The organism is Bifidobacterium sp. KRGSERBCFTRI, from assembly GCF_025908335.1.
In genome coordinates, this window is record NZ_CP109653.1 from 819070 (window position 1) to 870550 (window position 51481).

A 51481-nucleotide genomic window follows, 5' to 3' on the forward strand; every position below is an offset into this window, starting at 1 on the left:
TTGAAGAACATACGCCCACCAAGGGCTTTCCGCTTAGCGGTCGAATGTTGCTCTGCCTGCGTGCAGGGCTTTTTTTATTGCCCTGCGAGGTGTTCCGAATCTCACAGTCAACGGTTGACTAAGGAAGGAACGCCATGAAGAGGCCCGAAAAGGAAGCGGTGGTCGCTCAGCTTACGGACAAGTTCCGTAACGCCGACGCTATCTACCTGACCGAGTACCGCGGGCTTACCGTTCCGCAGATCTCTGAACTGCGCGAAAAGCTAGGCCGCGATACTTCCTACACTGTGGCAAAGAACACGCTCGTTCGCATTGCAGCCAAGGAAGCTGGCATCGAAGGTCTTGATGAACTTCTCGCCGGCCCGACCGCTGTGACCTTCGTGAAGGGTGACTTCATCGAAGCTGCGAAGACCCTGCGTGACTTCGCCAAGACCAACAAGGCACTGATCATCAAGGGCGGCTTCGCTGATGGCACCGTCTACGATGCTGAAGGCGCCAAGAAGCTGGCAGACCTCAAGTCTCGCCCGCAGCTGCTCGCCGAGTTCGCCGGCGACATCAAGGCTACGATGTCCAAGGCCGCGTACCTGTTCAACGCTCTGCCGACCAAGGCCGTGCGTACGATCGATGCGCTGCGCGAGAAGCAGGAAAAGGCTGCCTGATTTCGCTGCGGCTCGCCGCATGAATGAAGCAACCACAAAAAAGAAAAACAATTGTTTTAGGTGACGGCCACCTCTTCAATTCAGTCCGTCGCCAAGAATGAAAGGAAGCCATTATGGCTAAGTACACCAACGATGAGCTGCTCGAAGCTTTCGGTGAGATGACTCTGGTTGAGCTCTCCGAGTTCGTCAAGGCCTTCGAAGAGAAGTTCGACGTCGAGGCTGCTGCCCCGGTCGCCGCTGTTGCCGCCGCTCCGGCTGCTGGCGCTGCTGCTGAGGAAGAGAAGGACGAGTTCGACGTCATCCTCTCCGCCGTTGGCGACAAGAAGATCCAGGTCATCAAGGCCGTCCGCGCTATCACCAACCTGGGCCTGGCTGAGGCCAAGGCTCTCGTCGACGGCGCTCCGAAGGCTGTCCTGGAGAAGGCCAAGAAGGAAGACGCCGAGAAGGCCAAGTCCCAGCTCGAAGAAGCCGGCGCCACCGTCGAGCTCAAGTGATTCGCGCGGCTTCAAGCCGCAATCACCAAGCTGTAATGGAAACCCCGTTTGCCGTAAGGCAGCGGGGTTTTCCGCATATGGAGCATGACTCAGGCATGTTCTAAAATGGGGGAATTAGGCGAAAGTTGTCAATTTATCGGTTCGGAATCCTTACTTTCGCGATGAATCATGACACAATGGCAGATAGTGTAGTGCGAAAGGAAGGCCGACAACGGTGAGCGAGGATCGACGAATGACGCGGCAGTGGACCGTCAAAGTTGACGGAAACAACGTGAAAACGCTTCATGACGGCGAAAGCGTGGAAATCGGGCGCAAACCGTTGCGCCCGCTGTCGGATGACGGGTTCGCTCGTCTCGACATCATGGATCCGGGCAAGTCCATGTCGAAAAGACATGCGGTCCTCTCCGTCGACAAGCAGGGCAATTGCTCCGTACGAGATCTGCATTCCACCAACGGCTCGTTCGTGGTGACGAACAACGGCCAACTGATGCGCCTGCCCGCAGGCGAGGACATCAAGCTGCCCATCGACTCGATGACCCTGCAGTTCGGCGACGTGCGTCTTACGCTCGAATCCGCATTCGAACACGATGACGAGGATGACGACGCCACCTCCGGTGTCTCGGATGATACAAGCCAGCCGGTTTCGAACCTGTTCGAATACGCGGTCTCCGACGAGGCTCCGCAGGAACCGGATGCAGCCGACATGTCCGTGGACGACATCCTCAATCTGCGTGCCGGCGAGCCGACGACGTTCTTCCACGCGCGCAATGTCACCGACCGTGCCGATGCTCTGCACCAGGCGGAACGTCAGACCTTCACGCCGGAGCATGCCGACAAGCCGGAACTCGAAGATGCATTCCCCTCGGTCTCCTTGGTTCAGGAAACCGTCGTGGCCGCGGACAAGCCCCGCGACCTGTTCGCCGACGCCGCAGCGCAGGCCGAGGCTGAAGCTGAGATCGAGGCCGATGCGGCCGATTCCGCTGATGCGGCTGCGACCGATGCCGAGGTGGCTGCCGTCTCAACCGAGACAGCCGCTCAGCCCTTGGAAGCATCCCATGACGGTAACAAGAACAACCTGATTCCGGTGGACAAGCTGTTCAGCGCGCGCCCCAGCACGCCAATCGCCGTCGCTCTGCCCGACAGGAACGACACTGGCGATAACACAGGCAACGTTGACAAGGCTGACAATGCGGCTGACGCGTCCGCCCAGGAACAGACGCAGTCCGCCGAACAATCGCAGATGGCGGAACAGCCCACATCGGAAACGGCCGAACAGCAGCCCGCCGAACAGCAGTCGAAGCCGATGCACGCTACGCAGCCGCAGACGGAACAGCCGGGAACGGTGACCGCGGAAGACGACGACGAGCGGTTCCGCCCGCAAAACAGCCAATCGCAGCCCGCGCCGGACGAAACCGCCGCATTCAAGCCGATCTTCGAACCGGGATCGGTATTCGACCGTGTGTCCAAAGGCGGCCTCGCCAAGCAGGAGCAGACCATCGAGGTCGACGGCCTGACCTCCGATGACGCCAAACGCACGGATGATTTCACAGTGCAGTTCCAGATGGCGCGTCATCCGGAACTGTTGCCGTTCCTCGCCATGAACCCATCCCTATACGATGACCTGTACGCGTGGTTGGGCGCATTGGGCAACCAAGACATCGATGCGGCTTTGGCACACAATCCGGGATATGAGGAATACCGCAAGGCAGTAGGGAAGTGAGTCGGTATATGAGCGAAAACGAAGAGACGGCCACCGCGTTGGACCGTATCCGCGGATGGCGTGAGGAGTATCGCCTTGGTCTGGCACCATCCCCGCTTGAGGATGTGACGCAACTGAGCGCCCAGCTTGACCTGACGCATGCGCACCCATCGGGCATCGCGCAGCTGTTCGCCAAAGGACACGTCACCTTGGACTCGTTGTTCCGAGACAACGGCATGCTGCGCGCCGCGGGCAGGCGTGTGGAACGCGTGCTCGACGACCGTGACGCGAAAAGCCGTGTCAGCGGCGTCGGCGAACTCTCCTTGGTGGTCGGCGTGGCCATTTGGAAAGGCAACCAGATGCCGGTGCTCATGTATCCGGTCGAAGTGCGCAAGGAAGGCCGCAACATCGAGAACGGCACCGTCATCGCGTTCACCGGACGAGTGCGTCTGAACGCGGCCTTCGCCGCCGTGATGCGTGAAAACAACGTGACATTGGACGAGACCAAGCTCTTCGATGGTTCGAATTACGAAAGCGGCACCCCCGAAACGTCCGCGGTGTTCGCGGCCATCACAGCGCGCGCGTCCAGCGTTTTCCCCGATTTCGAAATCGAACGTCACATCATCCTCGGCTGCTTCATGGACCCGTCCTCGCAGATGCTGGTGGAAAGTCGCCAGATCATCAACCAGCTGTCCCAAGGCCCGACAGGCAACACCGTTCTGGACGCGCTCGCCGGGAACAAGGAAGCCGCGGACGCGCTGAAAGACGCGCAGATTCCCGAATACAGTCCGTTCGACGCCGATCCCCATGGCGAATACGAGATTGGCGACGTTGACAACACCGTCCGATACGCGGCGCAGCTGGCCGCATCCGGGCATTCGATTTTCGTGGACAGCGCGATCAGCGGCAACACGGCCGAACAGGCCGCGGCAATCGCCTCCCGTTGCGTGATGGGCGGACACAGCGTGCTGTACGTGCCGTGCGTCACCGACCAAAAGCGCCGTTTCATGCAGACGATCGCGGCCAACGAGATGAGCGGCCAATTGCTGGACATCGCCGATGACGGCGCCAATGCGGCAATCGACCGTCAGCTGATAGCCGCAGTCGGTTTCCAATCCGGCGTCGCGACTTCGCGTTTCGACCAGATCTCCGACGAACTGGTGGGCGTACGCTCCCGCCTGGCCCGCTATCTGGGCGACCTGCATGGCGTCAGCCAGGAATGGGGCGTGTCCGCATACCAGACCATCCAGAACCTCGCACAAATCGCCGTCCTGCCCACGCATCCGACCACGCATGTGCGTCTGACCAAGCAGTCCGCCCATTCCATCGCGGACAAGATGGAGGAATGGGCCCAGAAGCTGTATCGCGCGGGAGAACTCGGCGAATACACCATCGGCGCGCAGGACACCGCCTGGTACAAAGCCTCCCTGTATTCCGAAGAGGAAGCGATCAGCGCATACCAGCGTGTGGTCGAGCTGCTGCGCAAGGTGCTGCCCGCCACCCGCAAACAGGTGTCCAGCACCGTGCAGACCTGCGGCTTCCCGATTCCCACCACCGCGCAGGAGTGGGGACGCCAGGTCATGGTGCTCAAGAACCTGCGCCGCGTGCTCGACGTCTTCCAGCCGGAAATCTTCGAACGCGACATCGATTCCATGATCGAGGCCACCAAGCCCAAGGCCCAGCGCAAGGCCGAAGGCAGCTCCATGGGATTCTGGGAACGTCGCCGCCATATCAAGGAGGCCAAGTCGATGCTGCGCGTCGGCGCGCAGGTGGAGAACCTGCATGAGGCGCTGCTCGTGGTGGCCAAGCAGGCCGAACAGTGGCACATGTTCGTTCCTCACGGCGGATGGCCGGTGCTGCCCGCCAAACTCGACGACATCATCAACACGCAGGACCAGCTGACGAACGATATGACCGCGTTGAACGTGGCGCTCGCCACCACACCGCAGGGCGGCAATCTGGACACCGTCGACCTCAACCAGGTGGAAGAGCGTCTGAAGGCCCTGTATGACGACAAGCAGGCGTTGGATACGCTGCCGGAACGCGCCCGTCTGGAACGTGAGTTCCATTCGGCCGGTCTGGATGAGCTTGTGGCGGACCTGAGCAACCGCGGCGTGCCGAACGACGCCGTGGCCGGAGAACTGCAGCTGGCGTGGTGGACCACGGCTTTCGAAGACATCGTGAAGTCCTCCGCCATCATTTCCAACCAGGATGGCTCCGCCATGCAAAGCGCCGCCGACCGATTCACCCAGGTGGATGTCGAACACGTGCGTTCCATCGGACCGATGGTCGCCCAAGAGTCCGTACGCCGTCTGTGCGACATGCTTTTCTCCCGCACGCAGGAAGCCAATCTGCTGCATACCACGCTTGCCGGTTCCCGAAACGTGCCGTTGAACAGGCTGCGCAGGGAGCATCCGCAGATTTTGGCCGCGGCAAAGCCTATTCTGGTGGCAACGCCAGCCACGCTCGCTGCCATCACCGACCCGGCGCCGCTTGCCGATACCGTCATCATCGATACGGCCGCGCATATTCCGTCCATCGAGCTGCTCAGCATCATCGCCCGCGCGAAGCAGGTCGTGGTGATCGCGCACCGCAAGACCGTCACATCCGATGGCCTGCAGCGACTGATCGCACTGCTGCCAAGCGTGAAGATAACCGACAGGCCGGTTCGCCGTGCGCCGAAGCTCAACGCCTTCCTCGAATCGGAAGGATACGGCTCCGTGCCGTGCGATGTGGCGCGTGAAGGATACCAAGGCGAAGTCGCGTACCATTTCGTGCCGGACGCCAACGGTGTGCCGGTCATCAATTCCGGCCTGGTCGAATCAAGCCAGCAGGAGATCGACGAAGTGGTGAGCATCATCCGCAAGCGCGCGGCCGGTTTCACCATCGTTCCCGCATCGTATGTGCTTACCGTGGTAGCGCTCACGCACACGTTCCGCATCCGTCTGGGTGCCGAGCTCAAGTCGCTTGCCAACAAAGACAAGGCCATGGGCATGTTCCTGCGCCACGTGCGCATCGTGGACATCGTCGATGTGGCCGGCGCCCACGCCACCGACGCGATTCTTGCGATGTGCTACGCCAAGACCTCGCACGGCAGGCTGCTGCAGCAGTTCGGCGCGCTGGAATCCGACGGCGGCCGAGGCATGCTGCTGGACGCTTTGGCGGTACCGGACCGTCATCTCGACATCGTCTCGTCCTTCGCATCCGACGATATGGACGACGAGCGACTGCATCAGGATGGTCCGAAGGCGCTCAAAACCGTGCTGCGTTGGGCCGAACAGCTTGATGACAGCATGGTCCGCCCGGCGATCAAGGAGTCCGGAGAGAACGTGCTCTTCAACGATCTCGCCGAGAGGATCCGCGAACGCGGCTTGGACGTGGCCGTCGATTACGGTTTCGATGACGGACTCAAACTGCCGTTGGTGGTTGGTCTGAAAGGCGAGCCGTTCGCTTTGGCCGTGCTCACCGATGACGCGCAGTTCATGGGACTGCAATCCACCAGGGAACGCCATCGCGTGCTGCTGCAGGACATCGAATCGCTTGGCTGGTCGGTGATGACGGTATGGAGCGTCGGCGCGTTCGTGAACCCCGATAAGGAAGTCGACCGCATCGTGGCACGACTGGGAAGCCTGTACCGGGAGGAACGGTGAGCGCCGAGCATATCGAAAACGTCATGGAGCATGACGATTCGCAGACCCAGTCCGAGACGCACTCCACACCCAGTTATTCCGCCACGCGGCGGACCGCACGCAAGCATAAGCGCGTGGTCCGCCAAGGTACGGAACTGTTCGATGCCGATGGCGTCAAACTCGAACCTTCGGACGTGCTCACCAAGCGCCAACGCGAGGCGGATGACGACAAGCGCATCCTAAACGAGCTTCCGCCACATTGGGCGGTCTTCTCCGAACGCGGCCGCTGATACGTCCAGCCGGGTGCCAGCTATCGATTAGGATTATCAGCCATTAATTGATGGTGGCGATGACCGCACTGTATTCCTGAACCCGCAACACGACGGCCGCCTCATTGGGCGGCATGGCGAACACCGCGATGGTATTGCCTTGCGCATCCTTAGCCGGTTTGCCGGTCAGCAGCGCTTCGGCGCAGATCGTGTGTAACTGCGCATCCACACCACCGTCCGGCATATCATTAGCCATGCCGGACGGCGTTTCCGTACCGTTCGGCATATCCGCGACATTCGGTGTGCCGGACTGCATCTCAGCATCTGTCATGGTGGCGCTGGAAAGTGTCACCTTGTCTCCGGGAATCAAACCGCCGGCCACACTTGCCAAACGCACTTCGATACTCGTATGGCCCTGCGGCACAACGGGGGACGCACGGGCCATGCCCGACATAAGCACATCGTGCGCGCCGATGCCCACCTGTGCGATCAAGCCGACGGCGTCGTCAAGCGTATGGAAGGCGTTGCTCAGCGAGCCATCGCTCGGCGCCTCACGTAACTCCACGTCTTCGCGTGTGATGGCCGTGCCTTTGGCGACATTCCGCACCGCGACCACAATAGGCTGCGTGGCGATGGCTGCGCGTACGCATTGCAGCGTGGCGAATACCGTCAGGCCAGCGCACAATGCGGCGAGGAACCGATGCAGGCGTGCGTTGCTTCGTCTGGCTTCCAACGATGCGGCAGTCGAACCATGACGGTCTCGTTGCAGACGCGTCGTGCGCGCGGTCCGTCCTTCCGAAGCCGTCGATGTGCGCAAACTCGAATGTGGCCGGCGGTCCATCAAGGAATGAAAAAAGGTCATCATGCATGCATGATGACCTGATTGTTATGACCACGGCAAGCGGAATCCGGGGTTGTGGTCGGAGAATGGGAGTTATCCACAATCTCCGGCGTGTCGCGTTGGATTCCGCGCCTGTGGGTCACTTGGATTTGTCGGTGCGGTAGAAGCCGGACCCCTTGAACTCGATCGGCACCGCGGAATAAACCTTGCGGACCTGCTCCTCGCCGCATTCCGGGCATACGGTAATCGGATCGTCGGTGAATGACTGCTGCTCGGTGAAGTCGTAGTTGCAGTTCTTGCAACGGTAATGGTAAGTAGGCACGATATCCTCGCTTTACGCACAATCCCAAATTTCTTAACGGGACATATCCTAGTACGTTCCCTGAGACGGCCCCGCAACCGTCCTATCCTCGGACATCGGCATAACCATCCGGCGTGAGCACGCCGTCGACGGGAATATCATGCGGCTCATGCGGCACGGTCTCGTCGGTCGGCTCCCAAGGCCAGCAAACGGCGACCACGCGCGCGGTGCTGCTACGATGCTCCAAAGCGCGGTCGTACCAACCGCCGCCGCGCCCCAATCGGAAACCATGTTCGTCCACAGCGAACGCTGGCACAATGATCAGCTCGGCCGAAGTGAGAACTTCCGGTCCTTCCGCTGCGTTTTCCGGCTCCTGCGGGCGATGTGTGTTGATGGAACCATCAGCATTGCGCTGGTCGCGCAGATCGTCAAGACCGTTCAGCTCACTCCAGCCGACTTCCATGCCAGCACCCAGACGCGGCACCAAAACACGGCAATCCGTGTCGAACATCGCTTCGAGCAACGGCATCATCGATATTTCACTGCCCATCGAGGCGAAGGCCGCGACGGTCGATCGCGGTCGAATCAACGACGCTTCCAATGCGTGTTCGGCAAGCAGCCGTCCCGCTTCGCGACGCTGGTCGGCGGACGTCCGCTTTCGTCGTTCGATCGCAGCCGCGCGCCAATGCCGTTTCAGCTCGCGTTGTTGCTTACACATGTCCATATCGTTCGTTGTACCACGGTTCGATTGCGTGGAAAACGGAACATGGGGTATGGGTGGGGCACAATGGAAGGGTGACGATTTTGCAATCCTTGAGCGACATGATGCGTCGTCCGGGGAATAATTCCTTTGAAATGCCGGAATTCATCCAATCGCACAGCATGCGCGTCCCGGTGAGTCTGCGCCCGTTGACGGGCGCCGACTATGACGAGTGGAACGAGGTTCGCTGGCGCAACGATGCCTGGCTCAAGCCGTGGGAATCCGGCGATCCGCTGCACGGCGCGCCCATCACCTACAAGGAATGGATGAAACAACTGCGGCGCAACGAACGGGCCGGTACCGGTGCCGTGTTCGCCATCGAACAGCATGGCCGTATCGTCGGGCAGATCTCGTTGGGCGCAATCTGCTACGGCGCGATGCGTTCCGGCGTGGTCGGCTATTGGGTGGACGAGCGTTGCGCCGGGCGTGGCTACGCGCCGATGGCGGTGGCGCTGTTGGCGGATTGGGCCATGTTCGACCCGGCCGGACCTCGACTGCATCGCATGGAAATCGACATTTTGCCGGAAAACAAGCGGTCCCGTGCCGTCGCACGCAAGGTCGGAGCAACGTTGGAGGGGGTGCGGCGCGCGTATATGTACGTCAACGGCCAATGGCGCGATCATGAAAGCTACGTATTGATGGCCGAGGACGTGCCAAACGGTTTCACCGCGCGTCTGATGACAGGGAATTCACCCTCCTGATTCGACACGCCGGGGAGGACTCGCCTCGAATGTCGGAATGTCACCTATTCTTATGACATATGGGTTATGAATCGTTAAGCACGGTGGTCGTGCTTGCGATCGTTGTCATCCTGATGCTCATTTGGTTGCCCAGACGGACGATTAAAGGCATGAAGAGGGTGATCGAACATCGCGAGGACCGCTTTTCACCGTCGTTGCATCTGGTGGATGCCGACAGCGGAACGCGATTTTCCGATGAGACCGTCGCGGCAGCGAAAGGGGTACTGATGCAGTCCACAGAGGCGCACAAAGGCGCAACATCCGAAGAACGGATCGCGGAAATTCGCGCCCTTCGTCACGCCGCGGTCCGCAGGAGGCGCGCCATCGCCGTCTCATTGCTGACAATCACGGTCGTTGTGCTGGTCTGTGCGTTCGCACTGCACTTCAGCCCGCTGTTCGCGCTCATTCCGGCCGCGTTGCTGGCCGCGGTGCTCGCGTTGGGTGTGCGTGCGTCCAAGCAGGCCGTGGCGTGGGAGCGGAAGGTCGCCAGATACCATGCCAAGGTGAAGAAGCGTGTCGCCGCCGAACGCAAACGTGCGCAGGCGGAGCAGGCGGAACGTGCCAGACTGCGCGCGCAGGAGCTGGCCGAAGCCCGCAAGGTCGTCGACGAGCAGTTGAAGACCGATGTCGTTCCCGAGGGGGAGATTCGCCAGGCGATCGCCCGCGGCAAGGCCGATCGGGACGCCGCGGTGAAACGGCGCAAGGAAGAGATGTCTTCCAAGGAAGAGACGCAGACTGCCGAGAAGGCCGTCGACCAGACAACCGAACGTGCGGATGCCGCGCCCGCTGACGTCAAGGAAGTGGGACTGTCCATCCACGATGAGCGAGACAATATGGCCGAAGAAGCCAAAACCGTTGCCGTCAAGTCCACGCAGGACTTGATTTCCTTCTCGTTGGGTGCGCCTCGCGACGGTGCCGACGTTGAGGTGGATGCTCCGGAAAGCATGGAGATCAAGTCCACCAAACAAGTGGCCAAGGCCGTGCCCGTCGAAACGCCTTCCGACGAGGCTGAGCCGTTGATTCCGCCAAACGACGCAATGGGCAGCATGGATGCCGATGAGGCCGCCGCCCGCGTGGATGAGGGCGTGCACCTCAGAGAGGTCGACGTTCCGGGATTCCACGATGCCGAAGTACGTGCCGATGTGGAGGCTCCGGATGTGACTTCGGACTCCCTAGGCACCGGCCTGGAGGCCATTCTGGCCCGTCGTAGCGCCTGACGAAACGCTTGAACCGTTTTTTACAAAGCCTGGAACCGCATGGTTTCAGGCTTTTTTGATAATTTCTCTCAGAGCGTTAGCACTCGAGTTGGCAGAGTGCTAATAATCGCGCTAGGATAAGTCACAGCGCGAAAGGACGACGCCGTAAGTGATCGTCAGCCTCTTGCTAGCGGGTCCCGGCGCGGTAAGTATCGATTTCTCTTTAGAAAGAGGAGGTCCACAGTGTCGATCTCACTCACACCGTTGGAAGACAAGATCATCGTCAAGCAGGCGGAAGCCGAGACCCAGACCGCTTCCGGTCTGTTCATTCCGGACAATGCCAAGGAGAAGCCGCAGCAGGGTGAAGTCCTGGCTGTCGGCCCGGGCCGTCGTAACGACGCCGGCGAGCGTATCCCGGTCGACGTCAAGGTCGGCGACAAGGTGCTGTACTCCAAGTACGGCGGCACCGAGGTGCACTACCAGGGCGAGGATTACCTTATCGTCTCCGCTCGTGACATCCTGGCCATCCTCGGCTGAGACTAGCGCGTAGCTGTCGAAACCCCGTTTCCCGTATATTGCGATTTGCAAGGCTCGGGAGGCGGGGTTTCTGCGTTGTTCGGCGCCGATTTGCGCAAAACGTTGGAATTTCAACGATTTGCGCCGTTTTTGGCTGTCGCGACACGCCGTATTTGCATAAGTCGGCCGGTCTGTGGCATACTAAACGGGTTGCCGGTTGGGGTTCAACCAAACAGGCAGCACGGCGGATTTCCCAAGCGGTCAAAGGGAACTGACTGTAAATCAGTCGCCTCGTGCTTCAGTGGTTCGAATCCACTATCCGCCACGCCTCGATAGCTCAGTGGTAGAGCACTTCCTTGGTAAGGAAGAGGTCGTGAGTCCGATTCTCACTCGAGGCTCTCATGGCGGGATAGCTCAGCTGGCTAGAGCGTACGACTCATAATCGTAAGGTCAAGAGTTCGAGTCTCTTTCTCGCTACAAAGGCCGACGGAATGTCGGTATAGCAACGAACCACAAGAGGTGAACTAAATGGCAAGCAAGAGCGCCGACATTCGTCCGGGCATCACGCTGGCATGCACCGAGTGCAAGGAGCGTAACTACATCACGACGAAGAACCGCCGTAACACGCCGGATCGTCTTGAGCTCAAGAAGTTCTGCTCCCGCTGCGGCAAGCAGACCGTGCATCGCGAGACCCGCTGAGCGGAATCAAGCTTTCGAAACCCGACCAATTTGGTCGGGTTTTTTGTTACTCTGGAGCGTTATGACTAGTTTTGCAGATCTCACCACCATCGGTGTGGGCGGTCCTATCGCCACTTTCCTGGAACCGACCACGCGCGTCGGCGTCATCGAAGCTGTTGAGGAAGCCGATTCCCAAGGACTGCCATTGTGCGTGATCGGCGGCGGATCCAACATGCTCGTATCCGACACGCCGTTCGAAGGCGTGGTGGTCCGCGATGCGAGACGCTCCATCGGCGTGTTGGATGAGGCGGCTCCGGTCGAGGATGATGGGCGTGTCGTCCACGTGAACGCCGAAGCCGGCTGCAACTGGGATGATTTCGTCGATTACTGCGTCCGACTTGGACTGGAAGGCGTCGAAGGCTTGTCCGGCATTCCTGGCACCGTCGGCGCGTCGGTCGTGCAGAACATCGGCGCGTACGGTCAGGAGGTCGCCACCAGCGTCGACAGCGTCGAGGTTTGGGATCGTAAGGAACGTGCGGTAAAGGCGTTGCGCAACGATCAGCTCGCCTTCGGCTACCGCATGAGCGCGCTGAAAGCCAGCATGTACAGCGCTCCGGCGACTCCGGCCGCGGAATTTTTCCCGACGCCGCGATACGTGGTGCTGTCCGTCACGTTCGCGTTGCGGCACAGCGATACGGGCGTGGTCGGTTACGGTCAGCTCGCCAAGGCGTTGGACGTCGCCGTGGGCGATCGCATGAACACCGCGGACATCCGCAACGCGGTGCTGAAGGTGCGTGCGGCTAAAGGCATGCTGGAAGACGCGCATCGCTATGCGTCGCCGGCCATGCAGGGCACCAAGAAGACGAATCTGGTCGATGTCGCTCTTGAATCGCAATCCAAGCAGAACGGCGATGACGGTCCGGACTTCAACCGCCATAGCTGCGGCAGCTTCTTCATGAACCCGATTCTCACGCCACAGCAGGCCGAGACGCTTCCCGAAGACGCGCCGCGCTTCGACGCGGCATTGCCGGGCGGCGGGCAGGGCGTCAAGACCTCCGCGGCCTGGCTCATCGACCATGCCGGCTTCCATAAGGGGTTCAAAATCAACGAAAACGCTCCGGCTGGCCTGTCCACGCTGCATACGTTGGCGTTGACCAATCGTGGGGGAGCATCAGCCGAAGATATCGCCCGCCTCGCCAAAACCGTGCAGGACGGCGTCGAGGCCGCGTTCGGCATCCGACTGGTGCCCGAGCCGGTCGTCATCGGTATGAATCTTAAATAGCGTCACGCACGCCGTCAATGTGACGAAAACGACTTATACTTGCGCCTTGTGCTCTAGAAGGTGGAGCGTGAAACCGCGCGGGCGGAAAGAAGAGAAGGACGAGACATGAACGTATTTCGCAAGAAATCCGTCGAACAGACGCTGGCTGAAACAGGTGAGTCCGGCCATGCGCTCAAACGCGATCTGACCTGGTGGGATCTTGCCATCATGGGTGTGGCCGTTGCCGTGGGCGCAGGCATCTTCTCCATCGGCGCGCAGGCGGCTGCCTTCCATGCCGGTCCGGCGGTGGTGCTGAGCTTCCTGATCGCAGGCGTCGTGTGCGGCGCCGCCGTGATGTGCTACGCCGAATTCGCCTCCATGATTCCAGTGGCGGGTTCCGCCTACACCTTCACCTACACCACCGTCGGCGAGATCGTGGCATGGGTGATTGGCTGGGATCTGATCCTTGAAATGCTCATGGCCGGTTCGGTCGTCTCCAAATACTGGGGCGTGTACCTCAACCAGTTCTTCGAGCTGATCGGCTGGAACATCAACACCAACATCGCCATCGGCTCGTTCAACTTCGACCTGGCTCCGGTCATCATCGTCGCCTTCTTCACCGCGCTGCTGGTGATGGGCACCAAGATCGGCGCCCGCGTGGACGGCGCGCTCACCATTTTGAAGATCGCCATCGTCGTGTTCATCGTGGTCGTCGGCTTCTTCTACATCAAGGCCGAAAACTTCACCCCGTTCATTCCGCCGAGCGAACCCGCAGCATCCACCGACGGCTCCGGCGTCTCCGCGGTCATGGAACAGCCGCTGTGGCAGTGGGCCACAGGCATGGCCCCCAGCATTTATGGCGTGACCGGCATCATCTCCGGCGCGGCACTCGTGTTCTTCGCTTTCCTCGGCTTCGACGTCGTGTCCACCGCTTCCGAAGAGACCATCAACCCCAAGAAGAACGTGCCGCTGGGCATCGGCGTGGGCCTCGGCCTGATCATCGTGCTGTACACCCTCGTGGCCATCGTCACCACGGGCATGGTCTCCTATAAGGACCTTGCCAAACAGTCCGATCCGTCACTGGCCGTCGCGTTCAAGATGGTCGGCGCCGACTGGGCTGCGAAGATCATCAGCCTCGGCATCGTCATCGGCATGGCCACCGTGGTCATGGTGCTGCTGCTCGGCCTGACACGCGTGGTGTTCGCCATGAGCCGAGACGGACTGCTGCCGCGTGGCCTGAGCCATACCGGCAAGCATGGCACTCCGGTGCGTCTGCAAATCATCGTCGGCGTGGTCATGGCGCTGATCGCGGCCTGCTGCAATGTCGGCATCCTGTCCGACATGGTGAACATCGGCACGCTGTCGGCGTTCACGCTGGTGGCGATTTCCATTCCGATCATGCGCAAGAAGCGCCCCGACCTGGAACGTTCCTTCAAGATTCCTGGCAATCCGTGGGTGCCGATTCTGATTGCGCTCGCCAACCTGTGGCTGATGGTCAACCTGAGCGTGCTCACTTGGATCCGTTTCGTGGTCTGGCTCATCGTCGGCTTCGCCATCTACTTCGGCTATGGCTACCGTCATGCCCGTCTCGGTGCCGGCGAACTCGAAGTTGCCGCGCAAGAGTAATCTGGAACAGTACACGTTGTTGTTGAGGAGGTAAGCATGCCGTATGTTGTTGCCCAGCCGTGTGTGGACGTCAAAGACAAGGCCTGTGTGGACGAGTGCCCGGTCGATTGCATCTACGAAGGCTCCCGTTCCCTGTACATCAATCCGAACGAATGCGTGGATTGCGGCGCATGCGAGCCGGTGTGCCCGACCGAAGCCATCTTCTATGAAGACGATCTGCCAGACGAGTGGGCTTGGTACAAGGACGCCGCAGTCAGCTTCTTCGCCGAAGTTGGTGATATGGGCGGCGCTTCCGCAGCCGGCCCGATCGGCAAGGATCCGGAGCAGGTAGCTGCTCTGCCGCCGCAGAACCAGTGAGCATGTCTTGGCTGATGCGTCCGCCGTCCGTATTGCGCGTAAAGCGGAATATTCGCGGTCGATTTTAACCGGTTTGCCGCTGACGTTTGCACACGTCAGCGGCAAACCGGTTTTTGTATGGAACGGTTGCATGTGCCGGCACGTCGATTGCCGTATGCTGGAACATGGTTGTGATTTCCGCTTGAAAAGGAGCCTTACGGATGGGTTTTCATGAATTTTCATCGCCGTACGACTGGTCCCGCATCGCGTCGTACAAACGTACGGCGAAAGCCGCGTTCGGTGGCATGGTCGACCTGTCCGTCGGTTCTCCCGTCGACCCCGTTCCCGATTCGGTGCGTAAGGCGCTCGCGGTCTCGTCGAACGACCCGAACGCGTACGGATATCCCGTTACGGCAGGTACCGCCGATTTGCGTGACGCCATTCACGAGTGGTTCGCGGCCGCCCGCAATGTCGATTTGCGTGCGATCGGCGCCGATGCGGTGCCGACGGTCGGTTCCAAGGAAGGCGTCGCGTTGATGGCGTCGCTGCTGCATTTCGGCGAGGGCGATGTCGTCGTGCAGCCGAAGGTGTCGTATCCGACGTACGAGATCGGCACGCAGTTGGCCGGCGCGCAAACGCTGAAGGTCGACGACGTGGCGGATGCGGATTCCTGGAAGGATGTGCCGGGCGTCAAGGCCGTTTGGGTCAATTCGCCGTGCAATCCGACCGGTGAGGTGCTGTCCGCGGAACAGATGGCCGGTATTGTGCGTGCCGCGCGCGCGATTGGTGCCGTGGTGCTGTCCGATGAATGCTATGCGTTGATGCAATGGGAAGACGACGTTGCGGAAGCGGATGCGGATACGCTTGCCTCCACGCCGTGCGCCTTGCGCGCCGATGTGTGTGGCGGGTCCGCCGAAGGCGTATTGGTGCTGTATTCGCTGAGTAAGCAAAGCAACATGGCCGGGTATCGTACGGCGCTTATCGCTGGCGATCAATCGCTGATCGGGCCGATGGCGGCATACCGCAAACAGATCGGGCAGATCATTCCCGGACCGGTGCAGGCTGCGATGGCCGCCGGGCTGCGTGACTTCGACGCGGTCAAGACCCAGCATTCCCGTTACCAGGAGCGTCTGGGCATGCTGGTGAGTGCTCTGCGCGCATACGGATACTGCACCGACATGCCGCAAGGCGCGTTGTACGTGTGGGTGAAAGCCAAGTCCGGCGACTGCTGGGAGGATCTGCGCCAGCTTGCCGAAATCGGCATCGTCGCCAGCCCCGGCGAGTTCTACGGAGCGCCGGAATACTTGCGATTCTCGGCTACGGCCAGTGATGCGGCGATCGCCTCCGCCGCGGAACGATTGGCACGTTGACGGTTTGCTGACGATGGCCTTTTGACGAACGAAAGCGTTGAAAACAAAAAGGACCTCCGATTCACTCGGAGGTCCTTCATTATGGCGGAGTCAGAGGGAGTCCAACGCCCATGCGTCTTATGGCTATGTGCAGCTGTTGATGTCGCTGATCCAGGAGTGGCGTGCGCTACTCAAGCGTCCGGAACTACCATTCATATTCGCCCAATTGCCGAACTATACTTTGGAACCCGATTGCGATTGGCCAAGGCTGCGTGATGAACAACGGCGCGCTTTGACGTTGTGGAACACGGCGATGGTGGTGACGATCGGATATGGAGAGGATAATGACCTGCATCCTTTGGATAAGCGCCATGTCGCGCAGCGCTTGGCAACGGCTGCCGAGTCGTTGGTTTATGGACGTGATCGCGAGCCGATGGGGCCGCTTCCTGTCATGGCGATTCACAAGGATGACGGCATTGAGATCTCCTTCATCCATACGGGAGGGGGATTGGTCTGCACAGGCGACGTGCCTTTTGACATCTTGGAGCCGGGAGGCTCGATATATCGGGTGAAGGCTCGTCGGTACGATTGCTATGGCGGTAACGGAACCGGGCGTTCGAGTGGCGCAGTGAGAGAGCTCTCCCCAGTACAGTGTCAGTTTGTCGGCCAATGAAGCATCGATGATAACGCTATTGCCGGGGACAGCGTAAATAGTTTTTGCAGTTAATCGTGTTTGGGCGGAAGCCTGTAATTTCCTGCGTTTGGAATACTTAAATCTATTCGAAAGTTTCGTAAATAGTTGCATATAGAACTTTCGTAACAAAAAATTTAAGCATTTAGTTAAGCGATTTGACTTTCTTGAAAGTCAAATCATATAATCAAACAGTGCTTTGGCTGAAATGCTAAAGCATTTACGAAACATGAAGATGTGTGTTCGTGCATGTCGCTAAGGGAGAAAGACTTTGTATTCCCACATCCGATATTGGATAAGGAGATGCAGCAATGAAGTTTGAATACCATGTCAAACCAACCGGCAACGATGCTGCGTGCGGCGACACGGAGCATCCGTTCGCCACGATTTCCAAGGCCGCGCAGATGGCCTCTCCGGGTGATACGGTAATCGTGCATGAAGGCGTATACCGCGAACAAGTCAATCCGAGACGCGGCGGTCTGAGTGAACATGAGCGCATCACCTACTGCGGAGCCGAAGGCGAAGCACGGCCGGTTATCAAAGGCTCGGAATGCGTGCAGGGCTGGACGGAATTGGCCGATCATCCGCATGTGTGGACGGTGGTGCTTGATAATACGATGTTCGGGGATTTCAATCCATTCGCGACCCCGATTTTCGGTGACTGGCTGGAAATGCCCAAGTTCGGCAAGGATCCGGACAAACATCTTGGCGATGTGTATCTCAACGGTGTTTCCTTCTTCGAATCGACGACGTTGGAAGGCGTATACGATCCGCAGCCGCGTGATACGGATGAGGATTTCGCGTTGAAGATTCCCTGCCCCGTGCCGGATGTGGACCGTACACGTTATGTATGGCATGCCGAAGTGGACGAAAATGCCGGCACCACAACGATCTGGGCGAATTTCCAAGGTGCCGATCCGAATGAGGAACTGGTGGAGGTCAGTGTTCGTCGCACATGCTTCTTCCCTTCCCGCAACCATGTCAACTACATCACCGTGCGTGGCTTTGAAATGGCGCAGGCCACTGGAGATTGGGCGCCGCCTACCTCGCAGCAGTGGGGCATGATCGGCCCGAACTGGTCGTATGGCTGGATCATCGAAGACAACGTGCTGCATGACGCCAAATTCTCCGCGGTGTCATTGGGCAAGGAAATCTCATCCGGCGACAACGAGTGGGCGAAAACCGAGCGCAAGACCGGTTACCAGTACCAGTTGGAGGCCGTGTTCAAGGCCCGTCGCATCGGCTGGGAAAAGGGGCTGATCGGCGGTCATATCGTACGCAACAACGACATCTACGAGTGCGGACAGAATGCCATCGTCGGACATATGGGCAGCGCATTCTGCCGTATCGAGCATAACCATGTCCATCACATTGCGTTGAAGCGTGAATTCTTCGGATGGGAGGTCGCTGGCATCAAATTCCATGCCGCATTGGATACGGTCATTGCCAACAACAACATCCACGACTGCTCGCTGGGCATGTGGATGGATTGGCAGACGCAGGGCACGCGCATCACGCGCAATGTGTTCCACGATAACGTCCGTGACCTCATGATTGAAGTGAGTCATGGGCCGTATCTGGTGGACAATAACGTTTTTGCCTCGCCGGTGATGTTCCAGAACTGGTCGCAAGGTGGTGCCTTCGTCAACAATCTGATTTGCGGCGGCATTGAACCGCATACCGTCCCCGACCGTTCCACGCCGTATCACTATCCGCACACCACCGAGGTGGCCGGGTGCGCTGTGGTATCCGGCGGCGATGAGCGTTGGCTGAACAACATGTTCGCGCCGCAACCGGTGAAACCGACCGTCGGTGAATATGGTTTGTCCGCCTACAGCGATTGCCCGATGTCGATGCATGAATACTTGGAACGCCAGCGGGCCATGTGGGCAGATCCTTCGCAGGGTGGTGGCGAGCGCAATCCTCTGCAGTCTCTATACGCGGGCGGCAACATCTATCTGTCCGGCGCACAGGGGCTGAACAAGCAGGAAGGTGCGGCCGACGATTCGGAGCGCATGCAGGAGGACGCCCCGTTCTTCGGCGGCACCGCCTCCACGAGCGTTGCATGTGATGAGCCCATGCCGGTGACATTGGTCGAAGAACCCGATGGACTGTACCTGCAGTGCACTGTGCCACAGGCCGTCACCGATACCAGAATGCAGGTCGTCACCAGCGATATGCTCGGCGTGCCTCGCATCGTGGAGGAACGCTATGAACAGCCCGATGGCAGTGACTATGTGCTGGACACCGACTTGCTGGGACAAGCCTTGACGGCAACGGAACGCAAGGCCGGGGCGTTGAATGGTCTTGTCTCCGGAGAGAATCACATCCGAATTTGGGAATGGAACAACTGATATGACAAATGCAACCGATACCAACAAGACATTGGGCGAGTCCATGTTCGCACAGTGCGGATATGCCCAGGACGCCATCGATAAGCGCGTGTCACAGGTCTGGCATGAAATTTTCGAAGGTCCGAACAAATTCTATTGGGAGAACGACGAAGGTCTTGCCTATGTGATGGACACCGGCAACAACGATGTACGTACCGAGGGTATGAGCTATGCGATGATGATCGCCTTGCAATACGACCGTAAGGACGTATTCGACAAGCTGTGGGGCTGGGTAATGCGTCACATGTACATGAAGGACGGTCATCATGCGCATTATTTCGCATGGTCGGTCGCGCCGGACGGTACGCCGAACTCGAATGGTCCTGCACCTGACGGCGAGGAATATTTCGCGATGGACCTGTTCCTCGCCTCCCGTCGCTGGGGTGATGGCGAGGATATCTACGAATATTCCGCATGGGGACGCGAGATCTTGAGATATTGCGTTCATAAGGGCGAACGCTACGACGGCGAGCCCATGTGGAATCCCGACAACAAGCTCATCAAGTTCATTCCGGAAACCGAGTGGAGCGATCCGTCCTACCATCTGCCGCACTTCTATGAAGTATTCGCCGAAGAGGCCGACGAAGAAGACCGTCCATTTTGGCATGAGGCAGCCGCCGCAAGCCGTCGCTATCTGCAGGCGGCCTGCGACGAGCGGACCGGCATGAACGCTGAATACGCGGATTATGACGGAAAGCCGCATGTCGACGAGTCCAATCATTGGCATTTCTATTCCGACGCCTACCGTACTGCGGCGAATATCGGACTGGATGCAGCCTGGAACGGTCCGCAGGAAGTGCTGTGCGACCGCGTCGCCGCGCTGCAGCGATTCTTCCTGACCCACGACCGTACTAGCGTCTACGCCATCGACGGCACCGCCGTGGACGAGGTCGTGCTTCATCCGGTCGGATTCCTGGCCGCGACCGCGCAAGGCGCACTTGCGGCGGTGCATTCGGCCCAGCCCGACGCGGAGCATAATGCCCGTGAATGGGTGCGCATGCTGTGGAATACGCCGATGCGAACCGGCACGCGTCGTTACTATGACAACTTCCTCTATGCTTTCGCCATGCTGGCGTTGAGCGGAAAGTATCGGTATGAATGATGATTACCTCAACTAATCCTATGGTCTACACGGATTTTCCTGATCCAGACATCATCCGGGTCGGGGACGTGTATTACATGGCCACTACGACTATGCATTTCACACCCGGGTGCGATATTCTGCGCAGCTATGACCTAGTGCATTGGGAATTCATTGCGCACGCATTGAATATCGTGGCGGATACCCCTGAAGAACGTTTGGAATGTGAAGGTGCCAACGCCTACGGTCGAGGCATGTGGGCGCCGTCACTGCGTTACCATCGGGGCACCTGGTATGTGTTGTTCGCCGCCAACGATACGCATACCAGCTATCTGCTGACGGCGGACGATCCATGCGGCCCATGGCGAAAGCGTGAGCTTGACGGCTTCTATTACGACAGCGGACTGTTCTTTGACGACGATGATCGAGCCTATGTCGTACATGGGCAGTCGACATTGCGCATCACGGAGTTGAATCCTGAATTAAGCGGGCCGATGCCGGGTGGGCTCGACCGGGTCATCGTGCAGGACGATCCGCAGGCTGACCTTGGTTATGAGGGCAGTCACCTGTACAAGCATGATGGACGCTATTACGTCTTCACCTGTCACTTCCCGCAAGGCAAGGGCAAAACAGAAGCCTGCTTGATGGCCGAATCCTTGGATGGAGCTTTCGAAGTGCGTGAAATTATCGAAGACGACCTGTCCTTCCACGGTTACGGAGTCGCGCAAGGCGGTATGGTGGACACTCCGGACGGCGACTGGTATGCATTCATGATGCAGGACCGCGGCGGTGTGGGACGCGTGCCGATACTGATGCCGATGCGGTTCGGCGAGGACGGATTCCCCGTCGTCGGCGAGAACGGCAAAGTGCCGCAGTCGGTCAGCGTGCCGGCTGCAAGCTGTGCCGAACCTGTCACGCCCATCAACGGCAGCGAATTCATAGCCCGGTATAACGCCGAAGGCGGAGTCGATGCCAACTGTCTGCAGCCATACTGGCAGTTCAATCACATCTCACATAACGAATACTGGTCACTGACGGAACGTCCGGGAGCATTCCGCCTGCATTCCGGACGCATCAGCTCGAATCTCAATCATGCATGGAACACGCTGACGCAGCGCACGATGGGGCCGGTGACGGTGGCCGAAGTCACCGTCGACGCGTCGACATTGCATGATGGCGACTTCGCCGGATTGGCGGCGTTCCAAGGATGCTATTCCTACATCGCGCTTACGCGAAGGAACGGCCGCACGATGCTGACCGTCCAATACAAGCCGGCGAATGACGATTCCATCTTCTCCGATAATGATTGGGACAGTCCAGCCGTAACGGATGCGGAAATCATGGCGGATGCGGATTGCATGCGTCTGCGCGCGGTATATGATTTCACCGATTGCAAGGATGAAGTGACGTTCTTCTACCGCGATGCGGATACGCCGGAATCCGAATGGTGTCCATTGGGGACAGCGCACCGGATGATCTTCAAAATGGATCATTTCACAGGTTGCCGTATCGGATTGTTCCTGTATTCGACAAAAGAGACCGGTGGAATCGCCGATTTTTACGACTTTGCGTATTCGACGCCGAATACGAAGGAAAGAGAGCAATGAAGCGACAGGTCATAGTGGCGCAAGGAACTGTCGAAGGCTTGGCGGCTGAGGATCAGGGCATCACCGTGTTCCGAGGAGTCCCGTTCGCCCAGCCTCCCGTCGGCGGTCTGCGCTGGCGTGCGCCGCAGCCGGCCTTGCCATGGGATGGTGTGCTGCAAGCCTTCGATTTCGGGCCTACCGCGATGCAGCCGACGCCGGGCGCCTCCGATGATTTCTATGATCGTGAATGGGGCACCGATCCGGCCGTGCCGATGAGCGAGGATTGCCTCTACCTGAATATTTGGACTCCGGCATTACGCGGATATGGCGCGGATAGCATGGTAACTTCCGAAAAGCTGCCGGTCATGGTCTGGATCTACGGCGGAGCCTATCAATGTGGCGGCACATTTGAAAAGGAATTCGACGGCACGCATCTCGCCGCGAACGGCGTCGTTGTGGTCAGTGTGGCCTATCGCCTGAATGCATTTGGGTTTATGACGCACCCTTTGCTTCATGAGGAGGCCGTAGAACGCGGCGACGGCGAACCATATGCGAATTTCGGATTCCTGGATCAGCGTGCCGGAATCCAATGGGTGAAGGAAAACATCGCGAAGTTCGGCGGAGATCCGGAAAACATCACGGTTTTCGGCCAATCGGCCGGTGCCGCCAGCGTCTTGGCCCAGATCTGCTCGCCGATGAATCATGGCCTGTTTCAGAAAGCCATCATGCAATCCGGCGCAGGCTTAGGGTATTTCAATGCGCGGCAGGACACGCTGGAGCATGCGCAGGCCAACGGAATCCGTCTGTTCGAAGCATTGGGTGTCTCCACGCTGGAGCAGGCCCGTGCAATCCCGGCCCGAACGGTATTGGAAGCCGCCGAGTCCCTGCCTGTTCCACCGGACAGCGGACGTGAAGATGACTGGTCGATGATCGTCAATTGGGTGCCATGCGTGGACGGCCTGTTCCTTCCCGATCAGGAGGAGCGTATCGTCGAGGGCTGCAAGGCCAACAACGTCGACATGCTGGTCGGCAACACGACCAATGAGTTCATCGCTTCGACTGAAGATGGGAAGCCTGTGCATGTCGGCCAGCTCGGCAATCTCACGCTGATTCGCAAATGGACCGCAAGCGGTGGGACCGCGCCATACTACTATCATTTCGATGTCGCCATGCTGGGGGATGATGCCGGAGCCTTCCACTCGTCCGATCTGTGGTTCTCCTTTGGAAGCCTTGCGAAATGCTGGCGTCCGTTCGTTGGATGGCATTACGATCTGGCAAGGCGAATGGGGCTGTACTGGACCAATTTCGCCGCCAATGGCGATCCCAACGGAACGGACCGTGACGGAACGCCGCTTCCTGTATGGGATCCTTGCATCGGTGAGGAATGCCCCGCCATGCATTTGTGCCAAGAACCGGGCATGCGGACGGATTGGCTTACCGAAACGGATCGAAAAGCATTCGGCCTGTGACGGCATGCCGTTGATGTATAAATGCTGATATGTAAACAGGGACGGTCTTTGTGGATCGTCCCTGTCGCATAATGGTTTGCCGTTGCACGTGCAGGAGGATTTCGAGACTGATTATCCGACTTTTCACCGTTTCCGTCGTCTGGTTCGTCGGTGGCATCTCGCGGAGGCTCGGGCCATTAAAGACCCTGTTCGGCGTTGTGCAGGCTAGGAGCTGTTTGAAGTGTTCTAGGCCGGACGTTTCGCCGTATAGGGGCGTGTCTGCGTGGATTCCGTCGGATGTGGCGTCTCAATTGTTGGACGTTGCGGTGAGCGTGAACGGGGGTGATTATGAGGAAGACTGAACCCCCGCTCATGACCATTGCCGACACGATGGCCTATTTGCAGTGCAGTCGTCGGCTGTCTTGTTGGGTACCCAACTCGGGTACCTTGCTGGGTACCGGAAATGTTGGCATTGGCGTACATTTCCGTACATTCTCTGTTTGCGCCGTATGTCTTGAAATCGTTGGTATTCCGCCGTTTTGGCATGAAAAAAAGGGCTTCCGGATTTCTCCGAAAACCCTCAAGGCGGAGTCAGAGGGATTCGAACCCTCGAGCCGCTAAACACGACTAACACCTTAGCAGGGTGCCCCTATCGGCCACTCAGGCATGACTCCACTGTTGCGTTACGACGCAACAGCATGTAACTATAGCATCTATCCGCGTGCGAAACACCATATTGTGAAAAAATGAGAGAAAAACGTGTGGTGATGTCAGTGGGACTCGAACTCGTGAGCCGTGTCGAGCGGTCTCATTGATATGCGACACGCCGGTATGCCCGCAGGTTTCGCCATATTCGAACATTTGTTCCAAAACTGCCGAATCGTTGTCTATCATGGAATCATGAGCACGGCACCAAGAATCGCAGCGGCCAAACGTGACTGGGGTCACGATGAGGTCGGATGCACGGTGCTGCATATCGACATGGACGCTTTTTTCGCATCCCTCGAAGTGGCGCGGCATCCGGAATACGCCGACAAACCGGTAATCATCGGCATCGGCAACCGTTCCGTGGTGTCCGCGGCGAACTATGAGGCACGCAAATACGGCATCAATTCGGCGATGGCAAGCTCCCGGGCAAGAAAACTATGCCCGAACGGCGTCTTTCTGCCGGTGGACATCCACTACTACCGTGAGATGTCCCGACGTATCTTCACAGAGGTGTTCTCCCGCGTCACCGATCGCATCGAACAGGTTTCCGTGGATGAATGCTATATGGACGTCTCCGGCGCGCTGCTGCGGTGGAAAAGTCCCCGCGCCATCGGAGCTTGGATACGCGATCAGGTCGCCAGACGGTACCACATCACCTGTTCCGTCGGCATCGCGGCGAACAAGCTTGTCGCCAAAATGGCTTCGACCAATGCCAAACCGGATGGCATGCTCATGATCCCCGTGGCCAGACATGCCGAATTCGTGCAGATGATGCCGTTGCGTGGCATACCTGGCATCGGTCCGTCCTTGGAGAAACGACTGAACGCATGGGGCGTTGATTCCGTGGCTGACTTGGCGAAGATGAGCATGGAATCGCTTGAGCAGGCGACGGGGTCAGCCATCAGCGCGCGCGGGTTGTACATGGCGGCACGCGGATTGGATGACCGCCCTGTCGCACCGCGTGCGCAGGGGAAATCCGTCGGCGCGGAACGCACGTTCGACAAGGACACCCAAGACATGCGGCAGGTGACATCCATGCTCCGCTGGTGTTGCGATGATGTGGCCGGCACGCTGCGCAGACGAGGGTTGATGGCGCGTAAGGTCATGGTGAAGCTGCGATTCCCGGATTTGAGCTATGCGACGAAAGGACATACGCTGGACTGTCCGACGGATGCGGCAAGCATGCTGTATCCGCAATGTGTCGCATTATTGCTGGCCATGATGGGCATGCCGGAAAGCTCTATCGACGCCATTTCCTTGACCAGACCGGTGCGACTTGCCGGCATGAGCGCGGGCGGTTTGGTCGAAGCGGCGGATGCGGCGGTTCAGCTTTCGCTTGATGACATGCTTGAAGAGCAGAACGAGGCGCAGCGGGGTCGTGGAACGGATACCGAACCGTCGACCCAATCGGAACGGCTACGCGGTGCGGAAGCGGCATTAGACGCGGTACGGCTCAAATACGGTAAAGGAAGCGTGCGTCTTGGCATATGGCGTACGGGGCCATCAGGTAATCTTGAACATTGAGAGTGATGTGGAGCATGAGAAGAAACAGGGGGAGTGCCATGAGATACAGGGACAAGGCGGTGCATGCCCGCAACCCGGAAGTGCTGGTTGCAGGGCGTCGCAGGCTGGCCATCGTCGCAGCCGTCGTGCTTGTTGTATTGCTGGCGGTAGGTGGGTGGTTCCTGACGCGGTGCTTGCATTCATCACAGTCCCAAGCCGGGCAGGGGGCCGCAACGCAGATGGACGTGGCCAAGCAGAAAAAGCATGTGGTGAAAAAGGCCGAGCCGAAGGAACATCACGGCAATTCGCCGGACTGTCCGGATACCGATTGCATCGCCATGATGGTCAATGGCGATCTGCTGTTCCACCCTGGTCTGTGGGACAACTTCGCCGGTCCCAATACCGCGGCGACGGACGGTACGGCCTATGACTTCACCAGTCTGTTCGAACCGATGCGCAAGTACATCGATGCCTCCGATATCGCGGTGTGCGAATTCGAAACGCCGATTGCGCCTCGCGGTGGCCCCTACACCGGGTATCCGGTGTTCAACATTCCCTCGGAGGTCGCCGACGCGGCCGCCAAGGTGGGGTATCGCGCATGCACGCATGCGTCGAACCATTCGTGGGATCAAGGCGCGGATGGCATCACACGCCTGTGGGATACCCTCGACCAGGACGGCATCGCACAGACGGGCTCCTACAAGACCGAGGAAGACTCTACCAAACCGCTGGTCATCGATTCCCCGACCGGTGGCGGCAAACTGGGCCTGATCGCCGGTACCGTGTCCCTGAACGCGCAAACCCCCGATTATGATTGGCGCGTCGACCGTCTGCGCGAGAGCGGCGATCCGAACCATCAGGCCGACATCGACAAAGCCGTGGCCAAAGCCAAAGAGGCCCGTAAACAAGGCGCCGACGTGGCGGCCATCGCCATGCATTCCGTGCAGGAATATCTTGACTACGCCGACTCGTGGCAGCAGTCCGAAGCGCATGAGCTGGCCGACACCGGTGCATTCGACGTCATCTACGGTGCCGGATGCCACTGCGCGCAGCCCGTTGAGAACTACAACGGCACATGGATCATCTACGGTCTGGGCAACGCGGTGACGGTCACGTCCTACATTCCAGGCAACGAGGTCAACAACCAAGGCGTGACGGCCCGCGTCCAATTCGCCGGCAAGAAAGGCGTGGCCGGCTCATGGCGGGTCAATCGCATCGATTGGGTGCCGACGGCCAATGTGCGTCAAGGCCAATACCAGTGGTGTCCGATTTCGGACGACCATCCGGATGGAGCCTGTTGGAACGAAACAGAAGATGCCAATCAGAGACAACGTATCTGGAACGTGATCTATTCCATGGGCGCGGACCAGAACGTGGTTCGAGAGTGGAACATCACCGCAGAACAAGCTGGTTCATCTGGAAAGTAGTTTCCCGTGGCAGAATATGCCTCGTATTCGTTAATCGACCTGTATGGAGCGTTTCCGCTCGTGATGTGAGGTAAAGATATGGATGGAGTTTTCGAGACCCAGCCGGACCGTGCCGACTTGCCGCTGGTGGTCATGCCGGTGGTCATCGAATCGATGATCGGACCGTTCAAACAGAACTTCACGATGCTCGAAAACGTGGCCCGCGTGCGCATGTACGAGGATTTCACACTGGACGAGGACACCATCGTGGAACGCTGCAAGGATGCCGACGCCGTCATGGTCATCGGATTCCACTGCGCCGATGCCATCCTCGACAGGCTCGACGCCAAGTGCTATGCGTTCGGAGGCACCGGCGTCGCCAGCTACATCAATCTTGAGAAAACCAAGGAACGCGGCATCCGCGTCTGCAACGTGCTGCATTACGGCGATCACGCCGTCGCCGAGCACGCCATGGCGTTGCTCATGGAACTGACCAGGCACGCCGGAGCGCTTGATATGCAGGTCAAGCAAGGCGATTGGGACGGTGCCGACGGTTTCGAACTGTTCGGCAAGAAGCTCGGCATCATCGGACTCGGCGGCATCGGGCAGACCGTGGCCGGCATCGCCAACGCTTTCGGCATGAAAGTATCCGCGTGGAACTCCCACGTGCCGGCACAGGTGTTCGAGAACCTGAATGTCACTCCGGTGGAAGACATGAACGAGTTGATCTCGAATTCAGACGTGGTCAGCGTGCATATGCCGTTGCTTGACTCCACCCGTGGCATCATCACGGCGAAGAACCTCGACGCGTTGCGTCCGGGAACCCTGTTCGTCAACACCGCCCGCGCCGAAGTCATCGAACCCGGCGCACTGCTCGCAAGACTTCAACGCGGAGACATTCCGGCGGCCTTGGACGTGTTCGATCATGAGCCGCTTGCCGCCGACGATCCTTTGTGCAAGATTCCCGGCATCGTGCTCACCCCGCACATCGCATGGCGCACCGACGGCGCGTATATCGGCATGACCAAGCAGGTGGTCCAATCCATCGCCGCCTTCTTCAAGGGGGAGGAATTCAACGTCGTCGTCTGAAAAAATAACCGGGAAGCAGCATATGCGCGCGGTCGGTGAGGTTAGGTAGGTTGAACAGCATGCAGACCATACTCGATTCCGCCGATCGGCCGGCGCACGACGCCTTCGTCGAAAAGAAATCGGAATTCATCGGAGACGCCTGTCATATCAGCTCGTTGGATGAGGCGCTCGCTTTCGTTCAGACGATCCGTGACCAGCATCCGAAAGCCCGGCATGTCGCCTATGCCGCGGTGTGTGGTGGATCCGATGGACGTCTTGCGGAACGCATGAGCGATGATGGCGAGCCGTCCGGAACCGCCGGCAAGCCCATTCTCGACGTGCTGCGGGCAAACGAAATGACTGATTGCGTGGTCGCGGTCACACGGTATTTCGGCGGTATCCTGCTTGGTTCCGGCGGCCTGATTCGTGCGTATTCCACAGGTGCGTCAATTGCGGTCAAGGCTGCTTCCAAGGCGAAAATCGTACCGTGCGGCGAATATCAGGTAACTCTTGATTATCCGCAGTTGGGCAGCTTCCAGAATCTGTTGTCAACGGTGGAAGGCGAGCAGACCGACGCGCAGTACACTGACCGCATCGCCTTGACTGTGGTGGTTCCGCAGGAACAGGCGAATGTCTTCGAATCCCGAGTTGTGGAAACTTTCAACGCCACGGTCGTTCCGCAACTGGTGGGCACGTCCAACCGTCCGGTCAAAGTATGAGTTCACGTTGTGAGCCGCATGCATATAGTGTCGTAAGGTGAAAATATGAGTGATGAGAACGAGCAGCATGAGAATGATTCGCAGGCCGACGCCTCGAACGCCGATGAGACCGTGGATTTCGAGCCGTTGACCGCCACATACGAGCGGCTCCGGCATTCCACTGATTCCGCCGCATTAAGCGAGTTCGCCAGACGTCCGCTGCCGGACCGGAGCGACCAGGCGGCGTTCTCCCGTGCCACCGCATTGCTTGAGGCTGTGGCCGGCAACGCGCATACGCCGGTGGAGGACCGCGTCTTCCTTGCCGAAACCATGCCGTTCCCGAACATTCTGGTCAAGCTTTCCACCGACGAGTCTCCTGAAGTACGCAAAGCCGTTGCGGGAAACGCCGATGACAAGAACTGGCTGGTGGGCCGACTGACCAAGGATGAGTCGCCCGAAGTGCGTGCCACCGCGCTGCGCAACAAACGTACGTCTTGGAAAATGCGTCTTGAAGGCGCCGAAGATTCCACCATGGATTCCGACACGCTTGATTTCCTGGGCTCGTTGGGAACGCAGGTCGAACCGGACGCTCCGGTGGTGCTTGCGACCATGGTGCGCAGGGCCGTCGCCTTGAATCCGAATGTTTCCGATCGGATGCTCCAGCAGTTGGCGCAGGACGCTTCAAGCGACGTGCAGAAGGCCGCTCAACGGCAGCTTGCGGAAAAATAATTGCATACGTTGTCATTTTTATGAGATTCCTGCGCGTGGTGCGCATGTTTTGGTCCTAGACTGGGAACCATGACAGAACAGACCGAAAACGCAACGCGTCTCGCCCGTCCGCTCATTCGTCTGGCAAAGCTGGTGGGTGTCGCCACCAGCTACGTCGGTATGAGCCATGATTACCACGAAATCGAAGACGATGTTCTGGTGGCGGTGCTCAAGGCGCTTGGTATTGACGCTTCCAACGATGAGGCGATCAACCAGTCCATCACATCCATCAAGTCCGAACGCGAAACGCGCGTGGTGGCTCCCACCGTGCTGCATATCGTGGGCAAGGAAAGCAAGGTGGAGGTGCACGGCGGCATGTTCGATGTGCCGGAAGCCTCCATCACGCTGGAAAACGGCAAGCAATTCACGGGCAAAATCTCCCATGAGGGCGGTGAGAAAATCGCCCATGAGATTGATAGCAGCTTCTTCTTCACGTCGTATCTCGTCCTGCCCGCCGATCTGCCCGAAGGCTATCACACCCTCGAGGTCACTGTCGGCAACGAGGCGGAGACTGCAACCGTTATCAGCGCTCCTGAGAAAATCGAACTGCTCGATGATATGAAGAACGGCTCCCTGTGGGGGTGGATGAGCCAGCTGTACTCCATCCGTTCCAAGGGATCCTGGGGCGTGGGAGACTTCGAAGATCTGAAGACCATGCTGGTCGAGGCCAAAAAGAAGACCGGCTCCGACTTCATGCTTATCAACCCGATGCACGCCGCGGAGCCGGTGCCTCCGCTGACGCCATCGCCGTATCTGCCGATTTCCCGCCGTTTCATCAATTTCAGCTACATCCGTCCGGAGTCCATGCCGGAATATCTCACGCTGTCCCACGAGGACAGGGCTGAAGTCGATGCGCTGCACGAGCAGGTCGAATCGCTGAATGACGACGCGCGGCTGATCGATCGCGACGCCATGTGGCGCGTCAAGAAGCATGCGCTGTGGGTCATCTACAAGGCCGGCCGAACCAAGGCTCGCCAGGCCGAATTCGACCGTTACCTCGCCGAATGCGGAGACGAGATCGAATCCTACGCCACCTGGTGCCTGTGCTACGACAAGTGGGGAGCTCCCTCCGACGACGCCGATAATTGGGTGCGCAAATACAACCGTGATTCCGAAGAAGTCGCGCAGTTGCGTGAGAAGTTCCCGGACACCCTTGAGTTCTACCGCTGGCTTGAGTGGGTCGCCACCGATCAGTTGCACGCGGCGCAGCAGGCCGCCCGCAAGGCCGGTATGAAGATCGGCATCGTCGCGGATATGGCCGTCGGCGTGCATCCGGCAGGATCCGATGTGTGGTGGAATCCGGAACGCTTCGCCAAGGGCGCCACGGTCGGTGCCCCGCCGGACATGTTCAACCAGCAGGGCCAGGATTGGAGCCAGCCGCCGCTTAACCCGATCGCCCTCGAACAGACCGGATTCAAGGTGTACCGGGATATGGTGCATGACATGTTCGCCAATGCCGGTGCGGTGCGTATCGATCATATCCTTGGTCTGTTCCGCCTATGGTGGATTCCGGAAGGCAAGCCCGCCACTGATGGCACATATGTGCATTACGATTCCGATGTCATGCTCGGCATTCTCGCGCTTGAGGCTTCCCGCGCTGGTGGCGTGGTTGTCGGCGAGGATCTGGGTGTCGTGCCGGCCTATGTGTCCAAGTCGCTGTCCGAACATGGCATTCTCGGTTGTGCCGTGGAATGGTTCGAACAGATGGACGGTGTGTTCCGCACTCCGAAGGATTGGCGTCCGTACGCACTGGCGTCCGTCAATACGCATGACATGCCTCCGGCGGCCGGTTACCTCGAATATGGCCACGTCAAGTTGCGTGAGCAGCTCGGCCTGCTGTCCGGTCCGGTGGAGGAATTCCAGAAGTCCGCAACCGCCGAGCACAATGCCATGCTGAACATGCTGGTCGAGGAGGGCTATCTCGACAAGGCTGCTCTGGATGACGAAGCCGCCAACGAAAACGAGATTGTCGACGCGCTGTACCGTGGTCTGAAAGGTTCGCCCTGCAAGCTCATGGCCGCCTCCATCGTCGACGCGGTCGGTGAGAAGCGCACGCAGAACCAGCCGGGCACCAATAACGAGTATCCGAATTGGCGTATTCCGCTGGCCGATGGCGAAGGCAACGTGGTGCCGCTCGAAAAGCTCTTCGACGAACCGCGTCTGCAAGAGATCACCGCCATCATGCGTGGCTGATCTTCTATAGGCGATTCCATGGGGTGTCCACAGGTCCGACGGTCTGCGGACACCCTTGTTTTTCGTGTTGCCGAATGTCAAGGCAGGCGATATACTAGTAGACTGTTGTGTTTCCCTACGGGGTCCTTCAAAGCGCTTTTCCCACTCGCCATCGAGGACTTTCAGGGAGCCCACGGATAATGAGACCTGAAAAACGGCATTATTCCGCGCCCAACCAACGCGTGTAATGCTGATGGATGGTCCGGAACACAATATATAGAAAAGGTACATCGTGAAAACTTTCACTCCGAAGCCAGCTGATCTGACTCACGACTGGTACGTCATCGACGCCACCGACGTGGTGCTCGGTCGTCTCGCCACTCAGGCGGCAACCCTGCTGCGTGGCAAGAACAAGCCGACCTACGCTCCGCACGCCGATTCCGGCAACCACGTGATCATCCTCAACGCCGACAAGATCGCTCTGACCGGCAACAAGTTGGGCAAGGAACTGTACATGCACTCCGGTCGTCCGGGTGGCCTGCGTCGCGATAGCTACGCCCAGCTGCTCAAGACCAACCCCGAGCGCATCATCAAGTCTGCCATCAAGGGCATGCTGCCGAAGAACCGTCTGGCCAAGGTTCAGCTGGATCGTCTCCACATCGTTCGCGGTGCCGAGCATCCGTACGCTGGCATGAAGCCGCAGGTTTTCGAGATCGCTCAGGTCTCGCAGCAGGCTAAGTGAACCGAAGGGAGATAAGAAACATGGCTGAAAACACCAACGACTCCGCGGTTCTCGAGACCGAAGAGGAGCTCACCTCGTACACCACCGAGACCAACGCTGGCGCTGGCACCGGTACTTCCACCATCGCTCCGGGCTACGGCACCGGTCGTCGTAAGGAAGCCGTCGCCCGTGTTCGCCTGGTTCCGGGCACCGGCAAGTGGACCATCAATGGTCGCACCCTGGAAGAGTACTTCCCGGCCAAGCTGCTGCAGCGTGAGGTCAACTCCCCGATCGTTCTGCTCAAGCTCGAAGGCAAGTTCGACGCTATCGTCCTCGTTGACGGTGGCGGCACCACCGGCCAGGCTGGCGCAATCCGCCTGGGCGTTGCCCGCGCTCTGAACGCTATCGATCGTGATGCGAACCGCGCCGCCCTGAAGAAGGCTGGCTTCCTGACCCGCGACGCCCGCGTCGTGGAACGCAAGAAGGCTGGTCTGCACAAGGCACGTCGCGCTCCGCAGTTCTCGAAGCGCTAAAGCTTACAGCAAGCTTTATTCGAAACCCCTCGGAAATTCGTTTTCCGAGGGGTTTCTTGGTATTCGAACGATTCAGGCAGAGCTTGATGGAATCAGGCGGTCGGCATCTGCCTCATCGCACTGATGCTCAACGCCGGGAGCGTCCACAATGTCGGATCGTCTTCCGACAATCCATCGTCGGCAGATTGCAGATTTGCTTCATTGTCTTGCATCTGCCAGTACATCATATTGATGCGGTGCAGATGATTGCGCAGTCTACCTGCCGGCTTGTTTTCCGACTCTGCGTCGAATTCTGATACCCGTTCGATGGACGTTCCCAAACCGGGATATTCGCCGACGATCTCTGATGAAGACCAGACCATCTCCCATTCAATGCCTTTCGGAAGATGGAAACGTGTGACTTCGTCGGAACCGTTGATCAGAATTAGCAGGCTAGGCTCGTCGGGGGAGAGCAGCTGCATGGCGAACGAGCGTACGGCAGGATTCGTCCAATCCGAATCGTCCGGCATCTGCCCGTTCGGAAGATACCAATGCACGCGATCGGATTTCTTCAGCAAACCGATTTTGCTCAGGCGCGTGAAGAAATCCTCATGACTGTACAAATCGTGGGATTTCCGCAACGTGATTAAACGTGACGTTAGATTGAATTGCTTCAATTCCGGCGTTTGCTCGGTGCTGTATAGCCAATCCCAATCAAGCCATGTAATGTCATTGTCTTGCGTGTAGGCGTTGTTGTTGCCGTTTTGCGAATTGCCGAATTCGTCGCCGGCGAGCAGCATTGGCGTACCCAACGACAGTAAGAGCGTGCCCAGCAGGTTCATGGTGGCACGCTGGCGCTGCTGCACGATGATTTGGTCGCTGCTGGGGCCCTCATGCCCGAAATTGATGGAATGGTTGTCGTTTGTTCCGTCGTGGTTGTTTTCGCCGTTAGCTTCGTTGTGTTTGCTCTTGTACATGGTCAGGTCGGCGGTGGTGAAGCCGTCGTGGCAGGCCACATAGTTCACGGAGGCGGTCGAACCGCGGCCGGGGTCGGTGGCGAACAGGTCGGAAGATCCGCATAGGCGTGTGGCCATGTCTTGCATGGTCATTTCGCCGTATTCGCCGCTGCGTGTGCGATCCACGTCGGTCAGCCAGAATTTGCGCGTGCAATCGCGGAAACGGTCGTTCCATTCCGCGAAAGGAATGCCGAATTCGCCGGTGCGCCAGCCGTTCGGGCCGCAATCCCATGGTTCCATGATCATTTTGAGATTGCCGAGCAGTATGTCGGAGCGCAAAGCGTACAGGAATGGATGGTAGCGGGTGAATTCACCGTCGAGACGTGCCAGCGTCGCCGCAAGATCGAATCGGAATCCGTCGATACCAATGCGTTTGGCCCAATAGCGCAACGAATCCACGGCGAACGTGGTGACGTGCGTGTTGGTGAAATCAAGCGTGTTGCCGCAACCGGTGGTGTCGTACAGGCGGCTGATCTTGTCTTTGGTGCGTCGGTAGTACGAGAGATTGTCAAGGCCTCGCCAGCAAATGGTCGGGCCTTCGGGACCTGATTCGCAGGTGTGGTTGTAAACCACATCCATAATCACTTCAAAGCCGGCCTCGTGCAATGCGCGCACCATGTTGATGACTTCTTGCCGTACTGCGGCCGCTCCTGCCTCTTGCGAGCGTTTGGTGGCATATGAGGATTCGGGGGCGAAATATCCGAGCGTGGAGTATCCCCAGTAGTTGGTGCGTCCTCGTTCCTGCAGGAAGAGTTCCGATTGTTTGGCTTGGATCGGCAGCAGTTCGATGGAGGTGACGCCCAGATCCTGCAGGTATGAGAGCGTGGCCGGGTGTGCGAGGCCCGCGTAGGTGCCGCGAAGTTCTTTGGGCAGCCATGGCGCGTTGGCGGTGAAGCCTTTGACATGCAGCTCGTAGATAACCGTTTTGCTCCACGGAACGTGTGGATGCGAGGGTTCTCCTGCGTGTTTGTCGATGGCGCGGTCGTCTATGGCTACGGAAACGGGCATGCGCCCTACCGAGTCGATGGTGCTCATCGGTCCGAAGGGGGAGCCCTTGACCTTGCCGTTGACGATTTCGCATTCGTAGGCGAATGCGCCTGGATCGAGTTTCATCGATCCTTCGATGCCTTTGGCGTATGGGTCAAGCAGCAGCTTGTAGGGGTTGAAACTCACGCCATGATCGGGATCCTATGGGCCGTTGACGCGGTATCCGTATTGCATGCCGTCCCATGCTTGCGGCACGTGCACGTACCACAGTCCGTAGTTGGGACCGTCCATGCGGAACAGTGTTTCGCGAAGATTGAGCGAGGGAATGCGTCTGGTGCAGATGCGCTGTTTTTTGGCCTGATCGATGAACGTGAGTCCGGGTTCGTTGAACAGCCGTGCGGCGTCGGCATAGAAGGCGCTCGGTTGGTCAAGTGGTTCAAGTACGCAAAACCACACTTGGTCTGCTGTTTCTGAGCGGACAACGGCGTCCGCGCCACCATCGTCGGTGAAATAGAGACCTGGGCGGGTTGCGTAGCGGTGCAAAGGTGGGTTCTTCATAACCTCATTCTAAACACTTTGAAATTATCTGTTGACTTGCTATGTCGGGACCATCTCTGCCAATGTCAGATCGATGGTTGCTGCGCTGCCGGTGAGATGCCGTTCTGGCTGTTTTCGATGATGATGTGCATGTTGTGATGATGATTTTTTAAAAAACAAAACGTTGATTTTCTGCGGCACACGCTTTGCAAACAACTTTATGAAAAGAGATTTGCAAAAGAATTTAAGAAAGTGTATAGTTTTCAATCATCAGGCAGAACGATCTGCCGGAACTTCTTTTATAGTGGAAAGGACATATCATGAAAGCTCTTGTACTGACCGGTGTCAAGGAATTTGAAATCCAGAACATGCCAACACCGCAGATCGAACCCAATGAAGTGCTGATCAACACCGCATATGCAGGCGTGTGCGGCACGGATCATGACCTGTATGACGGTCGCCCCGGATCGGCCGCTGCGGTGCCGCCGATCGTGCTTGGCCACGAGAATTCTGGCATCGTTGCTGCAGTCGGCGCTGACGTCACCAATGTCAATCCGGGAGACCGTGTCGCCGTCGACCCGAACATCTACTGCGGCCAGTGCGAATTCTGCCTGACGCAACGTCCTGAACTCTGCGACCATCTTAGTGCGGTCGGAGTGACCCGCAACGGCGGTCTGGCGGAACAATTCACCGCCCCCGCAAGTGTGGTCTATAAGCTACCAGATAACGTTTCCCTGCGTGACGCCGCTGCCGTCGAGCCGGTCTCATGCGCGGTGCATGGTCTCGATCTGCTGGAACTTCGCCCGTATCAGAAGGCGTTGGTTATCGGCGACGGTTTCATGGGGCAGGTCTTCGCCCAGCTTCTGCAGGCGTATGGCGTGCATCAGGTGGATCTTGCCGGCATTTTCGATGAAAAGTTGCAGCGCAACAAGGAGCAGTTCGGCGTCACCGAAACGTACAACACCACCCGCGAACAGATTCCGGAAGATTCCTACGATGTAATCATCGAAGCCGTCGGTCTTCCTGCGACCCAAGCTCAGGCCGTAGCCGCCGCCAAGAAGGGCGCGCAGGTGCTGATGTTCGGCGTCGGCCCGCAGGAGGCGCATTTCGAAATGAATACGTACGACATTTACAAGAAGCAGCTGACCATCCAAGGCTCCTTCATCAACCCGCTCACCTTCCGCGATGCCATCTCGCTGGTCTCCTCCGGCAAAATGAACATCGGAGGCCTGATCAGCCACGAGCTTGAACTCGAGCAGGTGCAAGACTTCCTCGACGGCAAGATCACTGGCGTTTCCAAGGCTGTCGTCAAGATTGGTGCCTGACATGATCCGCGTGCTTGAGCGTTTGGGTGTTCCGCGAACGCTGATGCTGGGGTTCCTTGCCGTCGTCATTTTCATGACCGGCGATGGCTTCGAGCTTACCTTCCTCTCCAAATTCATGGTGGATTAAGGATTCAGCTCCTCCCAAGCGTCGCTGCTAATCACGGTGTATGGCTTGTTCGCGGCGTTTGGCGGCTGGTCCGCAGGCGTGCTTGCTTTTGTGCTGACGTTGTTTATTCGTCCCGAACAGCTTGGAATTAGCGAAAAAGTATCACGACATGACGGCAAATGCACAGCCGACATCGCCGCATAGCGCATATCCTAATCACAAAAGGGGAAAATCAATCGTATTCATCGTTATCAGGAGGTAATTTTATGGCGAAAGCAATGTCTGAATTCACTACCGATCTGCAGCATTCCGGCATGCCGGCGAAGGATCTCGACGAAACCATCGAATTCTATACGAAGAAGCTTGGTTTCGAACTGGCCGGACTGTTTCATAACGGCGAAAATCGTTGTGCATTCCTGCGTTACGGCCATCTGACCATCGAAACGTGGGAGGGCGATCCGGCTCCGCTGACCACTGGTGCCATCAACCATTGGGCATTCGACACTCCCGACATCGAAGCTGCATTCGAAAACGCGAAGGAACTCGGGCTGAATTTCAAAGATAACGAAATCCAGCATATCGACAGCTTCTGGGAGCATGGCATCCGCTACTTCAACGTATACGGACCGAACGGCGAAACCATTGAATTCTGTCAGATTGTCAAATAACTATCGTTAGATGATTGCCGTCAAATAATCGTTGAAAACAAATACAACAGGCGAAACAGACGGAAGCAAACAAAGAAGCGTGCGCTGAACCTTATATACGGGTTCGGAACACGCTTCTTTTTGTTATGCAATCGATGCGATTAATATGTGCGCAAAAGCGGTCACATATCGCATAGTTCGCGTACGTACGGCTCCACAAAACGCAGGGCCGCGCCGATAATGTCTTGATGGTCGAGCGCCATTCCCTTGCGCAGGGTGAAATCCGTGGTGCCGAATGGCGTATGTTCCACCACGCGTTCGCGTAGTCCGGCCATATCGTCATCATCGAGATATTGTGCTGCCTCACCGCTGATGATCACGTCACCGGCCAGTACCGAGCGAATATTCGTTACCGCCAGCGCCACATAATCCAGCCATTGCGAGAATCGTTTGCGATGCTCCTGCTCGCCTTGTTCCAACACCGAGAAGAAGCCGGGCAGGCTTTCGCCGTCTTCCATCAGCGTTTCCGGCGAGCAATACGTATCCATGCAGCCCTGTTGTCCGCAGTAGCAGGTGTTGCCTCCTGGAATCAGCGTCATATGTTCGATTGAGCCATTGCATTGGTTTGGCCCTTGGTAAAGCGATCCGTCTACGATGACCGCGCCTCCGGGGCGTCGCTCGAGGTAGATGCAGACGGCATCCTTCAGATTGTGGTCGAACCAGAGTTCCGCCATGGCAGAAGCGTCGGAATCGTGAATCATCAGCGACGGATAGTTGAGGCCGTGGCTGAGTTCGCTGAGTTTCAGGCCGGTGTTGTTCATGATTTTGCCGAAGGTGATCGACTGCCCGTCTGCCGATACGATGCCTTGCATGCAGAAGGCCACGCCTAGCACCGTGCTGCCTTGTTTCGCCAGTTCCTGCGCGAAACCGTTGATGATGTCGTTCATGCGCTGGTAGTAGGCGTCGTTGTTGCGATAGGGGAGTGTGCGCTGTCTGGTGGCCACGGATTTGCCGTTCAGATCAATGGCGATGGCCGTGATTCGTGTGGTTTGGATTCGCACGCCGATAGCCACGCTGGAGTGTGCCGCGAATTCGTAGATTTGCGCTTTGCGTCCACCGGTGGATTTCTGCATCTCGCCTTTGACGATGAGCCCGTCGGCCTCCATGGCGCGCAGATTCTGCGTGATGGTTGGCAGGCTGAGCCCTAATTCGTGTTCGAACATCTGCTTGGTGGCTGAACCTTGGGTGTAGATGAACGTGGTCATGGCCTTGAAATTGGCTTCTTTGACTGATAGGGCGGATTGGGCTTTCACTGGTTGATCCTTCCTGCGCAACTTCTTTTCCAAGACTACTTCATAAAAGTCCTTTCCTTATGTCTCGTGTTGGTCTGAGATATCAGGTATTGCAAAAAAGTATCAAAAACAGCTGTGCATAAAGGATTTTCTGCCACTTTTCTGCGTCGAAAATATATTTATCAACAAAAAAAGTTGAGACGGTGACAACGACGTTCTACCAAGAAAAGAGACATGTTATGAAGATAGGTCTGCCGCGCACGCTATTGGCCGGCTTGGTCGCCATAGCGGTGTTCATGACCGGCGATGGCTTTGAATTGACTTTTTTGTCCAAATACATCGTGGACCAGGGATTCAGCTCTTCGCAATCGTCGCTGATGTTCACCATGTACGGGCTGGTGGCTGCGCTTGCCGGCTGGGCGTCCGGTGTGCTAGCTGAAATGTTCGGTGCCAAACGCATCATGCTTATCGGCGCGAGCGCCTGGGTCGTTTTGCACCTGCTGTTCGTTGGTGTGGCGTTGCCGAGCGGCGTCTATCCGCTGATGTTAGGCGTGTATGCGTTGCGGGGTGTTGGCTACCCGCTGTTCATCTACTCGTTCGTGGTGTTGATGGCGCAAACCATCGATCCTGCCAAGCTCGCGTCGGCCATGGGGTGGTTTTGGGCCGCCTACTCGTTCGGCATCGGCGTGTTTGGCGCATATTTGCCGAGTTTCACCATTCCGATGGTGGGCGAGTACTATTCGCTGTGGCTTTCGTTGCCGTTTTCTATAGCTGGACTGCTGATTTGCCTGCTGATGGTGCCGAAAAGCAAGGGTTCTGGCAACTCTTCCATGAGCAATGCAGACAAGCTGCGCGAGCTTAGTCGAGGAGTCACCATTCTGGTGCATAATCGCCAAATCGCTTTGGCTGCGGTGGTGCGTGTGATCTGCAATCTGACGTTGTATGGCTTTCCCGTCATCATGCCACTCTACTTGGCCACTACCAACAATGGCGGCGGTGCTTGGTTTAAGGTTTCGCAATGGAGCCAGATTTGGGGATTCCAGTTTGTGGTCACCATTTTCGGCAATGTGTTCTGGGGTCGTATGGGCGATTCGCATGGTTGGATGCGGCAAATGCGCTGGTTTGGCTGCTGGTTCTGTGTGATCGGCACGCTGGGCATGTATTACATTCCGCAGTTTTTCGGGGCGAATATGGTGCTTATGTGTGCTGATGCGGTTGTTCTTGGATTGGGAATTTCCGCTTTCGTTCCTATGGGAGCCGTGTTTCCCGCGTTGGCGTTGGAACATAAGGGTGCTGCGATTTCCGCGCATAATTTCGCTTCCGGCCTGGCTACGTTTTTCGGTCCGCTGATTGCGACGGTGCTGGTTTCCACTATCGGATTCGGCGGCGTGTGCTGGACGTATGCGATCTGCTATGCGATCGGATCGTTGGTCACGTTCGGCATTCATCCTCATCAACCCGGATTTGACGATCGCGGCCATCGCATTGCCGCGATCGAGCGTAACTAATCGCAATTGAATATCAATTGCTCGATCATCATTTTTCTCAAAAAACATCATTATCCACAAAGGAGAATAATCATGAAGGCAGTCGTTCTCGAAGAGCAGGGCGTCATCAATGTGCGTGAGGTGCCTGACGTCCCCGCACCTGGTCTAGGCGAGCTGAAGATCGCGCCGCATACCGTTGGTGTGTGCGGTTCCGACCTGCACTATTACACTCATGGTCGCGTGGGCAAATATGTGGTGGAGCAGCCGATGATTCTCGGTCATGAGGCTTCCGGCACGGTGGTTGAGGTCGGTCCTGGCGTCGAAGGCTTCAAAGTGGGCGATCGTGTGGCCATGGAGCCCGGCATTCCGGATATGAGTTCGCGTGCCAGCAAACTGGGCATGTATAACGTCGATCCTGCGGTGCGTTTCTTTGCCACTCCGCCGATTGATGGCTGCCTGTGCGAAACGGTGAACCATCCTGCGGCGTTCACCTACAAGCTGCCCGACAATGTGAGCTTCGGTGAGGGTGCGCTGCTTGAACCGTTGGCTGTGGGCATGTGGTCCGCCACCAAGGCTCGTATCAAGCCGGGCGATGTCTGCGTGGTCACCGGATCGGGTACGGTCGGCATGCTGACCGCGTCGTGCGCGTTGGCAGGTGGCGCTTCCAAGGTGCTGATTTCTGATGTGTCGGCAATCAAATTGGCGATTGCGGCTCAGATTCCAGGTATTATTCCGGTGGATCTCACCAAAGAGGATCTGGTGGAGCGCGTCCGTGAGGAAACGGGGGGTTGGGGTGCTGATGTGGCTTTCGAGTGCTCGGGCTCGCCGAAGTCATACGAGACATTCTGGAAGCTGATTGCTCCCGGTGGCGCTGCCGTTATCGTTGGCATTCCGGTCAGTCCGGTGGCTATCGACATTACGGAACTGCAGGCTACCGAGGTGCGCATCGAAAATATCTTCCGTTATGCCAATGTGTATCAGAAGGCCATCGACCTCGTGGCTAACGGTAAACTGAATCTGAAGCCATTCATCACCGACACCTATGCGATGGAGGATGCCAAGGCGGCGTTTGATCGCATGGCCGAGGGGCGTCCTGGAGATATTAAGCTGCAGATTACCGTGAATAACGACTGACGTTACGCACGTTACGGAACGACGAAAGGGGTCTAGGCCATGGGTGCTGTTGTACAAGTCAACGATAATCGGCATGGGAAGACGGCTTTGGCTCAGACCTCTTTTGGTGGATTCGTGCCGAAAGGTGGAAGTTCGAACGATTCCGGCGTATTGGAGATCATTGTGCCGGACGCGCAGGCTTCGGTGCGTTGGGTGAAGCATGGCTACCCAAGCTCGTTGGCGAAATGGCATCATCATCCTCATATTGAAATTCATCTGATTCGGGAAGGTACCGGATTGATGATGGCGGGCAATGCCGTTGTTCCGTATGAGGCCGGGCAGGTTGCGCTGATTGGTTCGAATCTTCCGCATAATTGGGTGTCCGACATCGCTCCGGGGGAGCGGCTTCGTCAGCGTGATGTGGTGTGCCATGTGCGTCCGGAAACCATACGTCTGCTGATGTCTGGATTTCCGGAAACGTCTGGTTTTGCAATGGTGTTGAGGCGTGCGGGGCAGGCGTTGGTGCTGAGCGGTGAATCCGCTCGTCAGGCCGGTTCGATTCTGGAAAGCATGGAGGAACATAGTCTTGCTTGCCGTGTTAGTGATCTGATTCGTGTGTTGGATGTGTTCGCGCATGCCTCAGCAGATGAATCCTATACAGTGGTTGCGTCCGGATACGATCCGGCTGTATGCAGTGGTGCGGAAAGTGTGGTCAACGATGCCATTGAGTACATTTCCTCGCATCTGAGCGGTGAAATTAGCCTGGATTTGGCCGCTCGTCAGGCTGGAATGAGTGTGTCGGCTTTCTCTCGTCTGTTCAAAAGGGCCGCAGGAATAAGGTTTTCGGATTTTGTTCGACGATTGCGTATCGGGCATGCGTGCAGATTGCTGACGACCACGAATCAAAGCGTCGCGTCGATTCGTCGTGCTTGCGGATATGGAAACGCTTCGAATTTCAATCGTCGTTTCTTTGAAGAAACAGGCGAAACTCCTACTGGCTGGCGGAAAAAATACATTGGACGGACAAGATAAGTAAATAAACTTTGTAAAAGTTTGATATGATTGATATCATATAGAAAATACTTTTATAAAAGATGAGGAGGTGAGACTTGAGAAAGTGTGTGTGATTTATGATAAAAAGCAACAAAAACGCTCAAAATGATGTTTTTAAAGCTTTTTCTCTTCACAAAAGAACGCAATCTAAACATTAAATGAACAGAATATAATATTTCTCTTGCGACACGACGCAGTGGAAAATCATATTGCATACTCACTAAAGTGTGTCCTAGGTCACAAAAGACCAGCAACGCGTCCATCCGCTTCGAGGCGGGTGGAATAACGGGAAACTACTTTGCAAACCCCCAAAGAATCGAGGAGGACTTCAAGTGGCAGACGCAAAGAAGAAGGAAGAGCCGACCAAGCCGACTCCGGAAGAGAAGCTCGCCGCAGCCGAGGCTGAGGTCGACGCTCTGGTCAAGAAGGGCCTGAAGGCTCTTGATGAATTCGAGAAGCTCGATCAGAAGCAGGTTGACCACATCGTGGCCAAGGCTTCCGTCGCAGCCCTGAACAAGCACTTGGTGCTCGCCAAGATGGCCGTCGAGGAGACCCACCGTGGTCTGGTCGAAGACAAGGCCACCAAGAACATCTTCGCCTGCGAGCATGTCACCAACTACCTGGCTGGTCAGAAGACCGTCGGCATCATCCGCGAGGACGACGTGCTGGGCATCGACGAAATCGCCGAGCCGGTTGGCGTCGTCGCTGGCGTGACCCCGGTCACCAACCCGACCTCCACCGCCATCTTCAAGTCGCTGATCGCACTGAAGACCCGCTGCCCGATCATCTTCGGCTTCCACCCGGGCGCACAGAACTGCTCCGTCGCGGCCGCCAAGATCGTTCGCGATGCCGCTATCGCAGCAGGCGCTCCTGAGAACTGTATTCAGTGGATCGAGCATCCGTCCATCGAGGCCACTGGCGCCCTGATGAAGCATGATGGTGTCGCCACCATCCTCGCCACCGGTGGTCCGGGCATGGTCAAGGCCGCATACTCCTCCGGCAAGCCGGCCCTGGGCGTCGGCGCGGGCAATGCTCCGGCATACGTTGACAAGAACGTCGACGTCGTGCGTGCAGCCAACGATCTGATTCTTTCCAAGCACTTCGATTACGGCATGATCTGCGCTACCGAGCAGGCCATCATCGCCGACAAGGACATCTACGCTCCGCTCGTTAAGGAACTCAAGCGTCGCAAGGCCTATTTCGTGAACGCTGACGAGAAGGCCAAGCTCGAGCAGTACATGTTCGGCTGCACCGCTTACTCCGGACAGACCCCGAAGCTCAACTCCGTGGTGCCGGGCAAGTCCCCGCAGTACATCGCCAAGGCCGCCGGCTTCGAGATTCCGGAAGACGCCACCATCCTTGCCGCTGAGTGCAAGGAAGTCGGCGAGAACGAGCCGCTGACCATGGAGAAGCTTGCTCCGGTCCAGGCCGTGCTGAAGTCCGACAACAAGGAACAGGCCTTCGAGATGTGCGAAGCCATGCTGAAGCATGGCGCCGGCCACACCGCCGCCATCCACACCAACGACCGTGACCTGGTCCGCGAGTACGGCCAGCGCATGCACGCCTGCCGTATCATCTGGAACTCCCCGAGCTCCCTCGGCGGCGTGGGCGACATCTACAACGCCATCGCTCCGTCCCTGACCCTGGGCTGCGGCTCCTACGGCGGCAACTCCGTGTCCGGCAACGTCCAGGCAGTCAACCTCATCAACATCAAGCGCATCGCTCGGAGGAACAACAACATGCAGTGGTTCAAGATTCCGGCCAAGACCTACTTCGAGCCGAACGCCATCAAGTACCTGCGCGACATGTACGGCATCGAAAAGGCCGTCATCGTGTGCGATAAGGTCATGGAGCAGCTCGGCATCGTTGACAAGATCATCGATCAGCTGCGTGCACGTTCCAACCGCGTGACCTTCCGTATCATCGATTATGTCGAGCCGGAGCCGAGCGTGGAGACCGTCGAACGTGGCGCCGCCATGATGCGCGAGGAGTTCGAGCCGGATACCATCATCGCCGTCGGCGGTGGTTCCCCGATGGATGCGTCCAAGATTATGTGGCTGCTGTACGAGCACCCGGAAATCTCCTTCTCCGATGTGCGTGAGAAGTTCTTCGATATCCGTAAGCGCGCGTTCAAGATTCCGCCGCTGGGCAAGAAGGCCAAGCTGGTCTGCATTCCGACTTCTTCCGGCACCGGTTCCGAAGTCACGCCGTTCGCTGTGATTACCGACCACAAGACCGGCTATAAGTACCCGATCACCGATTACGCGCTGACCCCGTCCGTCGCTATCGTCGATCCGGTGCTGGCACGTACTCAGCCGCGCAAGCTGGCTTCCGATGCTGGTTTCGATGCTCTGACCCACGCTTTTGAGGCTTATGTGTCCGTGTATGCCAACGACTTCACCGATGGTATGGCATTGCACGCTGCCAAGCTGGTTTGGGACAACCTCGCTGAGTCCGTCAATGGCGAGCCGGGTGAGGAGAAGACCCGTGCCCAGGAGAAGATGCATAATGCCGCCACCATGGCCGGCATGGCTTTCGGCTCCGCCTTCCTCGGCATGTGCCACGGCATGGCCCACACCATTGGTGCACTGTGCCACGTTGCCCACGGTCGTACCAACTCCATCCTCCTGCCGTACGTGATCCGTTACAACGGTTCCGTCCCGGAGGAGCCGACCAGCTGGCCGAAGTACAACAAGTACATCGCTCCGGAACGCTACCAGGAGATCGCCAAGAACCTTGGCGTGAACCCGGGCAAGACTCCGGAAGAGGGCGTCGAGAACCTGGCCAAGGCTGTTGAGGATTACCGTGACAACAAGCTCGGTATGAACAAGAGCTTCCAGGAGTGCGGTGTGGATGAGGACTACTATTGGTCCATCATCGACCAGATCGGCATGCGCGCCTACGAAGACCAGTGCGCACCGGCGAACCCGCGTATCCCGCAGATCGAGGATATGAAGGATATCGCCATTGCCGCCTACTACGGCGTCAGCCAGGCGGAAGGCCACAAGCTGCGCGTCCAGCGTCAGGGCGAAGCCGCTACGGAGGAAGCTTCCGAGCGCGCCTGATCGCAATATCGCAACGTAACTCCTTATATAAAAGATGTGAAGTGAAGCGTATATAAGAAGTCGTGCAAAAGGAGCCTGATGGGAAACCATCAGGCTCCTTTTTTATAGTGAGGGGGAAGTGGACCGTCGCCGTTACCTTCCGCGTTCTTCATCGAAAGAAGACGCGTGATTGTGTTGGCGCGACACCGCGAAAAACGTTGGAAAAACCGCGACACGCGCGAATTCCATATGTTCACCCCTGATGCTTAGATAAAGAAGTTGCCTGATTTTAGGGCTCGCAAATTGTAATTCAAAAAGCGAGCGTGGCACAGCGGCTCACTCCGGTGAGAAGCTGCATGGCTGCGCACTGATGTGGTATGGCCACGGAACTTCCACGGTTCCGGGGGTCTTCTGCGCCGGTGCCCTTGGAAGCAGGCTGGTAAACAGTAAATAACGAATCGCTAGAAAGGGCGGAAGGCAATGGCGGGACAGAAAATCCGCATCAGGCTTAAGTCCTATGACCATGAGGTCATCGACCAATCGGCGAAGAAGATCGTCGAAACGGTGACGAACGCGGGCGCAACTGTGGTTGGCCCGGTTCCGCTCCCGACCGAGAAGAACGTGTTCGTCGTTATCCGTTCTCCTCACAAGTACAAGGATTCTCGCGAGCATTTCGAGATGCGCACTCATAAGCGTCTCATCGACATTGTGGACCCGACCCCGAAGGCCGTGGACTCCCTCATGCATATTGATCTGCCCGCAGACGTGAACATCGAGATCAAGCTGTAAGGGAGGAGGGAACCATTATGTCTAATCGCACTGCACTGCTGGGCAAGAAGCTCGGTATGTCTCAGGTCTGGGACGAGAACGGTTTCTTCGTTCCTGTGACCCTCGTTGACGTGTCCACCAACGTGGTGACCGCTGTCAAGTCCGAAGAGTCCGACGGCTACAAGGCTGTTCAGCTTGGCTACGGCCAGGTTGACCCGACCAAGGTGACCAAGCCGCTCGCCGGCCACTTCGCCAAGGCTGGCGTCACCCCGCGTCGTCACCTCGCTGAGGTCCGCACCGATAACGCCGAAGAGTTCGAGCCGGGTCAGGAGCTGACCGCTGAGCTGTTCCCGGAAGGCACCCTGGTCGACGTGACCGGTACCACCAAGGGCAAGGGCTTCGCAGGCACCATCAAGCGTTGGGGCTTCAAGTCCTATCGTCGTACCCACGGCTCTCACAAGAACGAGCGTCGTCCTGGCTCTGTTGGCGCATGCGCCACCCCGAGCCGCATCCTCAAGGGCAAGCGCATGGCTGGCCGCATGGGTCATGTGACCAACACCGCGCTGAACCTCACCATCGTTTCGTCGGATGTTGAGAACGGCGTGCTGGCTATCAAGGGCGCCATTCCGGGCCCGAAGGGCAGCATCGTTCTCGTCCGTTCGGCAGTGAAGGGAGCCTGATAAATCATGGCAAACGTTACTCTGAACGTCACCGATAACCAGGGCAAGGCCACCGGCACCGTCGATGCCCCGGCTGAGATCTTCGGCTTCTCCGCTGAAGAAGTTCAGTCCCGCATCCCGCTGATCCACCAGGTCGTCATCGCCCAGCTCGCCGCTGCTCGCCAGGGCACCCACGCCACCAAGACTCGTGGCATGGTTTCCGGCGGTGGCCGCAAGCCGTGGAAGCAGAAGGGCACCGGTCGTGCTCGTCAGGGCTCCATCCGTGCACCGCAGTGGTACCACGGCGGCACCGTGTTCGGTCCGCAGCCGCGTGACTACTCCCAGCGCACCCCGAAGAAGATGAAGGCCGCTGCTCTGAAGTACGTGCTTTCCGATCGTGCCAATGCCGGTCATGTGGCCGTTGTCGACTTCGGTGTTTCCGAAGCCCCGTCCACCAAGGCCGCCGTTGCCGCTCTTACCCCGGTGACCGAGAACAAGTTCACCACCGTGGTGCTCTCTCGCGAGAATGTGAACGAATGGCTTTCCGTTCGTAACATCCCGACCGTTCACCCGATCTTCGCCGATCAGCTCAACACGTACGATGTGGTCACCGCTCAGTACGTGGTCTTCTCCAAGGAAGGCTTTGATGCTTTCCTCGCTGCGAAGGCTGAGCCGGCTGCAAAGGAGGCCTGATTTTCATGGTCGCTATTCACAAGCCCGCACACGACATCATCCTCAAGCCTGTCGTTTCTGAGAAGAGCTACGCTCTGTCCGATCGCGGTCAGTACACCTTCGTGGTGGCCCCGAACGCGAACAAGGTTCAGATCAAGCAGGCAATCGAAGAGATCTTCAATGTCAAGGTGACGAACGTCAACACCCTCAACCGCGCCGGCAAGCGCCAGCGCACCCGCAACGGTTTCGGCCAGCGCGTCAATCAGAAGCGCGCCATCGTGACCGTCGCCGAGGGCCAGACGATCGACATCTTCGGTAACTGAAGGCTAGCCGAGAAAAGTTAAAGGAAGAACTAGATTATGGCTATCCGCGTTTATAAGCCGACGACTGCAGGCCGCCGTAACGCGTCCGTCTCGGACTTCTCCGAGCTTACGCGCTCCACGCCTGAGAAGTCGCTGGTTCGCAAGCTCAGCAAGACTGGCGGTCGTAACTCCTACGGCCGTATGACCTCCCGTCATCGCGGCGGCGGTCACAAGCGCCAGTACCGTCTCATCGACTTCAAGCGTTGGGACAAGGACGGCGTGCCGGCCAAGGTCGCTCACATCGAGTACGACCCGAACCGTTCCGCCCGCATCGCACTGCTGCACTACGCAGACGGTGAGAAGCGTTACATCATCGCTCCGGAAGGCATCAAGCAGGGCGACGTCATCGAGACCGGCGCTCAGGCTGATATCAAGCCGGGCAACAACCTGCCGCTGCGCAACATCCCGACCGGTACCGTGGTGCACGCGATTGAGCTCCGCCCGCTGGGTGGCGCCAAGATCGCCCGCTCCGCCGGTGCTGCCGTGCAGCTCGTCGCCAAGGATGGCGCCTACGCTCAGCTGCGTATGCCGTCCGGCGAAATCCGCAACGTGGACGCTCGCTGCCGCGCGACCGTTGGTGAGGTCGGTAATTCCGATCACGCCAACATCCAGCTTGGCAAGGCAGGCCGCGCTCGTTGGATGGGCAAGCGCCCGATCACCCGTGGTGAGTCCATGAACCCTGTCGATCACCCGCACGGCGGTCGTACCCGCGGTGGCAAGCCGCCGGTTTCTCCGTGGGGCAAGGGCGAGGTTCGTACCCGCCGTCCGAAGAAGGCTTCGAACAAGATGATTGTTCGTCGTCGCCCGAATGGTAAGAACCGTAAGTAAGGGAGTGTCGAGTAGATGACTCGTAGCATCAAGAAGGGCCCCTTCGTCGACGCCCACCTGCAGAAGAAAGTCGACGAGCAGAACGAGAAGGGTACGCACAACGTCATCAAGACGTGGTCCCGTCGTTCGATGATTACCCCTGATTTCATCGGACACACCTTCGCCGTTCATGATGGCCGCAAGCATGTTCCGGTGTTCGTCACCGAATCCATGGTTGGCCACAAGCTCGGTGAGTTCGCCCCGACCAAGACCTTCAAGGGTCATGTGAAGGACGACAAGAAGGCACGCCGCTAAAGGAGAGTAAGGACACATGGAAGCTAAAGCAATCGCTCGTCACGTCCGCGTGACGCCGCGCAAGGCTCGCCGTATGGTCGACCTCATCCGAGGCAAGAAGGCGACCGAAGCCATCACCATTCTGAAGTTCGCTCCGCAGGACGCATCCCTCCCGGTGCGTAAGGTCCTGGAGAGCGCCATCGCGAACGCTCGTGTGAAGGCCGACAAGGCCGGCGAGCCGTTCCGCGAGAACGACCTGGTCGTGAAGGAGACCTATGTGGACGAAGGCGTGACGCTCAAGCGTTTCCGCGCCCGTGCACAGGGCCGTGCCGCTCGTATCAACAAGCGCACCAGCCACATCACGGTCGTCGTCGCTAACAAGGAAGGAAACCGCTAAAGATGGGTCAGAAGATCAATCCGTTTGGCTACCGCCTGGGAATCACTGAGAACCATCGTTCCAAGTGGTTCTCCGATTCCAACAAGGTTGGCGAACGCTACCGCGACTTCGTTCTCGAAGATGACGCCATCCGCAAGGCCATGAGCAAGGACCTCGAGCGTGCGGGCGTGTCCCGTATCGTCATCGAGCGTACCCGCGACCGCGTGCGTGTGGACATCCACACCGCTCGTCCGGGTATCGTCATCGGCCGTCGTGGCGCTGAGGCTGAGCGCGTTCGCGCCAAGCTCGAGAAGCTCACCGGCAAGCAGGTCCAGCTCAACATCTTCGAAGTGAAGAACGCCGCACTGGACGCCCAGCTCGTCGCACAGGGCATCGCTGAGCAGCTCACCAACCGCGTGACCTTCCGTCGCGCGATGCGTAAGGCCCAGCAGGATGCCATGCGTGCAGGCGCCAAGGGTATCCGTATCAAGCTCTCCGGCCGCCTTGGTGGCGCCGAAATGAGCCGTTCCGAGTTCTATCGCGAGGGTCGCGTTCCGCTGCAGACCCTGCGTGCCCTCATTGATTACGGCTTCTTCGAGGCCAAGACCACTTACGGCCGTATCGGCGTGAAGGTCTGGATCTACAAGGGTGATATGACCGAGCGTGAGTTCGAAGAGCAGCAGGCACAGCAGAGCAACAACCGCCAGGGTCGTCGCGGCGATCGTCGTCCGCGTCGCGGCCAGCGCAACGCTGCTCCGCAGCAGAACGCAGCAGCAGAGGCTCCGGCCGCTGCTGAGGCACCTGCCGCAACGGAAACGAAGGAGTGAGCTGAGAATGCTTATCCCAAAGAGAACCAAGTATCGTAAGCAGCACCGTCCGGTCCGCCGTGGCATGTCCAAGGGCGGCAACGAGATCGCTTTCGGCGATTTCGGTATCCAGGCTCTGGCTCCGGCTTATGTGACCAACCGCCAGATCGAGGCCGCTCGTATCGCCATGACCCGCTACATCAAGCGTGGTGGCCGCGTGTGGATCACGATCTTCCCGGATCGTCCGCTGACCAAGAAGCCGCTCGGCACCCGAATGGGTTCCGGTAAGGGTACTCCGGAATTCTGGATCGCCAACGTCCACCCGGGTCGCGTTATGTTCGAGATCGGTGGCGTGTCCGAGGATGTCGCTCGTGAGGCTCTGCGCCGCGCAATCGACAAACTCCCCATGAAGTGCCGTGTTATTGCTCGTGAAGGCGGTGACATCTGATGGCAGTCGGAACTGCAGACTACACCATGAAGAATCTCAACGAGAAGACCAACGAGGAGATCGAGGGCTTCCTCAAGAAGTCCAAGGAAGAGCTGTTCAACCTGCGCTTCCAGTCCGCGACCGGTCAGCTCGAAAACACCGCCCGCCTCAAGGCGGTCAAGCACGACATCGCCAGGATGTACACCATCCTGCGCGAGCGTGAGCTCGGCATCAGCCAGGCCCCCGAGGCGACCGAAACGAAAGCTGAGGAGAAGTAATGGCTGAAGAGCGTAACTTCCGCAAGGTTCGTCGCGGTTACGTCGTGTCCGATAAGATGGACAAGACGATTTCCGTCGAGCTCGAGCAGCGTTCGACCCACCCGCTTTACGGCAAGGTTGTGCGCTCCACTCGTACGGTCAAGGTCCATGATGAACACAACGAGGCTCACATTGGCGACCTCGTGAGTATTATGGAGACTCGGCCCCTGAGCAAGACCAAGCGTTGGCGTCTCGATAGCATTATCGAGCGCGCTAAGTAAATAAGTTCGGCAAGGCTCCGTGAGTCACCCCGCCTGCTTCTAGCAGGCAGGCGGGGTGC

Annotated in this window: 47 protein-coding genes, 4 tRNA genes and 2 pseudogenes; 47 read left to right on the forward strand and 6 right to left on the reverse strand. The window is 58.2% G+C overall.

The features are described from left to right. Positions 1 to 134: 134 nt before the first annotated feature. The 5 genes from rplJ (at position 135) to OGI63_RS03365 (ending at position 6768) form a co-directional block, all read left to right on the forward strand. Positions 135 to 656 (forward strand): 50S ribosomal protein L10, encoded by a 522-nt coding sequence (rplJ, locus tag OGI63_RS03345; RefSeq protein ID WP_003807864.1) that lies wholly within the window; start codon positions 135 to 137, stop codon positions 654 to 656. A gap of 113 nt (positions 657 to 769) precedes the next feature. Further along, positions 770 to 1150 carry a 50S ribosomal protein L7/L12 gene (gene rplL, locus OGI63_RS03350; RefSeq protein ID WP_003807866.1) on the forward strand — a complete coding sequence of 127 codons (381 nt, stop codon included), beginning with the start codon at positions 770 to 772 and terminating at the stop codon, positions 1148 to 1150. Between the two features lie 232 nt (positions 1151 to 1382). Beyond that, a complete protein-coding gene (locus OGI63_RS03355) occupies positions 1383 to 2870 on the forward strand; it encodes an FHA domain-containing protein (RefSeq protein ID WP_050731440.1) in 1488 nt (495 codons plus the stop codon). A gap of 8 nt (positions 2871 to 2878) precedes the next feature. Continuing rightward, positions 2879 to 6499, forward strand: a complete 3621-nt coding sequence (locus OGI63_RS03360) for a helicase (protein ID WP_041777237.1) — start codon at positions 2879 to 2881, stop codon at positions 6497 to 6499. Positions 6500 to 6522: 23 nt separating this feature from the next. After that, positions 6523 to 6768 carry a hypothetical protein gene (locus OGI63_RS03365; protein ID WP_033499404.1) on the forward strand — a complete coding sequence of 82 codons (246 nt, stop codon included), beginning with the start codon at positions 6523 to 6525 and terminating at the stop codon, positions 6766 to 6768. 43 nt (positions 6769 to 6811) lie between these two features. On the opposite strand, the gene OGI63_RS03370 is transcribed toward OGI63_RS03365, so the two are convergent. The 3 genes from OGI63_RS03370 to OGI63_RS03380 all read right to left on the reverse strand — a co-directional run bounded on the left by OGI63_RS03370 (position 6812) and on the right by OGI63_RS03380 (position 8613). Beyond that, positions 6812 to 7564, reverse strand: coding sequence for an SAF domain-containing protein (locus OGI63_RS03370; protein ID WP_229027833.1), 753 nt, complete (start codon positions 7562 to 7564; stop codon positions 6812 to 6814). Positions 7565 to 7727: 163 nt separating this feature from the next. After that, entirely contained in the window at positions 7728 to 7910 is a 183-nt protein-coding gene (locus OGI63_RS03375) for an FmdB family zinc ribbon protein (protein ID WP_003807880.1), read from the reverse strand. Positions 7911 to 7992: 82 nt separating this feature from the next. After that, the gene (locus tag OGI63_RS03380; protein WP_011742799.1) at positions 7993 to 8613 is read right to left on the reverse strand and encodes a 5-formyltetrahydrofolate cyclo-ligase; all 621 of its coding nucleotides are present in this window, start codon (positions 8611 to 8613) and stop codon (positions 7993 to 7995) included. A gap of 131 nt (positions 8614 to 8744) precedes the next feature. On the opposite strand from OGI63_RS03380, the gene OGI63_RS03385 reads away from it, so the two are divergent. The 16 genes from OGI63_RS03385 (at position 8745) to OGI63_RS03460 (ending at position 23571) form a co-directional block, all read left to right on the forward strand. Beyond that, positions 8745 to 9350, forward strand: a complete 606-nt coding sequence (locus OGI63_RS03385; RefSeq protein ID WP_113736355.1) for a GNAT family N-acetyltransferase — start codon at positions 8745 to 8747, stop codon at positions 9348 to 9350. Between the two features lie 59 nt (positions 9351 to 9409). Next, on the forward strand, positions 9410 to 10606 hold the full coding sequence (locus OGI63_RS03390; RefSeq protein WP_011742801.1) for a hypothetical protein: 1197 nt from the start codon (positions 9410 to 9412) through the stop codon (positions 10604 to 10606). A 222-nt stretch (positions 10607 to 10828) separates the two neighbouring features. Then, positions 10829 to 11122 (forward strand): co-chaperone GroES, encoded by a 294-nt coding sequence (groES, locus tag OGI63_RS03395; protein ID WP_011742802.1) that lies wholly within the window; start codon positions 10829 to 10831, stop codon positions 11120 to 11122. A gap of 222 nt (positions 11123 to 11344) precedes the next feature. Beyond that, positions 11345 to 11426 (forward strand) — tRNA-Tyr (locus OGI63_RS03400). A 1-nt stretch (position 11427) separates the two neighbouring features. Then, positions 11428 to 11499: transfer RNA gene (locus tag OGI63_RS03405), tRNA-Thr, on the forward strand. A gap of 5 nt (positions 11500 to 11504) precedes the next feature. Beyond that, positions 11505 to 11578, forward strand: a tRNA-Met gene (locus OGI63_RS03410). Between the two features lie 51 nt (positions 11579 to 11629). Beyond that, positions 11630 to 11800 carry a 50S ribosomal protein L33 gene (gene rpmG / locus OGI63_RS03415; RefSeq protein WP_003807891.1) on the forward strand — a complete coding sequence of 57 codons (171 nt, stop codon included), beginning with the start codon at positions 11630 to 11632 and terminating at the stop codon, positions 11798 to 11800. Between the two features lie 61 nt (positions 11801 to 11861). Then, entirely contained in the window at positions 11862 to 13061 is a 1200-nt protein-coding gene (locus tag OGI63_RS03420; protein WP_041777239.1) for an FAD-binding protein, read from the forward strand. Between the two features lie 105 nt (positions 13062 to 13166). Continuing rightward, complete coding sequence (locus OGI63_RS03425) at positions 13167 to 14666, forward strand: amino acid permease (protein ID WP_264309059.1); 1500 nt, start codon at positions 13167 to 13169, stop codon at positions 14664 to 14666. Positions 14667 to 14702: 36 nt separating this feature from the next. Then, positions 14703 to 15023 (forward strand): ferredoxin, encoded by a 321-nt coding sequence (gene fdxA, locus OGI63_RS03430; RefSeq protein WP_003836048.1) that lies wholly within the window; start codon positions 14703 to 14705, stop codon positions 15021 to 15023. Between the two features lie 200 nt (positions 15024 to 15223). Then, complete coding sequence (gene dapC, locus OGI63_RS03435; protein ID WP_011742805.1) at positions 15224 to 16372, forward strand: succinyldiaminopimelate transaminase; 1149 nt, start codon at positions 15224 to 15226, stop codon at positions 16370 to 16372. Positions 16373 to 16499: 127 nt separating this feature from the next. Beyond that, the gene (locus tag OGI63_RS03440; protein ID WP_041777240.1) at positions 16500 to 17024 is read left to right on the forward strand and encodes a sialate O-acetylesterase; all 525 of its coding nucleotides are present in this window, start codon (positions 16500 to 16502) and stop codon (positions 17022 to 17024) included. A gap of 329 nt (positions 17025 to 17353) precedes the next feature. Beyond that, the gene (locus OGI63_RS03445) at positions 17354 to 19396 is read left to right on the forward strand and encodes a right-handed parallel beta-helix repeat-containing protein (protein WP_011742807.1); all 2043 of its coding nucleotides are present in this window, start codon (positions 17354 to 17356) and stop codon (positions 19394 to 19396) included. 1 nt (position 19397) lies between these two features. Further along, complete coding sequence (locus tag OGI63_RS03450; RefSeq protein ID WP_004220042.1) at positions 19398 to 20537, forward strand: glycosyl hydrolase family 8; 1140 nt, start codon at positions 19398 to 19400, stop codon at positions 20535 to 20537. Then, on the forward strand, positions 20534 to 22123 hold the full coding sequence (locus OGI63_RS03455) for a glycoside hydrolase 43 family protein (protein WP_041777241.1): 1590 nt from the start codon (positions 20534 to 20536) through the stop codon (positions 22121 to 22123). The genes OGI63_RS03450 and OGI63_RS03455 overlap by 4 nt, the downstream gene beginning before the upstream one ends. After that, a complete protein-coding gene (locus OGI63_RS03460; RefSeq protein ID WP_011742809.1) occupies positions 22120 to 23571 on the forward strand; it encodes a carboxylesterase/lipase family protein in 1452 nt (483 codons plus the stop codon). Before OGI63_RS03455 ends, OGI63_RS03460 begins: the two co-directional genes overlap by 4 nt. A gap of 565 nt (positions 23572 to 24136) precedes the next feature. Here the strand turns inward: OGI63_RS03460 and OGI63_RS03465 are convergent. Further along, a tRNA-Ser gene (locus OGI63_RS03465) sits at positions 24137 to 24224 on the reverse strand. A 226-nt stretch (positions 24225 to 24450) separates the two neighbouring features. Here OGI63_RS03465 and dinB point away from each other — a divergent pair. The 8 genes from dinB to rpsI all read left to right on the forward strand — a co-directional run bounded on the left by dinB (position 24451) and on the right by rpsI (position 33127). Further along, positions 24451 to 25782 (forward strand): DNA polymerase IV, encoded by a 1332-nt coding sequence (dinB, locus tag OGI63_RS03470; RefSeq protein ID WP_050731441.1) that lies wholly within the window; start codon positions 24451 to 24453, stop codon positions 25780 to 25782. 38 nt (positions 25783 to 25820) lie between these two features. Continuing rightward, positions 25821 to 27188, forward strand: coding sequence for a CapA family protein (locus OGI63_RS03475; RefSeq protein WP_413464214.1), 1368 nt, complete (start codon positions 25821 to 25823; stop codon positions 27186 to 27188). 78 nt (positions 27189 to 27266) lie between these two features. Next, entirely contained in the window at positions 27267 to 28256 is a 990-nt protein-coding gene (locus tag OGI63_RS03480; protein WP_085347226.1) for a D-2-hydroxyacid dehydrogenase family protein, read from the forward strand. Positions 28257 to 28315: 59 nt separating this feature from the next. Beyond that, the gene (locus OGI63_RS03485; protein WP_003807921.1) at positions 28316 to 28954 is read left to right on the forward strand and encodes an IMPACT family protein; all 639 of its coding nucleotides are present in this window, start codon (positions 28316 to 28318) and stop codon (positions 28952 to 28954) included. Between the two features lie 45 nt (positions 28955 to 28999). Then, positions 29000 to 29662 (forward strand): hypothetical protein, encoded by a 663-nt coding sequence (locus tag OGI63_RS03490; protein WP_011742813.1) that lies wholly within the window; start codon positions 29000 to 29002, stop codon positions 29660 to 29662. A gap of 69 nt (positions 29663 to 29731) precedes the next feature. Beyond that, positions 29732 to 31894 (forward strand): 4-alpha-glucanotransferase, encoded by a 2163-nt coding sequence (malQ, locus tag OGI63_RS03495; RefSeq protein WP_041777242.1) that lies wholly within the window; start codon positions 29732 to 29734, stop codon positions 31892 to 31894. A gap of 271 nt (positions 31895 to 32165) precedes the next feature. After that, positions 32166 to 32615 (forward strand): 50S ribosomal protein L13, encoded by a 450-nt coding sequence (rplM, locus tag OGI63_RS03500; protein ID WP_003807927.1) that lies wholly within the window; start codon positions 32166 to 32168, stop codon positions 32613 to 32615. Between the two features lie 20 nt (positions 32616 to 32635). Beyond that, positions 32636 to 33127 (forward strand): 30S ribosomal protein S9, encoded by a 492-nt coding sequence (gene rpsI, locus OGI63_RS03505; RefSeq protein ID WP_003807930.1) that lies wholly within the window; start codon positions 32636 to 32638, stop codon positions 33125 to 33127. 92 nt (positions 33128 to 33219) lie between these two features. On the opposite strand, the pseudogene glgX reads toward rpsI, so the two are convergent. Continuing rightward, positions 33220 to 35667, reverse strand: a pseudogene (glgX, locus tag OGI63_RS03510) (glycogen debranching protein GlgX). A gap of 299 nt (positions 35668 to 35966) precedes the next feature. On the opposite strand from glgX, the gene OGI63_RS03515 reads away from it, so the two are divergent. The 3 genes and pseudogenes from OGI63_RS03515 to OGI63_RS03525 all read left to right on the forward strand — a co-directional run bounded on the left by OGI63_RS03515 (position 35967) and on the right by OGI63_RS03525 (position 37745). After that, a complete protein-coding gene (locus OGI63_RS03515) occupies positions 35967 to 36971 on the forward strand; it encodes a zinc-dependent alcohol dehydrogenase family protein (RefSeq protein WP_011742817.1) in 1005 nt (334 codons plus the stop codon). Position 36972: 1 nt separating this feature from the next. Then, positions 36973 to 37185: pseudogene (locus tag OGI63_RS03520) on the forward strand (cytochrome C biogenesis protein CcdA); the annotation flags it as partial. A 158-nt stretch (positions 37186 to 37343) separates the two neighbouring features. Then, positions 37344 to 37745 carry a VOC family protein gene (locus OGI63_RS03525; RefSeq protein ID WP_003807935.1) on the forward strand — a complete coding sequence of 134 codons (402 nt, stop codon included), beginning with the start codon at positions 37344 to 37346 and terminating at the stop codon, positions 37743 to 37745. Between the two features lie 161 nt (positions 37746 to 37906). Here OGI63_RS03525 and OGI63_RS03530 read toward each other — a convergent pair whose 3' ends face one another. Then, positions 37907 to 39037 carry an ROK family transcriptional regulator gene (locus OGI63_RS03530; protein WP_011742819.1) on the reverse strand — a complete coding sequence of 377 codons (1131 nt, stop codon included), beginning with the start codon at positions 39035 to 39037 and terminating at the stop codon, positions 37907 to 37909. Positions 39038 to 39255: 218 nt separating this feature from the next. Here OGI63_RS03530 and OGI63_RS03535 point away from each other — a divergent pair, with 218 nt between their 5' ends. From OGI63_RS03535 to rpsQ, 15 genes are all read left to right on the forward strand, one after another. Then, a complete protein-coding gene (locus OGI63_RS03535; RefSeq protein WP_041777244.1) occupies positions 39256 to 40524 on the forward strand; it encodes an MFS transporter in 1269 nt (422 codons plus the stop codon). Positions 40525 to 40596: 72 nt separating this feature from the next. After that, positions 40597 to 41637, forward strand: coding sequence for an NAD(P)-dependent alcohol dehydrogenase (locus OGI63_RS03540; protein WP_003807942.1), 1041 nt, complete (start codon positions 40597 to 40599; stop codon positions 41635 to 41637). A 39-nt stretch (positions 41638 to 41676) separates the two neighbouring features. Then, positions 41677 to 42648, forward strand: coding sequence for a helix-turn-helix domain-containing protein (locus tag OGI63_RS03545; RefSeq protein WP_011742822.1), 972 nt, complete (start codon positions 41677 to 41679; stop codon positions 42646 to 42648). A 353-nt stretch (positions 42649 to 43001) separates the two neighbouring features. Next, entirely contained in the window at positions 43002 to 45734 is a 2733-nt protein-coding gene (gene adhE, locus OGI63_RS03550; RefSeq protein ID WP_011742823.1) for a bifunctional acetaldehyde-CoA/alcohol dehydrogenase, read from the forward strand. 459 nt (positions 45735 to 46193) lie between these two features. After that, on the forward strand, positions 46194 to 46502 hold the full coding sequence (rpsJ, locus tag OGI63_RS03555) for a 30S ribosomal protein S10 (RefSeq protein WP_003808013.1): 309 nt from the start codon (positions 46194 to 46196) through the stop codon (positions 46500 to 46502). A 17-nt stretch (positions 46503 to 46519) separates the two neighbouring features. Beyond that, positions 46520 to 47161, forward strand: coding sequence for a 50S ribosomal protein L3 (gene rplC, locus OGI63_RS03560; protein WP_003808016.1), 642 nt, complete (start codon positions 46520 to 46522; stop codon positions 47159 to 47161). Positions 47162 to 47167: 6 nt separating this feature from the next. Next, positions 47168 to 47833, forward strand: coding sequence for a 50S ribosomal protein L4 (rplD, locus tag OGI63_RS03565; RefSeq protein WP_003808018.1), 666 nt, complete (start codon positions 47168 to 47170; stop codon positions 47831 to 47833). A 5-nt stretch (positions 47834 to 47838) separates the two neighbouring features. Beyond that, positions 47839 to 48135 carry a 50S ribosomal protein L23 gene (gene rplW, locus OGI63_RS03570; RefSeq protein WP_003808021.1) on the forward strand — a complete coding sequence of 99 codons (297 nt, stop codon included), beginning with the start codon at positions 47839 to 47841 and terminating at the stop codon, positions 48133 to 48135. A gap of 36 nt (positions 48136 to 48171) precedes the next feature. Further along, entirely contained in the window at positions 48172 to 49002 is an 831-nt protein-coding gene (gene rplB / locus OGI63_RS03575) for a 50S ribosomal protein L2 (RefSeq protein WP_003808023.1), read from the forward strand. Between the two features lie 15 nt (positions 49003 to 49017). Further along, positions 49018 to 49296 carry a 30S ribosomal protein S19 gene (gene rpsS, locus OGI63_RS03580; protein WP_003808025.1) on the forward strand — a complete coding sequence of 93 codons (279 nt, stop codon included), beginning with the start codon at positions 49018 to 49020 and terminating at the stop codon, positions 49294 to 49296. Between the two features lie 16 nt (positions 49297 to 49312). Further along, complete coding sequence (gene rplV, locus OGI63_RS03585; RefSeq protein WP_003808026.1) at positions 49313 to 49672, forward strand: 50S ribosomal protein L22; 360 nt, start codon at positions 49313 to 49315, stop codon at positions 49670 to 49672. A 2-nt stretch (positions 49673 to 49674) separates the two neighbouring features. Further along, positions 49675 to 50478 carry a 30S ribosomal protein S3 gene (rpsC, locus tag OGI63_RS03590; RefSeq protein ID WP_026646506.1) on the forward strand — a complete coding sequence of 268 codons (804 nt, stop codon included), beginning with the start codon at positions 49675 to 49677 and terminating at the stop codon, positions 50476 to 50478. Between the two features lie 7 nt (positions 50479 to 50485). Then, the gene (gene rplP / locus OGI63_RS03595) at positions 50486 to 50905 is read left to right on the forward strand and encodes a 50S ribosomal protein L16 (RefSeq protein WP_003835996.1); all 420 of its coding nucleotides are present in this window, start codon (positions 50486 to 50488) and stop codon (positions 50903 to 50905) included. Continuing rightward, complete coding sequence (gene rpmC, locus OGI63_RS03600) at positions 50905 to 51162, forward strand: 50S ribosomal protein L29 (protein ID WP_003808034.1); 258 nt, start codon at positions 50905 to 50907, stop codon at positions 51160 to 51162. The genes rplP and rpmC overlap by 1 nt, the downstream gene beginning before the upstream one ends. Continuing rightward, positions 51162 to 51422: a 30S ribosomal protein S17 gene (gene rpsQ, locus OGI63_RS03605; RefSeq protein WP_003808036.1), complete on the forward strand. Its 261-nt coding sequence runs from the start codon at positions 51162 to 51164 to the stop codon at positions 51420 to 51422. Before rpmC ends, rpsQ begins: the two co-directional genes overlap by 1 nt. Positions 51423 to 51481: the final 59 nt, after the last annotated feature.

Excerpts from the sequence above, each read along its gene's own strand:
- rplL (WP_003807866.1), top strand. The coding sequence starts at position 770 with ATGGCTAAGTACACCAACGATGAGCTGCTCGAAGCTTTCGGTGAGATG.
- rpsI (WP_003807930.1), top strand. The coding sequence starts at position 32,636 with ATGGCTGAAAACACCAACGACTCCGCGGTTCTCGAGACCGAAGAGGAG.
- rpsJ (WP_003808013.1), top strand. The coding sequence starts at position 46,194 with ATGGCGGGACAGAAAATCCGCATCAGGCTTAAGTCCTATGACCATGAG.
- OGI63_RS03420 (WP_041777239.1), top strand. The coding sequence starts at position 11,862 with ATGACTAGTTTTGCAGATCTCACCACCATCGGTGTGGGCGGTCCTATC.
- OGI63_RS03545 (WP_011742822.1), top strand. The coding sequence starts at position 41,677 with ATGGGTGCTGTTGTACAAGTCAACGATAATCGGCATGGGAAGACGGCT.
- rpsQ (WP_003808036.1), top strand. The coding sequence starts at position 51,162 with ATGGCTGAAGAGCGTAACTTCCGCAAGGTTCGTCGCGGTTACGTCGTG.
- rplV (WP_003808026.1), top strand. The coding sequence starts at position 49,313 with ATGGAAGCTAAAGCAATCGCTCGTCACGTCCGCGTGACGCCGCGCAAG.
- rpmG (WP_003807891.1), top strand. The coding sequence starts at position 11,630 with ATGGCAAGCAAGAGCGCCGACATTCGTCCGGGCATCACGCTGGCATGC.
- OGI63_RS03540 (WP_003807942.1), top strand. The coding sequence starts at position 40,597 with ATGAAGGCAGTCGTTCTCGAAGAGCAGGGCGTCATCAATGTGCGTGAG.
- OGI63_RS03380 (WP_011742799.1), bottom strand. The coding sequence starts at position 8,613 with ATGGACATGTGTAAGCAACAACGCGAGCTGAAACGGCATTGGCGCGCG.
- dinB (WP_050731441.1), top strand. The coding sequence starts at position 24,451 with ATGAGCACGGCACCAAGAATCGCAGCGGCCAAACGTGACTGGGGTCAC.
- OGI63_RS03390 (WP_011742801.1), top strand. The coding sequence starts at position 9,410 with ATGGGTTATGAATCGTTAAGCACGGTGGTCGTGCTTGCGATCGTTGTC.
- rplD (WP_003808018.1), top strand. The coding sequence starts at position 47,168 with ATGGCAAACGTTACTCTGAACGTCACCGATAACCAGGGCAAGGCCACC.
- OGI63_RS03450 (WP_004220042.1), top strand. The coding sequence starts at position 19,398 with ATGACAAATGCAACCGATACCAACAAGACATTGGGCGAGTCCATGTTC.
- OGI63_RS03360 (WP_041777237.1), top strand. The coding sequence starts at position 2,879 with ATGAGCGAAAACGAAGAGACGGCCACCGCGTTGGACCGTATCCGCGGA.
- rplP (WP_003835996.1), top strand. The coding sequence starts at position 50,486 with ATGCTTATCCCAAAGAGAACCAAGTATCGTAAGCAGCACCGTCCGGTC.
- malQ (WP_041777242.1), top strand. The coding sequence starts at position 29,732 with ATGACAGAACAGACCGAAAACGCAACGCGTCTCGCCCGTCCGCTCATT.
- OGI63_RS03460 (WP_011742809.1), top strand. The coding sequence starts at position 22,120 with ATGAAGCGACAGGTCATAGTGGCGCAAGGAACTGTCGAAGGCTTGGCG.
- OGI63_RS03525 (WP_003807935.1), top strand. The coding sequence starts at position 37,344 with ATGGCGAAAGCAATGTCTGAATTCACTACCGATCTGCAGCATTCCGGC.
- OGI63_RS03385 (WP_113736355.1), top strand. The coding sequence starts at position 8,745 with ATGCCGGAATTCATCCAATCGCACAGCATGCGCGTCCCGGTGAGTCTG.
- OGI63_RS03515 (WP_011742817.1), top strand. The coding sequence starts at position 35,967 with ATGAAAGCTCTTGTACTGACCGGTGTCAAGGAATTTGAAATCCAGAAC.
- OGI63_RS03475 (WP_413464214.1), top strand. The coding sequence starts at position 25,821 with ATGAGATACAGGGACAAGGCGGTGCATGCCCGCAACCCGGAAGTGCTG.
- OGI63_RS03455 (WP_041777241.1), top strand. The coding sequence starts at position 20,534 with ATGATGATTACCTCAACTAATCCTATGGTCTACACGGATTTTCCTGAT.
- rpmC (WP_003808034.1), top strand. The coding sequence starts at position 50,905 with ATGGCAGTCGGAACTGCAGACTACACCATGAAGAATCTCAACGAGAAG.
- OGI63_RS03355 (WP_050731440.1), top strand. The coding sequence starts at position 1,383 with ATGACGCGGCAGTGGACCGTCAAAGTTGACGGAAACAACGTGAAAACG.
- rplW (WP_003808021.1), top strand. The coding sequence starts at position 47,839 with ATGGTCGCTATTCACAAGCCCGCACACGACATCATCCTCAAGCCTGTC.
- rplC (WP_003808016.1), top strand. The coding sequence starts at position 46,520 with ATGTCTAATCGCACTGCACTGCTGGGCAAGAAGCTCGGTATGTCTCAG.
- OGI63_RS03535 (WP_041777244.1), top strand. The coding sequence starts at position 39,256 with ATGAAGATAGGTCTGCCGCGCACGCTATTGGCCGGCTTGGTCGCCATA.
- rplB (WP_003808023.1), top strand. The coding sequence starts at position 48,172 with ATGGCTATCCGCGTTTATAAGCCGACGACTGCAGGCCGCCGTAACGCG.
- OGI63_RS03490 (WP_011742813.1), top strand. The coding sequence starts at position 29,000 with ATGAGTGATGAGAACGAGCAGCATGAGAATGATTCGCAGGCCGACGCC.
- rpsS (WP_003808025.1), top strand. The coding sequence starts at position 49,018 with ATGACTCGTAGCATCAAGAAGGGCCCCTTCGTCGACGCCCACCTGCAG.
- rplJ (WP_003807864.1), top strand. The coding sequence starts at position 135 with ATGAAGAGGCCCGAAAAGGAAGCGGTGGTCGCTCAGCTTACGGACAAG.
- OGI63_RS03445 (WP_011742807.1), top strand. The coding sequence starts at position 17,354 with ATGAAGTTTGAATACCATGTCAAACCAACCGGCAACGATGCTGCGTGC.
- fdxA (WP_003836048.1), top strand. The coding sequence starts at position 14,703 with ATGCCGTATGTTGTTGCCCAGCCGTGTGTGGACGTCAAAGACAAGGCC.
- rpsC (WP_026646506.1), top strand. The coding sequence starts at position 49,675 with ATGGGTCAGAAGATCAATCCGTTTGGCTACCGCCTGGGAATCACTGAG.
- dapC (WP_011742805.1), top strand. The coding sequence starts at position 15,224 with ATGGGTTTTCATGAATTTTCATCGCCGTACGACTGGTCCCGCATCGCG.
- OGI63_RS03485 (WP_003807921.1), top strand. The coding sequence starts at position 28,316 with ATGCAGACCATACTCGATTCCGCCGATCGGCCGGCGCACGACGCCTTC.
- OGI63_RS03480 (WP_085347226.1), top strand. The coding sequence starts at position 27,267 with ATGGATGGAGTTTTCGAGACCCAGCCGGACCGTGCCGACTTGCCGCTG.
- OGI63_RS03425 (WP_264309059.1), top strand. The coding sequence starts at position 13,167 with ATGAACGTATTTCGCAAGAAATCCGTCGAACAGACGCTGGCTGAAACA.
- OGI63_RS03365 (WP_033499404.1), top strand. The coding sequence starts at position 6,523 with ATGGAGCATGACGATTCGCAGACCCAGTCCGAGACGCACTCCACACCC.